The organism is Streptomyces sp. NPDC056373 (assembly GCF_042262425.1).
Taxonomy (GTDB): domain Bacteria; phylum Actinomycetota; class Actinomycetes; order Streptomycetales; family Streptomycetaceae; genus Streptomyces.
The window spans coordinates 362,059-419,729 of the sequence record NZ_JBHJPX010000008.1 but is presented as its reverse complement, the minus strand read 5'-3'; the positions used below and the strand labels follow the sequence as shown (position 1 = coordinate 419,729).

General features: G+C 71.5%; 46 protein-coding genes (2 of these 46 only partly in view). 20 read left to right on the top strand and 26 right to left on the bottom strand.

The features are described from left to right. A protein-coding gene (locus ACFCXS_RS19640) for a heavy-metal-associated domain-containing protein (RefSeq protein ID WP_376644606.1) crosses the window boundary here: on the bottom strand, positions 1–109 show its 5' portion. It extends 104 nt beyond the left edge of the window; only the first 109 of its 213 coding nucleotides appear in the window; the start codon lies at positions 107–109; its stop codon lies beyond the left edge, outside the window. A 199-nt stretch (positions 110–308) separates the two neighbouring features. Here ACFCXS_RS19640 and ACFCXS_RS19635 point away from each other — a divergent pair, with 199 nt between their 5' ends. Then, positions 309–1,265: a hypothetical protein gene (locus ACFCXS_RS19635; RefSeq protein WP_376644605.1), complete on the top strand. Its 957-nt coding sequence runs from the start codon at positions 309–311 to the stop codon at positions 1,263–1,265. A gap of 3 nt (positions 1,266–1,268) precedes the next feature. Here ACFCXS_RS19635 and ACFCXS_RS19630 read toward each other — a convergent pair whose 3' ends face one another. Further along, entirely contained in the window at positions 1,269–3,104 is a 1,836-nt protein-coding gene (locus tag ACFCXS_RS19630; RefSeq protein WP_376644604.1) for a glycoside hydrolase family 15 protein, read from the bottom strand. Between the two features lie 169 nt (positions 3,105–3,273). After that, positions 3,274–4,053: a DeoR/GlpR family DNA-binding transcription regulator gene (locus tag ACFCXS_RS19625; protein ID WP_376644603.1), complete on the bottom strand. Its 780-nt coding sequence runs from the start codon at positions 4,051–4,053 to the stop codon at positions 3,274–3,276. A 134-nt stretch (positions 4,054–4,187) separates the two neighbouring features. On the opposite strand from ACFCXS_RS19625, the gene ACFCXS_RS19620 reads away from it, so the two are divergent. Beyond that, positions 4,188–5,069 (top strand): SIS domain-containing protein, encoded by an 882-nt coding sequence (locus ACFCXS_RS19620; RefSeq protein ID WP_376644602.1) that lies wholly within the window; start codon positions 4,188–4,190, stop codon positions 5,067–5,069. Positions 5,070–5,186: 117 nt separating this feature from the next. Beyond that, positions 5,187–6,047 carry a ketose-bisphosphate aldolase gene (locus ACFCXS_RS19615; protein ID WP_376644601.1) on the top strand — a complete coding sequence of 287 codons (861 nt, stop codon included), beginning with the start codon at positions 5,187–5,189 and terminating at the stop codon, positions 6,045–6,047. Here the strand turns inward: ACFCXS_RS19615 and ACFCXS_RS19610 are convergent. Next, entirely contained in the window at positions 6,037–7,167 is a 1,131-nt protein-coding gene (locus tag ACFCXS_RS19610; RefSeq protein ID WP_376644635.1) for a methyltransferase, read from the bottom strand. The genes ACFCXS_RS19615 and ACFCXS_RS19610 overlap by 11 nt on opposite strands. Before the next feature lie 68 nt (positions 7,168–7,235). Between ACFCXS_RS19610 and ACFCXS_RS19605 the strand changes: the two genes are divergently transcribed. From ACFCXS_RS19605 to ACFCXS_RS19590, 4 genes are all read left to right on the top strand, one after another. After that, the gene (locus ACFCXS_RS19605; RefSeq protein WP_376644600.1) at positions 7,236–7,970 is read left to right on the top strand and encodes an alpha-ketoglutarate-dependent dioxygenase AlkB; all 735 of its coding nucleotides are present in this window, start codon (positions 7,236–7,238) and stop codon (positions 7,968–7,970) included. Further along, complete coding sequence (locus tag ACFCXS_RS19600) at positions 7,967–9,214, top strand: ROK family protein (protein WP_376644599.1); 1,248 nt, start codon at positions 7,967–7,969, stop codon at positions 9,212–9,214. Before ACFCXS_RS19605 ends, ACFCXS_RS19600 begins: the two co-directional genes overlap by 4 nt. Positions 9,215–9,356: 142 nt before the next feature. Continuing rightward, on the top strand, positions 9,357–10,247 hold the full coding sequence (locus tag ACFCXS_RS19595) for an NAD(P)-dependent oxidoreductase (RefSeq protein ID WP_376644598.1): 891 nt from the start codon (positions 9,357–9,359) through the stop codon (positions 10,245–10,247). Between the two features lie 11 nt (positions 10,248–10,258). After that, positions 10,259–10,681, top strand: a complete 423-nt coding sequence (locus ACFCXS_RS19590) for a PPOX class F420-dependent oxidoreductase (RefSeq protein WP_376644597.1) — start codon at positions 10,259–10,261, stop codon at positions 10,679–10,681. 18 nt (positions 10,682–10,699) lie between these two features. Here ACFCXS_RS19590 and ACFCXS_RS19585 read toward each other — a convergent pair whose 3' ends face one another. From ACFCXS_RS19585 to ACFCXS_RS19575, 3 genes are read right to left on the bottom strand one after another with little or no spacing between them, the layout of a single operon-like run. Beyond that, positions 10,700–11,608, bottom strand: a complete 909-nt coding sequence (locus ACFCXS_RS19585) for a phosphotriesterase (protein WP_376644596.1) — start codon at positions 11,606–11,608, stop codon at positions 10,700–10,702. Beyond that, on the bottom strand, positions 11,605–12,183 hold the full coding sequence (locus ACFCXS_RS19580) for a DUF4865 family protein (protein ID WP_376644595.1): 579 nt from the start codon (positions 12,181–12,183) through the stop codon (positions 11,605–11,607). The genes ACFCXS_RS19585 and ACFCXS_RS19580 overlap by 4 nt, the downstream gene beginning before the upstream one ends. A 10-nt stretch (positions 12,184–12,193) precedes the next feature. Beyond that, positions 12,194–12,772 (bottom strand): TetR/AcrR family transcriptional regulator, encoded by a 579-nt coding sequence (locus ACFCXS_RS19575; RefSeq protein ID WP_376644594.1) that lies wholly within the window; start codon positions 12,770–12,772, stop codon positions 12,194–12,196. A 163-nt stretch (positions 12,773–12,935) separates the two neighbouring features. On the opposite strand from ACFCXS_RS19575, the gene ACFCXS_RS19570 reads away from it, so the two are divergent. After that, on the top strand, positions 12,936–13,220 hold the full coding sequence (locus ACFCXS_RS19570) for an SHOCT domain-containing protein (RefSeq protein ID WP_376644593.1): 285 nt from the start codon (positions 12,936–12,938) through the stop codon (positions 13,218–13,220). A 246-nt stretch (positions 13,221–13,466) separates the two neighbouring features. On the opposite strand, the gene ACFCXS_RS19565 is transcribed toward ACFCXS_RS19570, so the two are convergent. Together ACFCXS_RS19565 and ACFCXS_RS19560 are read right to left on the bottom strand one after the other, a co-directional pair. Beyond that, positions 13,467–14,009, bottom strand: coding sequence for an ATP-binding protein (locus ACFCXS_RS19565; protein WP_376644592.1), 543 nt, complete (start codon positions 14,007–14,009; stop codon positions 13,467–13,469). A 183-nt stretch (positions 14,010–14,192) separates the two neighbouring features. Beyond that, positions 14,193–14,516, bottom strand: coding sequence for a hypothetical protein (locus ACFCXS_RS19560; RefSeq protein WP_376644591.1), 324 nt, complete (start codon positions 14,514–14,516; stop codon positions 14,193–14,195). A gap of 345 nt (positions 14,517–14,861) precedes the next feature. On the opposite strand from ACFCXS_RS19560, the gene ACFCXS_RS19555 reads away from it, so the two are divergent. After that, a complete protein-coding gene (locus ACFCXS_RS19555) occupies positions 14,862–15,986 on the top strand; it encodes a PLP-dependent cysteine synthase family protein (protein WP_376644590.1) in 1,125 nt (374 codons plus the stop codon). A gap of 74 nt (positions 15,987–16,060) precedes the next feature. Here ACFCXS_RS19555 and ACFCXS_RS19550 read toward each other — a convergent pair whose 3' ends face one another. Continuing rightward, positions 16,061–16,891, bottom strand: a complete 831-nt coding sequence (locus tag ACFCXS_RS19550; RefSeq protein ID WP_376644589.1) for a DeoR/GlpR family DNA-binding transcription regulator — start codon at positions 16,889–16,891, stop codon at positions 16,061–16,063. Between the two features lie 291 nt (positions 16,892–17,182). Between ACFCXS_RS19550 and ACFCXS_RS19545 the strand changes: the two genes are divergently transcribed. Further along, on the top strand, positions 17,183–19,591 hold the full coding sequence (locus ACFCXS_RS19545; protein ID WP_376644588.1) for a hypothetical protein: 2,409 nt from the start codon (positions 17,183–17,185) through the stop codon (positions 19,589–19,591). A 64-nt stretch (positions 19,592–19,655) separates the two neighbouring features. Here ACFCXS_RS19545 and ACFCXS_RS19540 read toward each other — a convergent pair whose 3' ends face one another. From ACFCXS_RS19540 to ACFCXS_RS19525, 4 genes are all read right to left on the bottom strand, one after another. Then, complete coding sequence (locus ACFCXS_RS19540) at positions 19,656–22,091, bottom strand: right-handed parallel beta-helix repeat-containing protein (protein ID WP_376644587.1); 2,436 nt, start codon at positions 22,089–22,091, stop codon at positions 19,656–19,658. Between the two features lie 229 nt (positions 22,092–22,320). Next, positions 22,321–22,926: a hypothetical protein gene (locus ACFCXS_RS19535; protein WP_376644586.1), complete on the bottom strand. Its 606-nt coding sequence runs from the start codon at positions 22,924–22,926 to the stop codon at positions 22,321–22,323. A gap of 164 nt (positions 22,927–23,090) precedes the next feature. Beyond that, positions 23,091–23,918 (bottom strand): MOSC domain-containing protein, encoded by an 828-nt coding sequence (locus ACFCXS_RS19530; RefSeq protein ID WP_376644585.1) that lies wholly within the window; start codon positions 23,916–23,918, stop codon positions 23,091–23,093. Positions 23,919–23,963: 45 nt separating this feature from the next. Continuing rightward, positions 23,964–24,392, bottom strand: coding sequence for a DUF6643 family protein (locus tag ACFCXS_RS19525; RefSeq protein WP_376644584.1), 429 nt, complete (start codon positions 24,390–24,392; stop codon positions 23,964–23,966). Positions 24,393–24,690: 298 nt separating this feature from the next. On the opposite strand from ACFCXS_RS19525, the gene ACFCXS_RS19520 reads away from it, so the two are divergent. Beyond that, positions 24,691–25,968 (top strand): TerD family protein, encoded by a 1,278-nt coding sequence (locus ACFCXS_RS19520; protein ID WP_376644634.1) that lies wholly within the window; start codon positions 24,691–24,693, stop codon positions 25,966–25,968. 15 nt (positions 25,969–25,983) lie between these two features. On the opposite strand, the gene ACFCXS_RS19515 is transcribed toward ACFCXS_RS19520, so the two are convergent. Next, positions 25,984–27,174: a glycosyltransferase gene (locus tag ACFCXS_RS19515; RefSeq protein ID WP_376644583.1), complete on the bottom strand. Its 1,191-nt coding sequence runs from the start codon at positions 27,172–27,174 to the stop codon at positions 25,984–25,986. Between the two features lie 39 nt (positions 27,175–27,213). Here ACFCXS_RS19515 and ACFCXS_RS19510 point away from each other — a divergent pair, with 39 nt between their 5' ends. Both ACFCXS_RS19510 and ACFCXS_RS19505 read left to right on the top strand, forming a co-directional pair. Then, on the top strand, positions 27,214–27,999 hold the full coding sequence (locus tag ACFCXS_RS19510) for a glutamate racemase (RefSeq protein WP_376644582.1): 786 nt from the start codon (positions 27,214–27,216) through the stop codon (positions 27,997–27,999). Positions 28,000–28,114: 115 nt separating this feature from the next. Further along, positions 28,115–28,669: a hypothetical protein gene (locus tag ACFCXS_RS19505; RefSeq protein WP_376644581.1), complete on the top strand. Its 555-nt coding sequence runs from the start codon at positions 28,115–28,117 to the stop codon at positions 28,667–28,669. Between the two features lie 170 nt (positions 28,670–28,839). Here the strand turns inward: ACFCXS_RS19505 and ACFCXS_RS19500 are convergent, their stop codons facing one another. Continuing rightward, positions 28,840–29,907 (bottom strand): O-antigen ligase family protein, encoded by a 1,068-nt coding sequence (locus ACFCXS_RS19500; RefSeq protein WP_376644580.1) that lies wholly within the window; start codon positions 29,905–29,907, stop codon positions 28,840–28,842. A gap of 217 nt (positions 29,908–30,124) precedes the next feature. Here ACFCXS_RS19500 and lnt point away from each other — a divergent pair, with 217 nt between their 5' ends. From lnt to ACFCXS_RS19480, 4 genes are all read left to right on the top strand, one after another. Continuing rightward, positions 30,125–31,741 (top strand): apolipoprotein N-acyltransferase, encoded by a 1,617-nt coding sequence (gene lnt / locus ACFCXS_RS19495; RefSeq protein ID WP_376644579.1) that lies wholly within the window; start codon positions 30,125–30,127, stop codon positions 31,739–31,741. Positions 31,742–31,809: 68 nt separating this feature from the next. Then, positions 31,810–32,289, top strand: a complete 480-nt coding sequence (locus ACFCXS_RS19490; protein ID WP_376644578.1) for an NUDIX domain-containing protein — start codon at positions 31,810–31,812, stop codon at positions 32,287–32,289. A 54-nt stretch (positions 32,290–32,343) separates the two neighbouring features. Further along, complete coding sequence (locus ACFCXS_RS19485) at positions 32,344–33,144, top strand: 3-hydroxybutyrate dehydrogenase (protein WP_376644577.1); 801 nt, start codon at positions 32,344–32,346, stop codon at positions 33,142–33,144. Between the two features lie 76 nt (positions 33,145–33,220). After that, the gene (locus tag ACFCXS_RS19480) at positions 33,221–35,125 is read left to right on the top strand and encodes a helix-turn-helix domain-containing protein (protein WP_376644576.1); all 1,905 of its coding nucleotides are present in this window, start codon (positions 33,221–33,223) and stop codon (positions 35,123–35,125) included. A gap of 50 nt (positions 35,126–35,175) precedes the next feature. Here ACFCXS_RS19480 and ACFCXS_RS19475 read toward each other — a convergent pair whose 3' ends face one another. Both ACFCXS_RS19475 and ACFCXS_RS19470 read right to left on the bottom strand, forming a co-directional pair. Beyond that, entirely contained in the window at positions 35,176–36,567 is a 1,392-nt protein-coding gene (locus ACFCXS_RS19475) for an MFS transporter (protein WP_376644575.1), read from the bottom strand. A 537-nt stretch (positions 36,568–37,104) separates the two neighbouring features. Further along, on the bottom strand, positions 37,105–37,569 hold the full coding sequence (locus ACFCXS_RS19470) for a carboxylesterase family protein (RefSeq protein ID WP_376644633.1): 465 nt from the start codon (positions 37,567–37,569) through the stop codon (positions 37,105–37,107). Between the two features lie 291 nt (positions 37,570–37,860). Between ACFCXS_RS19470 and ACFCXS_RS19465 the strand changes: the two genes are divergently transcribed. Further along, a complete protein-coding gene (locus ACFCXS_RS19465; protein WP_376644574.1) occupies positions 37,861–40,170 on the top strand; it encodes a GDSL-type esterase/lipase family protein in 2,310 nt (769 codons plus the stop codon). Positions 40,171–40,500: 330 nt separating this feature from the next. On the opposite strand, the gene ACFCXS_RS19460 is transcribed toward ACFCXS_RS19465, so the two are convergent. Then, the gene (locus tag ACFCXS_RS19460; RefSeq protein WP_376644573.1) at positions 40,501–43,860 is read right to left on the bottom strand and encodes a discoidin domain-containing protein; all 3,360 of its coding nucleotides are present in this window, start codon (positions 43,858–43,860) and stop codon (positions 40,501–40,503) included. Positions 43,861–44,213: 353 nt separating this feature from the next. On the opposite strand from ACFCXS_RS19460, the gene ACFCXS_RS19455 reads away from it, so the two are divergent. Continuing rightward, complete coding sequence (locus tag ACFCXS_RS19455) at positions 44,214–44,840, top strand: TetR/AcrR family transcriptional regulator C-terminal domain-containing protein (protein ID WP_376644632.1); 627 nt, start codon at positions 44,214–44,216, stop codon at positions 44,838–44,840. Positions 44,841–45,040: 200 nt separating this feature from the next. Here ACFCXS_RS19455 and ACFCXS_RS19450 read toward each other — a convergent pair whose 3' ends face one another. The 3 genes from ACFCXS_RS19450 to ACFCXS_RS19440 form a co-directional block, all read right to left on the bottom strand. Further along, on the bottom strand, positions 45,041–46,063 hold the full coding sequence (locus ACFCXS_RS19450) for a LacI family DNA-binding transcriptional regulator (protein WP_376644572.1): 1,023 nt from the start codon (positions 46,061–46,063) through the stop codon (positions 45,041–45,043). A 202-nt stretch (positions 46,064–46,265) separates the two neighbouring features. After that, on the bottom strand, positions 46,266–47,405 hold the full coding sequence (locus ACFCXS_RS19445; RefSeq protein ID WP_376644571.1) for a cellulose binding domain-containing protein: 1,140 nt from the start codon (positions 47,403–47,405) through the stop codon (positions 46,266–46,268). A gap of 449 nt (positions 47,406–47,854) precedes the next feature. Then, the gene (locus ACFCXS_RS19440) at positions 47,855–50,770 is read right to left on the bottom strand and encodes a glycoside hydrolase family 48 protein (protein WP_376644570.1); all 2,916 of its coding nucleotides are present in this window, start codon (positions 50,768–50,770) and stop codon (positions 47,855–47,857) included. 737 nt (positions 50,771–51,507) lie between these two features. Between ACFCXS_RS19440 and ACFCXS_RS19435 the strand changes: the two genes are divergently transcribed. Continuing rightward, positions 51,508–53,235: a glycoside hydrolase family 6 protein gene (locus ACFCXS_RS19435; protein WP_376644569.1), complete on the top strand. Its 1,728-nt coding sequence runs from the start codon at positions 51,508–51,510 to the stop codon at positions 53,233–53,235. 125 nt (positions 53,236–53,360) lie between these two features. Here the strand turns inward: ACFCXS_RS19435 and ACFCXS_RS19430 are convergent, their stop codons facing one another. From ACFCXS_RS19430 to ACFCXS_RS19415, 4 genes are all read right to left on the bottom strand, one after another. Further along, a complete protein-coding gene (locus ACFCXS_RS19430) occupies positions 53,361–54,686 on the bottom strand; it encodes an amidohydrolase family protein (protein ID WP_376644568.1) in 1,326 nt (441 codons plus the stop codon). Between the two features lie 62 nt (positions 54,687–54,748). Beyond that, on the bottom strand, positions 54,749–56,278 hold the full coding sequence (locus ACFCXS_RS19425; RefSeq protein ID WP_376644567.1) for an FAD-dependent oxidoreductase: 1,530 nt from the start codon (positions 56,276–56,278) through the stop codon (positions 54,749–54,751). Then, the gene (locus ACFCXS_RS19420; RefSeq protein WP_376644566.1) at positions 56,275–57,180 is read right to left on the bottom strand and encodes an alpha/beta fold hydrolase; all 906 of its coding nucleotides are present in this window, start codon (positions 57,178–57,180) and stop codon (positions 56,275–56,277) included. Before ACFCXS_RS19420 ends, ACFCXS_RS19425 begins: the two co-directional genes overlap by 4 nt. Before the next feature lie 19 nt (positions 57,181–57,199). Beyond that, positions 57,200–57,671, bottom strand: the 3' portion of a protein-coding gene (locus tag ACFCXS_RS19415) for an alpha/beta fold hydrolase (protein WP_376644565.1). It continues 362 nt past the right edge of the window; the window shows 472 of its 834 coding nt (coding positions 363–834); its start codon lies beyond the right edge, outside the window; its stop codon occupies positions 57,200–57,202.

The window sequence follows — 57,671 nt, the reverse complement described above, 5'->3', positions numbered from 1 at the left end:
GGTCGACCTCGACACCGAGGACACCGTCCAGGTCGCCGATGACCTCGGTCAGCGTGGTCCTGCAGTGGCCGCAGGACATTCCGGAGACGGCGTAGGTGGTGGCGGGCATCGGATGCTCCTCCGGGTGATCGGACAGATGCGGTGCATACGGGGCGGGGGTATCCCCTCGCTGTCGTCAGGTATACCCCTATAGGGTATTTGGCGCAAGCGTGAGAATGACTTGACTCGATACCCCCCAGGGGTATTGTGAAGTGCATGGAGGTCCCGCAATCGAGCGGGAGACCCGGCATCTCGAGGAGCCGACGGCCATGAACACCGGACTGAGGATCACCACCTTCGCCGCCGCACTGGCAGCGACCTTCGGCGCGGCCTACGGTGCCGGACAGGGCATCGGCCCCGTCGTCGCCGACAGCTCCCCGAAGCACGGGGACGAGCACACCCGGCCCACACCGGAGCAGGGGGAGGGCGGCCACGCCGGACACGGCACGCCTCCGGCCGGCGGACTGCAGATCTCCGAGGGCGGCTACACGCTCGACCTGGCAAGCCCGCGCGTCTCCGCGGGCAGGCCGGCCGACCTGCGTTTCACCGTCCGGGACACCGACGGGCGCGCGCTCACCGCCTACCAGCGCGAGCACGACAAGGAACTGCACCTCATCGTGGCCTCACGCGACCTGGTGACCTACCGCCACCTGCACCCCACCCGCGCCGCCGACGGCACCTGGAGCACCCCCGTGGACCTGCCCCGCGCGGGCGGCTACCGCGTCTTCGCCGACTTCACCCCGGCCGGGAAGGACACCCGGAACCTCACCCTCGGCGCGGACCTCGCCGCCTCCGGCCCGTACCGGGCCCGGCCCCTGCCGCCCGCGAACACCACGGACCAGGTCGGCGGCTACGAAGTGAAGCTGTCCGGCACCCCGCACCCGGGCAGGGCGAGCGAGCTGACACTGAGGGTCTCCCGTGACGGCAGGCCCGTCACCGACCTCCAGCCCTACCTCGGCGCCTACGGCCACCTGGTCGCGCTCCGCTCCGGCGACCTCGCCTACCTGCACGTCCACCCGAACGGCGAACCCGGCGACGGCACGACCGGGCCCGGCCCGGACATCTCCTTCACGGCCACGGCACCCAGCTCCGGCTCCTACCGCCTGTTCCTCGACTTCAAGCACGAGGGAAAGGTCCACACAGCGGCCTTCACCGTCCGCGCCGGGGGAGCGGCGGCCGGCTCCGATACCCCCGAGGGGCATGCGAACGGCGGTCACGGGCACTGAGGCTCAGCCGAGCGCCCGGTCCAGGTTGAAGGCCGCGCTGATCAGCGCGAGATGTGTGAACGCCTGCGGGAAATTGCCCTGCTGCTCCCCGGTGTGGCTGATCTCCTCGGCGAACAGGCCGAGATGGTTGGCGTACGTCAGCATCTTCTCGAAGGCGAGCCGCGCCTCGTCGATCCGGCCGGCGTGCACCATCGCCTCCACGTACCAGAACGAGCAGATGGAGAACGTACCCTCGTCGCCGCGCAGCCCGTCGGGGCTGGAGCGAGGGTCGTAGCGGTAGACCAGCGAGTCCGACACCAGCTCCTCGGTGAGCACGTCCAGCGTCGACAGCCACTTCGGATCGGTCGGGGCGATGAACTTCGTCAGCGGCATCATCAGCACCGCCGCGTCCAGCACGTCGCCGTCCTCGTGCTGGACGAAGGCCCCGCGCTCCTCGGACCAGCCCCGGCTCATGATCCGCCGGTAGATCGTGTCGCGGCACTCCCGCCAGCGCGGCAGGTCGGCGGGCAGTCCGCGCCGGTTGGCCATCCGGATGGCCCGCTCGATCGCCACCCAGCACATCAGCCGCGAGTAGAGGAAGTTCCTGCGCCCTCCCCGCGTCTCCCAGATCCCCTCGTCGGGCTGGTCCCAGTGCGCGCACACCCAGTCCACCAGCGCGCACACGTCGTCCCAGTGCCCGCTGGAGATGGGCTTGGCCCACTTGTCGTAGAGGTAGATCGAGTCGATCAGCGCGCCGTAGATGTCGAGCTGGAGCTGGTCGGCAGCGGCGTTGCCGACCCGTACCGGCGCCGAGCCGTGGTGCCCTTCCAGATGGCCGAGGGTGCGTTCGGGCAGCTCGGTGCGTCCGTCGATGCCGTACATGATCTGCAACGGGCCGGAGACCTTGCCGTCGCCCGGGCTGATGTGCCGGGTCACGAAGTCCATGAACGCCTCGGCCTCCCCGGTGAAGCCCAGCCGCAGCAGGGCGTAGACGCAGAACGCCGCGTCGCGCACCCAGACGTAGCGGTAGTCCCAGTTGCGTTCGCCGCCCAGCTCCTCGGGCAGGCTCGTCGTCGGCGCGGCCACGATGGCCCCGGTGGGCGCGTACGTGAGCAGCTTCAGCGTCAGGGCCGAGCGGTGCACCATCTCCCGCCAGCGGCCCTTGTACCGGGAGGCCGACAGCCAGCGCCGCCAGTACGCCACCGTCGCCGCGAACTGCTCCTCCGCCTCCGTGCGCGCACATCGGCGGGGCGTCACCTCGCCGCCGACCTTGTCCAGCGCGAAGACCGCCGTCTCGCCCTCGGAGAGCTTGAAGTCGCACCGCACGTCCGGCCCGTCCGCCTCCAGGGGTACGGTCGCGGTGAGCGCGAGCGTCATCCCCTCGGTCCCGAACACCGCGGTGTCGCCGGCAAGCCGCACGGTGTGCGGCAGGGAGCCGTAGTCGAAGCGGGGCGCCACCCGCGTACGGAACGGGATCGAGCCCCGTACGCACACCACCCGCCGGATCAGCCGGTGCCGCTCGGCCTCGGCCGGTCCGCCGCCCACCGGCATGAAGTCCTGCACCTCGCCGACCCCGTCCTCGGTGAAGAACCGGGTGATCAGGACGTTGGTGTCGGGGAAGTAGAACTGCTTGGTCCGGGCCGGCACCGACGCCGCCAGTTCGAAACAGCCACCGCGCTCGGCGTCGAGGATCGAGGCGAACACACTCGGCGCGTCGAAGGCCGTGCAGCAGTACCAGTCGATCGTGCCGTCGGTCCCCACCAGGGCCACACTGCGCAGATCACCGATCAGCCCGTGCTCCGCGATCGGCACATAGCGCCTGCCCCCCGGTATGCCCCGGTCCCGCGCGCCTTCACTCATGACGGCCTCCTGCCGGTAGGCGCCTCAGCCCCAGCCTAGAACCGCCGGGGTGAGGCCGCGCCGCCGGACCGCCGGGCGGATGGCCCCGTCCGCAGCCGCCGTCGGACCGCCGCCCGACCGTAACCGCCGGACCGCCGCCATGGGACCGCTGAGCAGCCGGCCGCCGCCGTCAGACCGTGACGACCCGCAGCCCGGCCTCCTCGAAGCGCCGCACCGTGCCCGTGTCGGCCGCCGTGTCCGTGACCAGGGTGTCCACCGCCTCGGCCGCGCAGATCCGGGCGAACGCCCGCTGCCCGAGCTTGCTGGAGTCGGCGGCGACCACCACCCGCTCCGCCCGCTCGCACAGCAGCCGGTTGATCGCCGCCTCGGCCTCGTCGTGCGCCGCCGCACCGTGGACGACGTCGAAGGCGACGACACCGAGCACCGCCACGTCGACGGTGATCTGCCCGAGCACCCCGTCCGCGAGCGGCCCGACCAGCTCGTAGGACTGGGCCCGGGCCACCCCGCCGGTCAGCACGATCTTGAACTGGGGCCGCACCGCCAGCTCGTTCGCGATGTTCAGGGCGTTCGTCACCACGGTCAGGGCGGGCGCCCCGGACGTCAGGTCCCCGCGCACGGCCAGCGCCCGCGCCACCTCGGTCGTGGTGGTCCCCCCGGTCAGCCCGACCGCCTCGCCCGGCGCCACCAGTTCCGCCACCGCCTTGGCGATGCGCTGCTTCTCCGAGGCATGGCGGGCCGACTTGTAGCGCAGCGGCAGCTCGTAGGACACGCCGTGCACGACCGCGCCGCCCCGGGTGCGCACCAGCATCTGCTGCTCGGCGAGCCCGTCGAAGTCACGGCGGATCGTCGCCGCCGACACCCCGAGCTCCGCCGCCGCGTCCTCGACGTCCAGCCGGCCGCGCTCCACGAGCAGTTCCAGCAGCGCCTTCCAGCGGGCGTCGCGCGACATCCGCACCTCCACGTCTCGATCTCCGGCGACCCTAGCGCACCCGAACCTCACCGGATGCTTGATGATGCTCGAAAGATGGCTATATCTTGCAGGAACAAGCAGATCGGGCGGGCTCCTGGAGCGGAGGGTGCGGGATGACGCATGTCGAGGACGAACTGGCGAGCCAACCCGAGTGCTGGGAACGCGCAGCATCGGAAGCACCCCGGTTCCTGAAGGCGCTGCCGGCACCGGGGGAGCGGGTCGCGATCGTCGGCTGCGGCACCTCGTACTTCATGGCACAGGCCGCCGCGGCCCTGCGCGAGGGCGCGGGCCAGGGCGAGACCGACGCCTTCGCCGCCTCGGAGTTCCCCCACGGCCGCCGCTACGACCGGGTCGTCGCCCTCACCCGCTCCGGCACCACGACCGAAGTCCTGGACCTGCTGGCCCGGTTGAGGGACGGCACCCGCACCACCGCGATCACCGCCGACCCGGACACGCCCGTGACGACGGCCGCCGACGACCTCGCCGTCCTGGCATTCGCCGACGAACGCTCCGTCGTGCAGACCCGGTTCGCGACCACGGCCCTCACCCTGCTGCGCGCCCACCTCGGCCTGCACCCCGGTACCGCCGTCACCGACGCCCGCACCGCCCTGACCGAGCCGCTGCCCGAAGGGCTCACCGCATGCGGGCAGTTCACCTTCCTGGGACGCGGCTGGACCGTCGGCCTGGCCAACGAGGCCGGACTGAAGATGCGTGAAGCCGCGCTGGCCTGGGCGGAGGCCTACCCGGCGATGGAGTACCGGCACGGCCCCATCAGCGTCAGCACCGCGGGCACGGCGACCTGGATGTTCGGGGACGCACCGGACGGACTCGCCGAGCAGGTGCGCGGCACCGGCGCGTCGTGGATCTCCGGGCACCTCGACCCGCTCGCCGAACTGGTCCGCGCCCAGCGCCTGGCGGTCGCCGTCGCCGCGTCCCGCGGGCTGGACCCCGACCGTCCGCGCCACCTCACGCGCTCGGTGATCCTCGCCCCCTGACCCAGGGCCTGTCGCCCGGACCACGCCGCGGGCGCGTGGCTCCGCACCCGGGAGGCGACGACGGGCCGCAGCCGAAGCCCCACGACCCGACCCGGACCACAGGCCCCAGGAGACCCCGTGCCCCTCACCACCACCGGCGACCTCGTCACCCGTGCCGCGACGGCCGGCTCCGCCGTCGCCTCCTTCAACGTCATCACCCTGGAGCACGTCGAGGCCGTCATCGCGGGCGCCGAGTCGGTGGGCGCCCCCGTCGTCCTCCAGGTCAGCGAGAACGCGGTGAAGTTCCGCGGCGGGCAGCTGCTCCCGCTCGCCCGCGCTGCCCTCACCGCGGCCGAACACGCCGCCGTGCCGGTCGCGTTGCACCTCGACCATGTGCGGAGCGACACCCTGCTGCACCAGGCCGCGGACGCCGGCTTCAGCTCCGTGATGTACGACGCGGCCCGGCTGCCCTACGCGGAGAACCTCGCGGCGACCCGGGCGGCGGTCGTCTGGGCGCATGCCCGAGGGCTGTGGATCGAAGCGGAGTTGGGTCAGATCGGCGGCAAGAACGGCAGACCGCCGCTGGACGCGCACGCCCCCGGCGCCCGCACCGACCCCGACGAGGCACGGGCGTTCGTCGCCGACTCGGGTGTGGACGCCCTCGCCGTCGCCGTCGGCAGCTCCCACGCCATGACCACCCGCACCGCCGCCCTCGACCACGCCCTGCTGAAACGCCTGTCGGCCGCACTGGACGTCCCGCTCGTCCTGCACGGCTCCTCCGGCGTCCCGGACGAGGAACTCACCGCCGCCGTGGCGGGCGGCATCACCAAGGTCAACATCGGCACGGCCCTGAACATCGCGCTGACCGGAGCGATCCGGGAGTTCCTCGCCGAGAGACCCGAGGCGGTCGACCCGCGCAGCTACCTCACCCTCGCGCGGGAGGCGATGGCACGGGCGGTGGCGAGGACCCTGCAGACCCTCGGCACCCCTACCGCTTGACGGCCTTCAGCACCACGAACTTCGGGTCGCTCGCCACGAGCCGGCTGTTGCCGAACAGCTTCCGCAGCTTGACGTGGTAGCCCAGGTGCCGGTTGCCGACCACCCACAGCTCTCCGCCCGGCCGCAACGCGCGCCGCGCACCGGTGAACATCCGCCGGGCCGTGGCGTCCGTCGTCGCCTGGTGGGAGTGGAACGGCGGGTTGTTCAGGACCAGGTCGACACTGCCGGACGGCACGCCCGCCAGTCCGTCCCCGACCCGGAACTCGGCCTGCCCCGACGCGACGTTCGCCTTGTACGTGGCCTCCGCCGAGGCCACGGCCTGGAACGACTCGTCGACGAACAGCACCTCGGCACCGGGGTCCGCCAGTGCCACCGACGTACCCACCACGCCGTTGCCGCACCCCAGGTCCACCACCCGGCCACCCCGCCCGTCAGGCAGATGCCGCAGGAAGAACCGCGTCCCGATGTCGAGCCGGTCGGCGCAGAACACCCCGGCGTGGTTGACGACGGTCCCGCCCGAGGCAGGACCGATGCCTTCCGGCAGCGTGTACACGTACGGCCACGGACCGGCGGGCCGCTCCAGCGCGGGGTCCGGCGTGCAGAAGATCAGCCGGGCCTTCTTCTCGGCGAGGGAGGTGCGCGTCGGGCCGAGGATCCGCTCGAACAACTGAAGCGTCGAGGTGTGGATCTCCTTCACCATGCCCGTGCCGACCACGACCGTCCCCGCGTGCACCGCCGGCGCCAGCCGCAGCAACTGGTCCTCCAGCAGCGCCAGGCTCTTGGGCACCCGCACCAGCAGCACGTCGATCCGGCCGGGCGGCGGATCCTGCGTGGTGAGCAGCCGCACCGCCCCCGGTTCGGCACCGGCCCGCGCGAGGTTGGCGCGGGTCGCCTCCCGCGTGAGCCAGGAGTCGGTGATCTGCACCGGCCGGTGCGCCGCGAGCGCCGTGACCAGCGCACCCCAGCGGTCCCCGAGCGCCACGACCGTGCCGTCCAACGGCACCCGCTCCTCGGCCAGATGCCTCAGCAGGTACTCGTCCGAGGCGTCCCAGGCACGCAGCCGGTCACGCGGGTCCTCGGGGAAACGGGTCAGCGCCGGCTCGCCCCACGGCGTCGTCATACGGTCGTCCATCGTGCGACCAGGCTAGCCCAGCCCCAGCTCAGGGCGTGTCGGGCACCATGGAAGGCATGGACGCCGAGCTGTTCCCCAGGGACCGCACTCAGGTCGCGCCCGGCGCCGTGCACCTGCCCGGCTGGCTGGACGCGGCACGCCAGTCGGAACTGCTCGACGCCTGCCGCGACTGGGCGCGGCCACCCGCCGGGCTGCGCACGGTCCGCACCCCCGGCGGCGGCACCATGACCGCCCGGCAGGTCTGCCTGGGCCGGCACTGGTACCCCTACGCCTACGCCGCCACGGTCGCCGACGGGGACGGCGCCCCGGTCAAGCCGTTCCCGTCGTGGCTCGGCGAGCTCGGCCGCCGGGCGGTCCGCGACACCCTCGGCGGACCCGCGCCGGACTACGACATCGCTTTGATCAACTTCTACGACGCCGACGCCCGCATGGGCATGCACCGCGACAGCGACGAGAAGTCCGATGCCCCCGTGGTGTCGCTCAGCCTCGGCGACACCTGCGTGTTCCGCTTCGGCAACACCGCGACGCGCACCCGGCCCTACACCGACGTCGAGCTGCGCAGCGGCGACCTGTTCGTCTTCGGCGGCCCCTCCCGTCTCGCCTACCACGGGGTCCCCCGCATCCGCCCCGGGACGGCACCGCCCGGGCTCGGGCTGACCGGGCGGCTCAACATCACCCTCCGGGTGAGCGGGCTCCGGCGCCCGCCGGACAGCGCCCCCGGCCGCGCGGCGAGGCCCGGCGGGCAGACTCGGCCACCGTCCCGGCGGATCATGGGAGACTCGCCCCCATGAGCGGGAAGGCGGACCCCCGGCAGGCGGGGAACGGGAGCACTTCGAGGGCGCGGCTGGACCGGGGGCGCGCAGCGCTCGGCCCCGCGCTGGAGCTCGTGCACACCGGACGCGCCCCGACCCGGGCCGTGCTCACCGCCGAGCTCGGGGTGACGCGGGCGACCGCCGGCGCCGTCGCCGTCGAGCTGGAGGCACTCGGGCTGATCCGGGTCGACGCCCGGCCCGGCGCTGCCGCCGGCTCGCAGGGCCGGCCCTCCCACCGACTGGCCGTCGCCGACGACGGGCCCGTCGCGCTGGCCGCGCAGGTGCACGCCGACGGGTTCCGGGCGGCGCTGGTCGGACTGGGCGGCCGGATCGTCGCCACCGCGCCCGGCTGCGAGGTCGTCGACGCGGACCCGGCCAAGGTGCTGGCCTCGGTCGTCGAAGCGGGTGCCGAACTGCTGCGTTCGACGGGGCTGCGGTGTGTGGGTGCGGGCCTCGCCGTACCCTCCGCCGTCGCCGAACCCGAGGGACTGGCGCTGAACCCGCTCCACCTGGCCTGGCCCGCGGGTGCGCCCGTGCGGGACATCTTCGCCGAGCAGGTGCGCGCGGCGGGCATCGACGGACCCGCGTTCGCCGCGAACGACGTCAACCTCGCCGCGCTCGCCGAGCACCGGCACGGCGCCGGCCGTGGCTCCCGGGACCTGCTGTGTGTGGCCACCGGCCACCGCGGCGTCGGCGGCGCGCTCGTCCTCGACGGCCGCCTGCACCGGGGGAGTTCGGGTCTCGCGCTGGAGGTCGGGCACCTCACCGTGCACCCCGAGGGACGCCCCTGCCACTGCGGCAGCCGAGGCTGCCTCGACGTGGAGACCGACCCGCTGGCCTTCCTCACGGAGGCCGGACGCGAACCGGGCCCCGAAGTGTCCCTGCTCCAGCAGTCCATCGACCTGATCCGCCACCACTACGACGACCCGGGCGTGCGCACCGCGGCCGAGGCCGTCGTCGACCGCCTCGGCCTCGGCCTCGCGGGCCTGGTCAACATCCTCAATCCGGATCGCATCATCCTCGGCGGCCTGCACCGCACACTCCTCGACGCCGACCCGGGCCGCCTGCGCGCGGTGGTGGCCGACCGCAGCCTGTGGGGCCAGAGCGGCGGTGTCCCCATCCTGCCCTGCACCCTCGACCACAACAGCCTGGTCGGCGCGGCGGAACTGGCGTGGCAGCCGGTCCTGGACGACCCGCTGGGGGCACTGGCCCCGCGGGCGTGACAGGCCGTCGGGCGCGAGACCGCGAGAGTGACCCCACGGGTATCAGGCGTGTCCGCGCCGGTTCCGGGAAGGCGCGCCGCTGAGCGGGCAGGCTGGTCCACGGGCAGTCCGCCCGCACCGCACCACCAAGGAAGTTGACGCAATGACCGACACACTCACCGTGAGCGTCCTGGGCACCGGCATCATGGGCGCCGCGATGGCCCGCAATCTCGCCCGGGCCGGACACACCGTCCACGCCTGGAACCGCACCCGGTCCAAGGCCGAGCCGCTGGCCGCCGAGGGCGTACGGGTCGCCGACAGCCCCGCACGGGCGGTCCAGGACGCCGACGTCGTCCTGACGATGCTCCACGACGGCCCGGCCGCCCTGAACGCCATGCGTGAGGCGGCCCCCGCGCTGCGCCCCGGCACCGTCTGGGTGCAGTCGACCACCGCCGGCATCGAGGGCGTCGCCGAACTGGCCTCCTTCGCCCGCGACCACGGCCTTGTCTTCTACGACGCCCCCGTCCTCGGCACCCGTCAGCCCGCCGAGGACGGGAAGCTGACCGTGCTCGCGGCCGGGCCCACCGAGGGTCGCGAGAAGGCGACGCCGGTCTTCGACGCCGTCGGCGCCCGGACCGTGTGGAGCGGAGAGGACGGGGCGCAGGCCGGTGCCACCCGGCTGAAGCTGGTGGCCAACAGCTGGGTCCTCGCCGTCACGGCCGCCGCCGGTGAGGCCCTCGCCCTGTCCAAGGCCCTCGGCGTCGACCCGCACGGCTTCTTCGACCTCGTCGCCGGCGGCCCCCTCGACATGGGCTATCTGCGCGCCAAGTCCGGCCTCCTCCTCGAGGACAGGCTCACACCGCCCCAGTTCGCGGTGGCAACCGCCGCCAAGGACGCCCGGCTGATCGTGCAGGCCGGCACCGGACACGGCGTCCGCCTGGACGTCGCCGAAGCGACCGCCGCCCGTATGGAACGTGCCGCCGCCCAGGGCCACGCCGACGAGGACATGGTCGCGGCCTACTTCGCCAGCTTCGACGAAAAGACCGACTCCTAGGAGGCACTCTCATGTCCAAGCCGCCGCTGCCGCCCGAGGCCGAGGCCCTGCTGAGCAAGCCCAACCCGTGCGTCATGGCCACGCTGCGCTCCGACGGCGCTCCCGTCACCACCGCCACCTGGTACGCGTGGAAGGACGGCCGTGTGCTGATCAACCTCGACGAGGGCCGGGTACGCCTCAAGCACCTGCGCCGCGACCCGCGCGTCACCCTCACCGTCCTCGCCGGCGACGACTGGTACACCCACGTCACCCTCATCGGCCGCGTCACCGAGATGTACGACGACGAGGACCTGGCCGACATCGACCTCCTCGCCCGGCACTACATCGGCAAGCCCTACCCGGACCGCGACCGCCCCCGGGTCAGTGCCTGGATCGAGGTCGACCGCTGGCACGGGTGGGGCTCGATGAAGGACAGCGACCAGGCCGGCGGCTGAGACCCTCGGCCCGGTCCGTCAGCGCCACTCGGTCCCGAACGCCCGGCCCGGGTTCTCCGTGAGGATGCGCTCGACCAGCTCCTCGCCCACGGCGTGCACGAGCCGGGGCCGCACCCGGCGCAGCAGGTAGGGCATCCCGGGGCCGCCGTCCACCGAGCGGGCGGCGGCCGTGGTGGTGTCCGCGCCCAGCAGCAGCCGGTCGCCGAACCCGGCGTCCGCCAGGGCCCGGACGGCGTCCGGCATCCGCCAGTCCGTGGCGTGGTGGGCGAGGGACGGCCCGTCGAAGGCCAGATAGCAGCCGTACTCCGCCGCCTGCCGGTGCACCACGAGGTCGGGGGAGCGGTTGAGGTGCCCGAGCACCACCCGGTCGGGCGGGACCCCCAACCGCCCGCAGAGCAGGTCCACTACGTCCAGTGCGCCGGTCCCCATCTCCAGGTGCACGGTGACCGTCGCGCCCGTGGCGTGATGCGCCTCGGCCGCCGCCGCCATGGTCCAGCGGGCGTGCGCGTCCAGCGCGTGGAAACCGCCCGCGACCTTGACGAGCCCCGCCCGCACCCCCGACGTCCCGATGCCCTCGGTGAGTTCGGAGACGAAGACCTGGGCGAGCCGGCTCCGCAGCCCGGCGAGCGTGCCCTCGTCGTAGTGCACGGCTTGGTGCAGACCGGTCGCGGCGACCACGTGCACACCGGTCTCCCGGGACAGCGGCGGCAGATCGGCGACCCGCCGCCCGAGCCCGTACGGCGTCCACTGCACGACGGCCCCACCGCCCCGTTCCCGGAACGCGAGCAGCTCCGCCCGCGCCGCCGTCACGCTGCGCAGCTCCTGGCCGGGCAGCTGTGGACTGCCGAAGAACAGATGGTCGTGGGCGTCGCACACCCCCAGGTCCCCCGGGGGCACGTCTCCCAGCACCGTGCGGACCGCGCTCACCACCCACGTCCCCGGGGCAGCCGGTCCCGGCCCGGCGCGGACAGGTGCAGTACCTCGAACACGTCGCCGTCGGGCTTGGGCGGCTCCTGCTCCCAGAGGCTGAAGCGCACCAGCTCCCAGCGGCTGGTGTCGACGGCCGCGGCGGCACACAGGGCCCCGTCCTCCGCCGCCAGCCGCCGGGCCTCGCCCACCGCGTCCTCCACGGTTTCGCCCAACGGCACGCCGTTCGGGACGGGTTGGCGGTGCCGTACCGCGAACCGCGCGTGCGAGCCGTTTCCTTCCTCGTACGCGAGCCCCGTCCACTGCCGCGCGGGCGGCCGCCCGAAGTCGTCACTCACCCCCTGGAACCCACCGCCCCACAGAAAGGCGTTCATCCCGTCGACGGTGTTCCAGAGGTAGAAGGGCGCGTACTGGTTGACCGGTGAGCCGCGCCGACCGCACTCGCGGATCAAATAGGCCTTGAGGCCGAGCCCGGCCCAGTCGTCGAGCAGATGACCCCGGCGGGCGACGCGGTCGCGGACGATGCCCATGTCGTAATCCGCGGGCAGGGTGAGCTCGTACTGCATGGCGTGCATGGTTGTCTCCTCAGGAGGACCGGGGTGCCAGCAGGGAGAGCAGGCCCCGGACTCCCGCGTCGAACGCGGCGGGGGAGCCGGAGGCGCGGGCCAGGACGTAGCCGCCCTGGACGGTCGCGACGACCGCCGCCGCGATCTCCCCGGCGTCGAGGCCGGCCGCGAACTGGCCCTGGGTCTTGCCCTCTTCGACGAGCCCGGCGATGCGCCCGCGCAGCCAGTCGAGTGTCTCGTCGACCGGCGCCCGCAGTTCGGCACTCGCGATCACGTCGGGGTCCATCGTCAGCCGGCCGACCGGGCAGCCCCGCAGCACGTCCCGCTCGCGGCGCAGGTACGCCTCGATCCGCTCGTACGGCGTGCCCGGACCGTCGAGCACTCCCGCGGCGGTGGCCCGCATCTGCTCGGCGGTCCGCCGGATCGCGGCCAGGGCGAGATCGGGCTTGCCCTTGAAGTGGTGGTACATGCTGCCCTGTCCGGCGTCCGCGCGCTCCAGGATCGCCTTGGGGCTGGTGCCCACGTAGCCGCGCTCCCACAGCAGTTCGCGGGTGGACTCGATCAGCCGTTCCGGGGTGCTCATGCCCTCACTGTACATACCAGTAGTTACAGAAGTCGAGGGCGTGCGAAGCACCAAGCTCCGCCCGCCTGCTCCCCGGGAGGTACACACGGTGCCGCCGGCCGTACGACGACCGGGGACCCCTTGCCGGACGACCCTCGAAAGCGACACACGACATGCAGCGATCGAGGAGTGGGACGACATGCAGACCCTGGCGAATTTCGGTGACGGTGGCGGGCCCGGCCCGTGGATCCTGCTGGTCCCGGTGATCTGGGCGCTGGTGATCGGCGGCGGCATCACGCTGCTGCGCCGCACCGCGTGGCGCGGACGTCGCGGCGGCCCCGGGCAGCGGTCCACCGTCGGGAACGACTCGCCCATCGCCGTGCTCGGGCGCCGCTTCGCCTCAGGCGACATCGACGAGGACGAGTACTGGCGCCGGCTGTCCGTGCTGAACGAGGAGTTCGGCCACAAGGGAGGTGCGGGATGATCAGGCGCGGCCGGCGCCCCGCGGGACCGTGACCGGTCCGGCGCGAGGCACGCCCGGACGTCCTGCGCGCCGTCGCGTCACCGTGACAGTGGCGTACACCGCGGGAGCGCGCGCGAGGGCGAACACCACCGGGTGCGCGCGACGGCGAACACCACGGGAGCGCACGCGACGGCGAACACCATGGGGGCGCGCGCCGCGGCGTACGCCCCCCGGCGTACCAGAGCGGGGACGGTGGTCACCGCCCGGTCAGCCGGCAACGGCGGACCGGGCGGGAGCATGGTCGGGCAGGAGCCCGTCGGTGGACGCCCCGACCTCGGCGAACCGGCGCTCGGGCTCGGCCGGCACCGTGCGCCGCGTACGGAGCGACGGCGCCGTCATCACGGGGGCGGACGTCGGCAGGGTGAACCACACGACCTTGCCGGACTCGCCGTCCGGCCGGACGCCCCAGCTCTCGCTCATGGCGGCGACCATGGCCAGCCCGCGTCCGCAGGTCGCCATGGGTGCGATGTCCTGAGGGTCCTCCACCACGGGCATGCGTGGATCGCCGTCGCGCACCGAGACCATGAGCCGGTCCAGCAGCAGCTCTATCTCCACGGTGCACGTCTTGTCGGGCTGGGCATGCCGGTGGACGTTGGACAACAGCTCCGTCACGCCGAGCGAGGCCCGGTCGATCAGGGGATCCAGATGCCAGTAGCGCAATTGCGCAGATACGATTCTGCGGACCTGGCCGATCCGCGACGGCAGGGCTTGGAGCTCCACCGTGCAGTGCCTGCTTGGGTAGCTGATCACGGCTGCGACTCCCCGACGTGAGGTCCGGAAGAACACGGGATTCGGATCCAGCAGGGCGCCTGCGTGACACTGCCGCCTGCTGTCGTGGCCGGCGGGCTGGTTCGCAGCGTTATCGCCGGTAAACCCAGAGTGACGTGAGACCAGAGTGACGCAGGGGGTGAGGTACCGCAACTCGCGGACATCTCAGTCGCCACGCCCCGCTGCCCTGCGCACGGCCTCGATGAAGCGCCGCGCGGCCGGCGGGCCCGGCTCTCCCGGTGCGGGGTCGTTCTCGCCCAGGGTGAGCAGGTACCGCTTGCCGTTGATGTCCGCCGTGGCCCGGCCATCGGGGCCGAACCACGGCCTGGAGGCGCGCACGGCCTGCACCGGGGCGCTGTCGATCTCGCTGCCGTAGCTGGTCAGGAGCTCGAGCCGGCCGTCGTTGATCCGGACCTGTCCGGCCCGGGTGAGCGAGCGCAGCCGTTTCCCGATCCGCACGCCCGTGGCCCTGAACTCCGGCTCTCCCATGCCACCCGCCCCCTTGGTGTGCGTCGGCGTACCGGCTCGCTCCGCGCGATGCCCGGTACGGGCTCGTGTCCTGTTCCAGTGTGCCCGGCCCTGGTCCCGCCGTGCAGTCTGCCCCCGCCCGGCGCCCAGCACCAGTGCCCGCGACGCCCTCGCCGGGGGGCGCCCGCAGCACGCTCACCATTGCGCCCCCGGGTCCACGCGCCCCCTTGCCCCGGCTCTGCTCCTGGGGGCGCTTTGGGGGGCTCAAAGGTACGTTTATGCAGGTGAGAAGCGTGCGCGAGGTGCCTATGATCGGAGGTGTCGGCCGCGCGACGCGTCGGCGGCGCGCAGCGTTAGGAGCCCCTCGTGAGCACTTCCCGGCAAACCCGGACCGGCGTGACCCTGGACGTCGACCACAGCGACGTCGCCTACCGGACGTGGCTCAAAGAAGCCGTCCGCAGAGTCCAGGCCGACGCCAACCGCTCGGCCGACACCCATCTGCTCCAGTTCCCCCTGCCGGAGCGGTGGGGCATCGACCTGTACCTGAAGGACGAGTCGACCCACCCCACCGGCAGTCTCAAGCACCGCCTGGCCCGTTCCCTCTTCCTCTACGGCCTCTGCAACGGCTGGATCCGGCCGGACCGGCCCGTCATCGAGGCCTCCAGCGGTTCGACGGCCGTCTCCGAGGCGTACTTCGCGAAGCTGATCGGCGTGCCCTTCATCGCCGTCATGCCGCGCACGACGAGCCCCGAGAAGATCCGCCTCATCGAGTTCCACTCCGGCCGATGTCACTTCGTGGACGACCCCCGCACGATGTACGCGGAGTCCGCCCGCCTCGCGGCCGAGACCGGCGGCCACTACATGGACCAGTTCACCTACGCCGAACGGGCCACGGACTGGCGCGGGAACAACAACATCGCCGAGTCCATCTTCCGCCAGCTGCGCCTGGAGCGGTTTCCCGAGCCGGCGTGGATCGTCGCCACGGCGGGAACCGGCGGCACCTCCGCCACCCTCGCGCGCTACGTCCACTACATGCAGTACGACACCCGCGTCTGCGTGGCCGACCCCGAGAACTCGTGTTTCTTCGAGGGCTGGACCACCGGCGATCCGGACGTCACCTGTGACTGCGGCTCCCGTATCGAGGGCATCGGCCGGCCCCGCATGGAACCGAGCTTCGTGCCCGGCGCGATCGACCGGATGATGAAGGTGCCCGACGCGGCCAGCGTCGCCGCCGTACGGGCCCTGGAGCGCGCCATCGGCCGCAAGGCCGGCGGCTCGACCGGCACCGGGCTGTGGAGCGCGCTGAAGATCGTCGCCGAGATGGTGTCCGACGGCCGGCAGGGCAGCGTGGTGACCCTGCTGTGCGACCCGGGGGACCGGTACCTCGACAAGTACTACTCGGACGCCTGGCTGGCCCGTCAGGGACTGGACATCGAGCCGTACACCGCCGCGATCGACTCACTCCTGAAGTCAGGCGTCTGGCCCGACTGAGCCCGCTCCCTCGGCCCCGCCCTCCGGGGAGGGCGCGGGGCGACGTACCGCGCGCGACCCTGGTCGAGGGACCGTCAGATGTCGTCGGTGTCCTCGGGCTCCCCGGCCACCACCAGCCGCCGCAGATGGTCCACGACCACCCCGCGCGCCTCTTCGGGCAGCCCGGCGTCCGTCACGAGCGTGTCGACCCGCTCCAGCGCGGCGAACGAACTCAGGCCCACCTTGCCCCACTTGGTGTGGTCCGCGACCACGACCACGCGGCGGGCCGACTGCACGAGCCGCCGGTTCGTCTCGGCCTCCGCGAGATTCGGCGTCGACAGTCCGGCCTCGACCGATATGCCGTGCACCCCGAGGAACAGCAGGTCGAAGTGGAGCGCCGCGATCGCCTGGTCGGCGACCGGCCCCACCAGCGAGTCGGAGGGTGTGCGCACCCCGCCCGTCAGTACGACCGTGGCCGCGCCCTGGCGCGGGCCCGAGGTGCGCTGCGCCGCGTGGAACACATCGGCGACCCGCACCGAATTGGTGACCACCGTGAGGTCCGGTACGTCCTGCAGCTGGTGCGCCAGCGCGAACGTCGTCGTACCGCCCGACAGGGCGATCGCCGCGCCCGGCGCGACCAGCTTGGCGGCGGCGCGTGCGATGTCCTCCTTGGCGGTGAGCTCCAGACCGGACTTGGCCTCGAAGCCCGGTTCGTGCGTACTCGCCTCGACCACCGGGACCGCGCCGCCGTGCACCTTCTCCAGCACGCCCTGGCGGGCGAGCGCGTCGAGGTCACGGCGGACCGTCATGTCCGACACGCCGAGCTTGCGGGTCAGCTCGTTGACCCGGACCCCGCCCCGGCGGCGGACCTCGTCGAGGATCAGGGATCTCCGCTGCTCCGCGAGGAGGTTCTGATTCTCGCTCACGTACGCTCCGGTCCTTTCGCCTCAATGCCGTCGACACGCCTCGCACATACCGGCTCTTACCAGGACATTCTTCCCAGCCGCGATGCGAGGACGCCCCATCCTCGCATGTCGAGGGTCGGACAGTGCCACCGACCGCTCATCGCACTCCGCACCCGCCGTTCGTCTCCCCGCTCCGGTTTCATCACAGATCGGGGAGATTCGGTGACAGGGGGTGTGCGGCGCCGCGTAAGGGGAGATCCTTGTGCCCGCACGGACAGAGCCGACGGCGTGTCACGGGGGAAGTGCGAATCAGTGGAACGCGCGCAGGAACAGACGCCGACCGGCGGACCGGACGGTCCCGCCACGCGGCGCGCCGAGAGCGGAACCGCCCTGGAGCTCCTGGTCCACGGCGTGGGCGGCACCACGCCGCAGGAGATGCTCAACGATCCGCGGACGGTACGGATCACCGGCGACCACACCGCGGCCGTCTTCCGGCGCGCGGACGACGTCGACGCCGAGCACAGCCCCGACGACCGCCGCCGTGACGGGCCGGTGCCCGAGGCCTACGTCTGGTGCAACCTCACCTCCGGCAACGGCACCCGCGCCCTGTGGCTGTTGCTGCTGCCGTTCATGGTCGTCAACCTGGCCCACTGGATGCGCCCCGCCTCCCACGGCCGCCGCCGGACCGTGCGGCTGTACGGCCTGCTGGTGCGGCTCGCGGGACTCACCCTGACCGTGCTGCTCGTCGCGGCGGCCTGCGAGGTGGCCCTCGATCTGGCGGCCTGGCAGTGCGCGGGCACCGCCGCCTGCGCCGACCGCCACTCCTGGCTGGGCTTCCTCTCACCCACCGTCTCGGACGGCGGCTGGTGGAGCGCCCCCGGCCGCCGTCTCGCCCTCGCCGCAGCCGTGCCCACCGCACTCACCGTCCTCCTGTGGTACCTGTCCCGGCGCACCTGGAGCGACTACGAGTCCCAGCAGCCCATCGAGCGTGCCCCCGAGCCCGAAGGGGACGGCGGCCCGACGGCGCTCGGCCGGCCCGGCTTCTGGTACGGGCGCCGGCTGGTGGCCCGGCTGCGCGCCGCGCACACCGCCGCCGGCCTGATCACGGTCGCCGCCGCCGTCGGCAGTGCCGCCGCCCGCCACGACCGCCGCCCCGGCGGCCCCGCCGTACTCGGCACCCTGGGCCTGATCCTGGAAGCGGCCCTCGCGTTCTGCGCGGTCGCCGTGGTCTGGGTGGTGTGCCGCCGCGGCCGCAGCGAGAGACGACTGGACCGCACACTCGACGAACGCTTCGTACGACGCCTGCCGCTCGCCGCGCTCGTCCTGCTCGCCCTCGCCGTGGTGTACGCCGGGTGGGAGCGCCCGGGGTGGACGTCGGAAGGCCGACTGCCGGGAGACACGACCTTCGGCGGGATCGCCCTGGTCCAGGGCCTGCTCGTGATCGTCCTCGGAGTCGTCGCCCACGTCCTGCACCGCACCGACCCCGACCGCCGGGCGGTGCTGCGTGGCCTGGGCGGACCCGCGGTGGCGATGCTGGCCTGCGCGCTCGGCGGGGTGATGTCCGGCGGCGTCTCCCAGCGCGTGTCCGACTGGCTGGACGGCACCGGGGCGGCCATCGAGGGCCCGCCGGTGCTGCTGACTTGGCAGGCGTCCGTGATCCCGCCGCTGCTCGTCGTGCTGCTGGGGCTCTTCGGCTGGCTCGCCCACCGCGCCTGGCAGCTGGCCCGCGCCGAGCGCACCGCCGTGGCACTCGACTACCCGGACGAGAACCAGGACCGCGCCCGCACCCGCCGTATCGCCTACACCCGTGCGATGGCCTCGCTCACCGACCGCGGGCCCCGCATCGTCGCCGTCACCTCCGGTGTCACCCTGCTGCTCGGCGCGGGAGCCCTCGTGGGCGCCCTGGCCACCGACGAGACCCCGGGCGAGGCCGCACAGGGCACCTACCCGGTCGTCCACGGCGCCGCCGAGACCTCCCAGGCCCTCGGCTCCTGGCTCATCGGCCTCGGCTTCCTCCTCTTCGTCACCTGGGGACGGCGCGCCTACAAGGACGCCGCGGCCCGCCGCACGATCGGCATCCTGTGGGACGTCGGCACCTTCTGGCCACGCGCCTCGCACCCCTTCGCCCCACCCTGCTACGCCGAACGCGCGGTGCCCGACCTGACCTGGCGGATGGCCACCTGGACGCGCGCCACCGGCGGACGGCTGGTCATCTCCGGGCACTCGCAGGGCAGCGTCCTCGCCGCCGCCGCGGCCTGGCAACTCGCCCCGTCCGCCCGCAAGCGCGTCGCCCTGCTGACCTACGGCTCCCCGCTGGAGCGCCTCTACGGCCGCTGGTTCCCGGCCCACTTCGGGCCCGCCGCACTCGTCTCCCTGCACCGGGACGTCGACTGCTGGCGCAACCTCTACCGGCTCACCGACCCCATCGGCGGCCCGATGCGGCTGCCCGGCGACCGCGGACCGCAGGTCGACCACGCCCCCCTGATGGACCCCCTCGCCTACGGCCGCACCGCTCTCCTGCCGCTGCCCGCGCCGATCCTCGGCCACTCCGACTACCAGGCGGACCCGGTGTTCGCCGAGGAGCGCCGCACCCTGCTGGCCCGTCTGCGGCCCGAGACGCCCGCAGAGCCCCCGGGGCCGCCCGCGGAGCATCCGGAGCGCCACCCGGAGCATCCGGAGCTGCCTTCGCCACGCCCCCTGCCCGAGCCGCCCGCCGCCTAGGGTCTGTTGCGAGAGTGGCGCCTGCCGTGCGACATCACTCTCGCAACAGAGCCCGGGCCGATCCTCAGAGCAACTCGGGCAGATCCTCCGCGTAGAGCAGCGTCAGATCGTCCTTGTCCGGCTCCGGGAGCTGGGCGACCCGGCTGGCGTGCCGCTCGACCATGGCCTCGAACGTCTGCCGTGCGGTACGGCCGTTGCCGAACGCCGGGCCCTTGGGGAGCAGAGTGAAGTACTTCCCCAAAGCCTCGGCGGCGCCCGGCGCGAGCCGGTACTCGTGCTCCTCGGCCTGCTGCTCCACGATCCGCAGCAGGTCCTCGGGGCCGTAGTCGCTGAAGGTGATGGTCCGCGAGAAGCGGGACGCCACGCCCGGGTTGACCGACAGGAAGCGCTCCATCTCGGCCGTGTAGCCCGCGACGATCACCACGACCGCGTCCCGGTGGTCCTCCATCAGCTTCACCAGCGTGTCGATGGCCTCCTTGCCGAAGTCCCGACCCGCGTCCTCCGGGGACAGCGCGTACGCCTCGTCGATGAACAGCACGCCACCGCGCGCCTTCTCGAAGGCCTCCTGGGTGCGGATCGCCGTCGAGCCGATGTGCTCACCGACCAGGTCGACCCGGGACACCTCCACCAAGTGGCCCTTCTCCAGCACACCGAGGGAGGCGAGGATCTCGCCGTAGAGCCGCGCGACCGTCGTCTTGCCGGTGCCGGGAGAGCCGGTGAAGACCAGATGGCGCTTGACCGAGGCCGCTTTGAGGCCGGCCTGCTGACGGCGCCGGCCGACCTCGATCATGTCGGTCAGGGCGCGCACCTCGCGCTTGACGCTCTCCAGGCCCACCAGCGCGTCCAGTTCACCGAGAACGTCCTTGGAGGTCCGGGCCGGCTGCTCGGGCTCGGCGGCCGGCGCCCCGGGCTCCGGTTCGGTGCGCGGTCCCGGGACCGCGCCCAGCAGGCCGGGGGAGTGGCTCACGGCCTGTACGGCTGTCTCTCGCGCCGCGGGCGCGCGCAGCCCCGCGCTCTCGTCGCTCGTGCAGTCCTCGACGACCGGGCCCGCCCCGGACGCCGCGTCGGCGCCGCTGTCCGCGAACTCGTAACCTCCGCGCGCGCACCGCTCCGTGCGGCACTTGCGCAGCGTCGTCCGGCTGCCGTCGATGACGTGGAAGCCGTAGCCGCCGCTGCCGGTCACCCGGCAGCTGAGGAAGCTGCCCCGGCCGCCGGCCGAGACATAGACACCGGCCTCCGCCGGGGAGTCGATGGTGCAGCGCTCCACCGTGGGGTCGGCGCCCTTGGTGACGATCACGCCGGTCTGGGTGCCGTCGACGGTGCAGCCACTGAGCGTGCCGCCGCTGCCGTGGTCGCGGAACCACGCGCCCGTCGCCGCGTCCCTGATCCGGCAGTCGTCGAGCTGCGCGGTCGCTCCGTCGCTCACCGACACGGCCGTGTTGCGCACCTGCGACAGGTCGGTGTCGACGACGTCCGCGCGCGAACCGCGGTCGAGGACGAACAACGCGTCCGGCACGTCGTGCACCCGGCAGGAGTCCAGGACGGCGGTGGCGCCGTCGCTGACCCACACCGCCGGGTAGTCGCCCGTGCTGTCGAAGATCTCGCACTGGTTGGCGTCCACCCGGGTGCCCGGGTCCCACACCGACAGGCCGTTGCGCCCGAACTGCCGCACCGTGGTGCGGGTCAGGGTGAGAACGGAACGGGAGCGCAGGTCGACCGCGTTCTCCGGGATGTCGTGGATACGGCAGTCGGCGAGGGTCAGCACGGCGTCCGTGTCGAGTGTGACGCCGTCGGACGTCGTGCGGTGCACATCGCAGTCGGTGAGGTGCGCGGTCGCCCGGCCGGTGATCTGCACACCGCTGCCCCGGACTTCGTACACCTCGCAGCCCACGGCCTCCAGCGCCGAGTTCTCCCCGGTCGCAGACAGGCCCGAGCCCGAGGTGTGGTGCACCCGGCAGCGCTCCAGGCGCGGGTGGGCGCCGCCGCGCACCGCCACCCCCGCCTGACCGGCCGCGACGACCTCGCACTCCTCGAACAACCCGCCCGCGCCGTCGACCACGGCGATGCCGACGCCCGCGGGGTTGTCGACCGCGCAGCGCCGCACCGTGGGCCGGGCGCTGCCGCGCACCTCGATCCCGGCCGCCGACCGCGTCACGACCCGCACGTCTCGCAGCTCCGGGGTGCCCTCCTCCACCAGCACGGCGGGGGCGGCCGCGTCCTGGCCCTCGACGTGCAGGTCCTGCACCACCGCCGAGGCGCGCACGGTCAGCGGCACGCCGTCCACGGGCGCGATCCGCACCGAGCCGGGGGAGCCCTCGGGGCCGCGCAGGGTCACCGCACGCTGCAGGACGAGGTTCTCCCGGTAGGTGCCGGGCGCGACGGTGAGGACGTCTCCGTCGGCCGCGGCCTCCAGGGCGGCGGCGAGCGATGCGTACTCACCCGTGCGGCGCCGCCACCGCGACGTGCCGGTGTGCGTCACCTGGACCGTGCCCTGTGCCATGGTGTAGCTGTGCCCCCACCTCGGTCGTACTGATGGCTCGTCCGCCCTCGGGGCGCTCCGGCCGGGGTCGCGACCGCGACCGAGCCCGGCCCTGCGGGGCCTGGGCACGCACGCGGCATCGACACCGGCGCGTCCCTGAGGCTCGCTCGCGCGCGGGTTGTGCCGAACGGTTCGGCCGGACCACCGTAGCGTGCGCGCGGGTGGTGGGTTGACCAGAGCCGGAAGGCCGTCAGCTGCCGGTGCCCGTCCTGCCCCAGTCCGGGCCCGCCCTGTCCCATGCCTGGTCCCAACGGGCGTACCGGCGGCGGGCCATGCGCCAGACGATCAGCCGTCTGCCGCCCTCTATGAGACCGCCCGTCGCCAGGGCCGCACCGAAGCCGGCGAGGACCGCGTGCGTCGAGGCGGTCGCGGAGTCGAGCGGGCGGGACACCATCCGGCCGTGCGCGTCCGTCCATATCCGGAACCTGTCGCCCTGCTGCGGGTCCTTGAGGCTCGCCAGGGCGGGGCCCTGGTGCGCGGTGCCGTCCGGCGCGGTCCAGTCGGCGAGGACGCGGTTGCGCAGATCCCGGCCCGACGACGTCTCGGGGTCGGAGTCCAGCGGGGAGCGGTCCAGCTTGCGGACCACCGTGGCGGTCACGAGATGCCGCGCCTCGTGCTGCGCCCGCACCGAGCGCTGCAGCGCGTCCTGAGCCGCCTCCCCGACGAGCGTGCCGGCCACCGGCGCGACCAGCAGGATCAGCAGCAGGGCGGCCAGCGCCGCCCAGGCCTCGGCCAGGTCGGTCGCGCGGCAGAGCGGATTGCGCCGCCAGCGCCAGAGTCCGCTGATCGCTCGCACTGCCCGCACCCCCTTCCCGCTCCGTGATACTCCCCGGCGGAGCCGTCCACGCACGGACCCGTCGAAGAGAGAGCGAAATCACCTCTCCCCGGGGCCTCTCATGAATTTCTCACACAAGCCCAAACGCCCGGACCCGCGGCTCGGTTCCCGCTCCGCCCGAAGAGCTATTCGAGAATCCTGAGTGGATCCCCGACCCGGATCGTGCCGCGGGACAGCGGCACCAGATTCTGGCCGAAGACCAGCTTGCCGTCGCGGCGGCGGTGCCGTCCCAGGCTGAACAGGGGCTCGCGGCCGCGCTCGCCGGTGTCCTGGTCGGTGGTGGTCACCACGCACCGGCCGCAGGTCTTGGCGACGCGGAACGGCACGTCCCCGATGGCGAGGCGCGACCAGTCGTCCTCGGCCCACGCGGGGGTGCCCGTCACGACCACGTTGGGCCGGAAGCGGTTCATGGGCAGCGGGCCCTCGCCGGCGTACTCGCCCTGTGCGATCAGGGAGTTGAGGGCGTCGAGGGAGGCGGTCGTGGTGAGCAGCAGTGGAAAGCCGTCGGCGAAGGAGACGGTCTCACCGGGCCGCGCGTACTCCGGGGCGAGGGGTCTGCGCGTGGCCGGATCGTCCAGGTGTACCAGGCGCACCTCGATGCCGAGGTGGGCACTGCACCAGGCGTGCGCGGCCTCGTCCTCGGCGGGGACCGCCTCGACCTTGTCGCGGAAGATCTCCACCGGCACCGTGACCGAGGGCCGGGGTACGGGCACGGTCAGCGGCGGCATGCCCGGCGCGGACAGCCGGACGCCGCCACCGGGCAGCAGCCCGGCAGCGGCGAGCGCGAGTCGCGGCTGGCCGCGTTGCGTGACGACCTTTCCCCCGTCGTCGATCAGCACCCAGCGCCGGTCCCCGGCCAGCCCCCAGGGCTCGACGACGGCCTGCCCGGGCGCCAGGCCCCGGACCGCCTTGACCGGATGGACGTGAATCGAGTGCAGGTGAGCGTTCCCCATGGGGCCATCGTGCCAGCCGGCACGGACAGCCCCCGGGGGTCCGGCTCAGTACCCGCGGTACTGCTGGCTGTTGTACGGATCCTGGTAGGGAGCCGGGGCCGGCCGGGGAGCCGCGGGGCGCATCGCCTCGTAGCCCGCGGGGGCCGCCGGACGCGGCTGCTGCGGCTGGGGGCCGGGGTAGCCGCGCGGAGCGGTGGCCTGCTGCGGGATGTACGCCGCGGGCGCCTGCTGCAGCGGGGCGGGCTGCTGCGTCTGCGGATAGCCGTAGGCGGACTGGGAGGGGGCTGCCGGAAGGGCGGGCAGCGCCGACGGGAGGGCGGGCAGGTTGCTGCCCGGCATGTCGTACTGGGCGGGGACCCGGATCGGGGCGATCTGCGGGGTACCCCGCTCGGCGACGAGCCTGTCGTAGATCGGGGTGTCCGGGAAGGAGGCGGAGTAGTAGCCGCCGCCATAGGTGGAGCGGGGGGAGGTCATGCCACATAAGTTAAGCCAACTATGTGCTCGTTGGGGAGACCGATAAGAGGGTTGTTTTCCGTGTCCGCAGTGACCCGGGATCCCCAATGCGAGCGAACTCGCCAAAAAGGGGCGGCGAACGAGGGCTTGATCGTGTAAAGGCCGAGTTCCGGGCGGGTTACCGGCGGTCGGCCGCCGGTCTCCGTGGTGGTCGCGCGGGGGACTTCGCCGTGGCGAGCAATTAGGTTGTGCGCACGAAACTCGACGGACGGCCGGGACGGGCCTGCCGCGGCGACACGCAATGGGGGCGGACATGCAAATGCTGAAAGGTTCAAATACTCCGGTGCCGACCGCCGCGTTGCGGGTGGAATTGGGATGGCGGACCGGAGCGGGCGTGCCCGACGCCGACGCCTCCGCTCTGCTGCTGGTGAGCGGGAAGGTCCGCTCCGACGCGGACTTCGTCTTCTACAACCAGCCCGAGCACTCCTCCGGCGCGATCCGGCACGAGGGCAAGCACACCGCCGACGGCCGGGTGACCGACACGCTCCTGGTCGACCTCGCGCGTGTGGAACCCGCCATCGAGACCGTCGTCCTCGCCGCCTCGGCCGACGGCGGCACCTTCGGGCGGATTCCCGACCTGTACATCGAGGTCCAGGACGCCATCCGGGGCACGCCGGTGGCCCGTTTCGACAACCCGGGCGCCACCACCGAAACCGCCTTCGTGCTGGGCGAGTTCTACCGTCGCCAGGGCGCCTGGAAGTTCCGCGCCGTGGGGCAGGGCTACAGCAGCGGCCTCGAAGGGCTGGCCACGGACTACGGCATCACGGTGGACGAACCGCAGCAGGCTGCACCGACCCCCGTCGCGGCGCCGCCCGCAGCAGCGCCGTCCGCCGCGTACACGCCCCCGCCCGTGCCGCACCCCGCCGCTCCGCCCCCGCCCGCCGCGCCGCCCACGCCCGTCCGCCTCACCAAGGTGACGCTCACCAAGGAGGCCCCGTCCGTCTCCCTCACCAAGCAGGGCGGCACCTCCGGAGCGCTGCACGTCAACCTCAACTGGGAGGTGCGCAAGCAGTTCTCGGGGTGGAGCAGCAAGTTCGGGCGCCCCACCGCGACGCACTCCGACCTCGACCTCGACCTGTGCGCGCTGTACGAACTCACCGACGGCCGCAAGGGCGTCGTCCAGGCCCTCGGCAACAGTTTCGGAGCGCTGCACCGGCCGCCGTACATCCACCTCGACGGTGACGACCGCACCGGCGCCGTGTCGAGCGGGGAGAACCTCACCGTCAACCTCGACCACAAGGACGCCTTCCGGCGCATCCTCGTCTTCGTCACCATCTACGAAGGCGCCCGGTCCTTCGCCGATCTGCACGCCTCGGTCACGCTCCGGCCGCAGCACGGGGCGCCGATCGAGTTCTCACTCGACGAGTGCACGGTTCCCTCGCTCGTGTGCGCGCTCGCCCTGATCACCAACACCGGAGGGGACCTGGTCGTCCAGCGCGAGGCGCGCTACCTGGTGCCCGAGCGCGGGGTGAGTCCGCAGCGGACCGTCGACCACGCATACGGCTGGGGCATGAACTGGACCCCCGGCCGGAAATGACCCCCGCGGCGGCCGTCAGCCCTCCTCGGGCAGGGCGTCCGGGCGCGCGTAGGTGCGGCCCTTCCAGGCCGCGCCCCGTCCCCGGTAGTGCTGCACCGCCGAGTCGACGGTCATGAGGAGGTAGAGGAACGCCGTGCACGGCAGCAGCGGAGCGAGCCACAGCGGCTGCCGGTAGTAGCGGAGCATCGGGACGTACGTCCCCGACATGACGAGCCACGCGAGAGCGCCGAGGACCGCAGCCGACGTGCTGCCGGCGGCGAGGCCGGTCACGACCGCCACGGGCGGCACCAGGTACACCAGCGCCAGCCCGGCGACCGTCCCGGCGAGCAGCAGCGGGCTGTGCCGCAGCTGGGCGTACGCGCTGCGCGAGACCATACGCCACAGGTCGTGCAGGCGCGGATACGGCCGCACGCTGTCCACCCGCTCGGCGAGCCCGAGCCAGACGCGGCCGCCCCCGCGCTTGACGGCCCGGGCGAGCGCCACGTCGTCGATCACGGCGTTCCGGATCGCGTCCGGGATTCCCGCCCGCTCGGCCGTCTGTGCCCGCAACAGGACACAGCCCCCCGCGGCGGCCGCCGTCCGCCCCGGCGCGGCGATCCGGCGGAAGGGGTAGAGCTGGGCGAAGAAGTAGACGAACGCCGGCACGACGAACCGTTCCCACACGCTGTCCACCCGCAGCCGGGCCATCTGCGAGACGACGTCGTACCCACCGCAACGGGCCGCCGCCACCAGCTCCCGCAGACTGTCCGGAGCGTGCGCGATGTCGGCGTCCGTCAGGAGGAGGTATTCGGGATCACGCGCGCGTGCCAGCCCGATGCCGTGCCGCACCGCCCACAGCTTGCCGGTCCAGCCCGCGGGAGGCTCGCCCGGCGACCCCACCGTCAGCGGCAGCCCGCCGTGCCGGCGTGCCAGCGCACGCGCCAGATCGCCGGTGCCGTCCGAGCTGCCGTCGTCGACGAGGAAGATCTCCGCCCGACCCGGATAGTCCTGCGCGAGCAGCGAGGGCAGCGCGACGGGCAGCACCGCCGCCTCGTCGCGGGCGGGGACGACGACGCACACGGACGGCCACACGTCCGGCTCCGTGCGCGCCGGCAGTCGCACGTCGGTGCGCCAGAAGAAGCCCTGACAGAGCAGCAGCCACAACCAGGCGAGGAGTGATCCAGCGGCAGTCCACACAACGGCGCTCACGGGCGCAGTCTGCCCCACCGGCGCTGCCCCGTACGGCTCATCGTCTATCGTGATCGGGTGAAGATCGCGCTCATGGATTCCGGAATCGGCCTGCTGGCGGCAACCGCCGCGGTACGACGGCTGCGCCCCGACGCCGATCTCGTGCTCTCCCTGGACCCCGACGGAATGCCGTGGGGCCCGCGCACCGTCGAGGACCTGGCCGAGCGTGCGCTGGCCGTCGCCGAGGCCGCCGCGGCGCGCCGCCCCGAGGCCCTGATCGTCGGCTGCAACACCGCGACCGTGCACGCGCTGACCGCCCTGCGCGCCCGTTTCGAACCGGAGCTTCCGGTCATCGGCACCGTCCCCGCCATCAAACCGGCCGCGGCGGGCGGCGGCCACCTCGCCATCTGGGCCACCCCGGCCACCACGGGCAGCCCCTACCAGCAGAACCTGATCAAGGACTTCGCCGGTGGCGTACCCGTCACCGAGGTGCCCTGCTGGGGCCTCGCCGAGGCCGTGGAACACGCGGACGAGGCGGCGATCGACGCGGCGGTGTCCGCGGCCGCGGCCCTCACCCCGGACGACGTGACCACCGTCGTCCTCGGCTGCACCCACTACGAGCTGGTCGCCGAGCGCATCCGCGCCGCCGTCCAGCGACCCGGCCGCCCGCCCCTCGTACTGCACGGCTCCGCCGGAGCGGTGGCCGCCCAGGCCCTGCGCCGCCTGGGCCTGCAGCCCGTGCCGGGCGCCACCCCGCAGGGCACGCTCACCGTGCTGCTCAGCGGACGCGAGGGCGCGCTGCCCGCCCCCGCCCTGGCCTACGCCGAAGGGCGTCTGCTGCAGACGGTCACGCCCACCCGCTGACCGGAGAACCGGTCACCGAAGGTCACCGGCGACCCGGACCGGCGCGACGCCCACCCGGCGCAGTCACGCTCCGCCACGAGGTACCAGCGGAGCGAAATCTGAGTACCCTCAAGGCATGAGGGACCACCGCCACGGCGAGAACGCCCCCCACCCGCACACGGACGTGTGGACCGGCCGTGCCACGAACCGGGTGCAGTGGCTGCTGGCGCTCGTGGGCGCCGCCTGCATGGCGCTCGGTGTCGAGCTGGCCGTCGACTCGGCCTGGACCTCCGGCATCGCTCCCCTGGTGATGGCCGTCGTCGGATGCATCGCGGCCGGGCTGCTGGTCCTCTTCGGAACGCTCGCCTTCGTGCACGTCGCCCTGCGGGTCGACGAGGAGCACCTCGAGGTGCGCTGCGGCCACATCGGCGTGCCCCGCCGCCGTATCCCGCTCTCCAGCGTGGCCGGCGCCACCTACATCTCCCACGTCACCCCCCGCCACTGGGGCGGCTGGGGCTACCGGTGGCGGCCGGAGAAGGGCACCGCGGTGGTCGTACGACGCGGCGAGGGCGTCGAGCTCGAACTGTGGGACGGACACACCTTCACGATCACCGTGGACGACGCGGAAGCCGCCGTACGGGTGATCGAGGCACGGCTGCGGCCCACCAAGCCGGGCGCTCCCGCGCACTGACCCCGCGGCGATATCGTCACCGGCTGTGATCACCGGCATTGATCACGGACTGTGATCACGGGACCGTGGTGGCTGGACTGCGATCACGGAGCTGCGGGCACGGGATGCTGTCACCGAACTGTGGCCCCCGGACGGGACCTCCACGGCGCCGGACGCCGGGTGCCCGCCGGTCACCACGCAGGGGTGCGTCCCGCTCCGCGCGGCCGGCTTCGCGTGGTAAGGCCCGATGGTTCGTCGGTGAGGGGGCGCGCCGTGGCCATACCCGCCAGCAGGCCCGCTCCGACGGACACCGCCGTGAAGCTCAGCGCGTTGCCGACGGCGGCGATCACGGCGAGTGCCGTCAGGGCCGCGCCGGCGGTGAGTGCCACCGGGGCCGGGCGCGGACCGCGCCACAGGGCGTAGAGGACCCAGCCGAAAACGGCCGCGAGCAGGGCCACCCCGACGATCCCCTGTTCCGCCGCCTGCTGAAGGGGCGCCGAGTGGGGCTTGTCGTCGGACAGCAGGGACCGGGCGGACGTCGCACTCAGCTCCCCGAAGCGGCCCGGCCCGGCCCCCAGCAGGGTGTCGTCGCCCAGCAGGTTCCATGCGTCCTGCCACAGTCGCACGCGGTGCGGCGTCAGCCGCCCCTCCAGAGCCGCCACGAAGCCGCCGGGGACGGCCCGTGCGGCAACGGCCCAGACCAGACCAGTGACCAGGGCGGCCACCGAGGCCAGTACGGCCGTTCCGGCGCCGCGGTGACGGGTGCGGCCGGCGGCGAGTGAGCACAGCAGCACCGCGAGGCAGGTCGCGAAGCCGCTGGTGGAGCCGAGCACGGCCGCCAGCACCGCGGTCCCGGCGGCCAGCAGACGCAGGGCGAGCCGCACGGCCGGTACCGACGTGGACCAGGCCGCGCAGCACGCGGCACCGGCCGACAGGGTCAGTACGGCGGCGGTGGCCCCCGCATGCCCGAGCGGTGCGGCGATCTGCGGGCCGGGCGCGAGGTGGGGAACGGCCACCGTCAGCGCGATGCCGGCCAGTGCCCAGGCGCAGGGCGCGCCGACGGGCAGCAACGCCCCGCTGATCCGTCCGGCGGCGTACCCGGCGGCCACGGCCAGCACCGCCAGCAGAACCCCCTCGGGCCTGCCGTCGTGCACGGCCGCCGTGACCAGCGACCAGGTGGCGCAGGCGCCCAGCACCACGACACCGGCCGCGTCGGAAACGATTCGTCTCTCCGCGTCCGCGTCCGACGCGGACGTCATCCCGCTGGAATCCACCCCGCCCGCCCCCCCGGCGTACCGTCGCCCCCGACCCGTGAAGACCCCCGCCGTCACGAGCCGCCACGGGCCGTACGACTGAGGCTGGGCACACCGTAACGGCTTGTGGATGGTTTGAGGATGTGTCGTGACGAAATGAACAGGGAGTCCGCGGTGGATACCGCGCTGTCGGCTCCCAGGTCACGCGCCTTACACTCCGGGAGTGACCGTCACCGCAACCTCCGTCGGCGAGTCGGACCAGCTGGAGCCGCGGACCGCGCCCGGGGCGCGGACGTGGGCCCGGCGGCTCGTCCGTCTCGCTCCGGCCGCCGCAGCCGCACTCTCCGGCCTGCTCCTCTACGTCTCCTTCCCGCCCCGCACGCTGTGGTGGCTCGCGCTGCCGGCGTTCGCCGTCTTCGGCTGGGTGCTGAGCGGCCGCGGCTGGAAGGCGGGGTTCGGCCTCGGCTACCTCTTCGGCCTCGGCTTCCTGCTGCCGCTGCTGGTGTGGACCGGGGTGGAGGTGGGGCCGGGTCCCTGGCTCGCCCTGGTGGCGATCGAGGCCCTGTTCGTCGCCACGGCCGGCGCGGGTGTCGCGGCCGTGTCCAAGCTGCCCGGCAGGCCGGTGTGGGCGGCCGCCGTGTGGATCGCCTGCGAGGCGGCACGCGCGCGTGTGCCCTTCCACGGCTTCCCCTGGGGCAAGGTCGCCTTCGGCCAGGCGGACGGAGTGTTCCTGCCGCTCGCCGCGGTGGGCGGCACCCCCGTGCTCGGCTTCGCGGTCGTCCTGTGCGGCTTCGGACTGTACGAGGTCGTCCGGCTGGCCGTGCGATGGCGGCGGACCGGTGAGGTACGGCGGGCCGCGGCGGCCATGGGCCTGCTGAGCCTGGCCGTTCCGGTCGTCGGCGCCGTCGCGGCCCGGCCGCTCGTGAGCGATACCGCCGAGGACGGCACCGCCACCGTCGCGGTGATCCAGGGCAACGTGCCCCGCGCCGGCCTCGACTTCAACTCCCAGCGCCGGGCCGTACTCGACTACCACGCGCGCGAGACCGAACGCCTGGCCGCCGAGGTCAGGGCCGGGAAGGTCGCGCGGCCCGACTTCGTGCTCTGGCCGGAGAACTCCTCCGACATCGACCCCTTCGCCAACCCCGACGCCCGTGCCGTCATCGACGCCGCCGCGAAGTCCATCGGCGTGCCCATCTCGGTGGGCGGTGTCGTCGAGCGGGACGGCAAGCTGTACAACGAGCAGATCCTGTGGGACCCGGCGAAGGGCCCCGTCGACACCTACGACAAGCGCCAGATCCAGCCCTTCGGCGAGTACCTTCCGCTGCGCTCGCTCATCGGCGCCATCAACAAGAACTGGACGGCGATGGTCCGCCAGGACTTCAGCCGGGGCACCGAGCCGGGCGTGTTCACCATGGACGGCGCCAAGGTCGGCCTCGTCACCTGCTACGAAGCGGCCTTCGACTGGACGGTGCGCTCCGAGGTCACCGACGGCGCCCAGATGATCTCCGTACCCAGCAACAACGCGACGTTCGACCGCAGCGAGATGACCTACCAGCAGCTCGCCATGTCCCGGGTCCGCGCGGTCGAGCACAGCCGCACCGTGACGGTACCCGTGACCAGCGGTGTCAGCGCGATCATCATGCCGGACGGCAGGATCACACAGAAAACCGGCATGTTCGTGGCCGACTCCCTGGTGCAGAAGGTCCCGCTGCGCTCCTCGCAGACCCCCGCCACGCGGCTCGGCATCCTGCCGGAGATCGCCCTCGTCCTGGTCGCGGCCGGCGGCATCGGCTGGGCCGTCGGCGCCGGGCTGCGCGGGCGACGCGCCGGTGACGCGTGACCGTACGCCCGTCGCACGCCGTTTGAATCGCGCCGGGGCGCCCCGAGCGGCCCGTTAGGGTCGACGGCATGGCTACTCCCGACTTCATCCGAACACTCCGAGCCTCGGCCGGTCACCAGCTGCTGTGGCTCCCCGGTGTCACCGCCCTCGTCTTCGACGACGAGGGCAGGGTGCTGCTCAACCGCCGTGCCGACACCCGCAAGTGGTCCGTGCTCGGCGGCATCCCCGACCCGGGGGAACAGCCCGCCGCCTGCGCGGTGCGTGAGGTCTACGAGGAGACAGCCGTACGCTGCGTGGCCGAACGGGTCGTCCTCGTCCAGGCGCTGGAGCCCGTCACCTACGACAACGGCGACACCTGCCAGTTCATGGACATCACCTTCCGGTGCCGGGCCGTCGGCGGCGAGGCGCGGGTGAACGACGACGAGTCACTGGACGTCGCCTGGTTCGACGTCGACGCACTGCCCGACCTCGACCAGTTCGGCATGCACCGGATCAAGCAGGCCCTGTCGGACGCCCCCACATGGTTCGACCCCACTGCGTCCAGCTGAACTATGGGGCGTGACCACATGGGGTGGGGCGTCGGCGCTGCCTAGGGTCGCACCATGACCGCGCCCCGCCTCCCTCTGGCTCCCCACGCCTCCCCGCTCGACCTGGGCGGCCGCACCGCGCTCGTCACCGGCGCCGCCGGCGGCATCGGCCGTGCCTGCGCGCTGCGGCTCGCGGCCGCCGGAGCCAAGGTGAGAGCCGTCGACCGGGACGCGGCCGGCCTGGCAGCCCTGGCCGACCGGGGGCACGGCCTCGCGGGCACGGTGGAGCCGCACGTCCTCGACCTCACCGACCTGGACGCCGCCGAACTCTCCGCCGCGGGCACCGACATCCTCGTCAACAACGCCGGCATCCAACTGGTGCGCCCCATTGAAGAGTTCCCGCCCGACGTCTTCCACACGGTGCTCACCGTGATGCTGGAGGCCCCCTTCCGGCTCATCCGCGGGGCCCTGCCACACATGTACGGGCAGGGGTGGGGCCGCGTCGTGAACGTGTCCTCCGTGCACGGGCTGCGCGCCTCGGCCTACAAGTCGGCCTACGTGGCGGCCAAACACGGGCTGGAGGGACTCTCCAAGACCACCGCCCTGGAAGGCGCGCCCCACGGTGTCACCTCGAACTGTGTGAATCCCGCCTATGTGCGCACCCCCCTGGTCGAGAAGCAGCTCGCCGACCAGGCACAGGCGCACGGCATCCCCGAGGAACGGGTCCTGTCCGAGGTGCTGCTGCAGGACAGCGCCGTCAAACGGCTCATCGAGCCGGAGGAGGTCGCCGAGGCCGTGGCATATCTGTGCAGCCCGCAGGCGTCCTTCGTCACCGGCACCTCGCTCGTGCTCGACGGCGGCTGGACCGCCCACTGAGCGGCCGGCCCCGTCGGCCCCGGGGAGTTGTCCACAGGGCTGACGGCGCGGCCCGGACATGGTGAATCCTGTGAGCATGTCCAGCGATCACGTGCAGTCCGCCGAGATGCCGTTCCTCGAGCTCCTGGCCCGGGGCGCGTCGGCCGACGCCTATGAGCAGCCCGAGCTGCTCGCGCGTGCCGAAGGGCGCCCGGCGGAGTGGATCGCCGCGCTCCGGCAGGCCAAGCCGCTCGCCCTGCGCGTCCGCGCCGAGCTGGAGGGGCGACGCCGGCGCGAGGCCGAGCTGTCCGCACTCTTCGAGACCGCCCACGACCTCGCCGGGCTGCGCGACCTCGACGCCGTGCTCCAGGCGATCGTGCAGCGCGCCCGCTCGCTGCTGGGCACGGACGTCGCCTACCTCAGCCTGAACGACCCGGAGCGCGGCGACACCTACATGCGGGTCACCGAGGGCTCGGTCGCGGCCCGGTTCCAGCAGCTTCGGCTCGGCATGGGGGAGGGGCTCGGCGGCCTGGTCGCACAGACGGCACGCCCCTATGTCACCGACGACTACTTCAAGGACGACCGTTTCCAGCACACCCCCACCATCGACACGGGCGTGCGGGACGAGGGGCTGGTGGCCATCCTCGGTGTGCCCCTGACACTCGGGCACCACGTCATCGGCGTGCTCTTCGCCGCCGACCGCCGAGCCCGGGTCTTCGAGCGGGAGCAGATCGCCCTGCTCGGCTCCTTCGCCGCCCTCGCCGCGGCCGCCATCGACACCGCCAACCTGCTCGCCGAGACCAGGTCGGCCCTCGCCGAACTGGAGCGGGCCAACGAGATCATCCGGGATCGCAGCGGCGTCATCGAGCGGGCCTCCGACGTGCACGACCGGCTCGCCGAACTCGTCCTGCGCGGCGGCGGCGTGCACGACGTGGCCGCCGCGGTCTCCGAGATCCTCGACGGCACGGTCGAGTTCACCGAGGCCACCGCGGCACCCGCCGGAGCCCTGGAGAAGTCCGGCGCGCAGGGACACGCCGTGCTGCACGAGAACGACTGGATCGCCGCCGTCGCCGCCGGCGGCGAACTGCTCGGTGCTCTGGTGCTGCGCGGGCACCCGGGGCTCGACCCCGTCGACCAGCGCACCCTGGAGCGTGCCGCCATGGTCACCTCCCTGCTGCTCCTGGCCCGCAGATCCGCCGCCGAGGCCGAACAGCGCGTGCGCGGTGAGCTGCTCGACGACCTGCTCGACGCCCGCGATCGCGACCCGCGCCTGCTGCGGGAACGCGCGGCCCGGCTGCACGCCGACCTCGACGCCCTCCACGTGGTCCTGGCCGCCCGGCTGGAGGGCGACGCGACCGACGCCGGCCAGGAGGCCGACGCCCGCAGACGGCTGGCAGCGGCGGCGTCCCACCTGGCCGCCACCCGGCACGGCCTGGCCGCAGCACGCGACGGGGGCACCGTCCTGCTGCTGCCTCTGAGCCCCGGTGACACCGGCACCGATCTGGCCCGCCGCGCCGCTCGGCAGCTGGGCACAGCGGTCCACGCACCGGTCACCGTCGGCGCCTCCGCACCCGCCGAGGACCTCGCGGCCCGCCCCGAGACCGTGGCCACGGCCTACGCGGAGGCCCGCCGCTGCCTCGAAGCCCTGCGCGTCCTCGGCCGCCTCGGGGACGGGGCCGCCGCCGAGGACTTCGGCTTCCTGGGACTGCTCCTGGCCGGCGACCGGGACATCCCGGGCTTCGTCGACCGCACCATCGGTGAGGTCGTCGCCTACGACCGGCGACGCGGCACGGAACTGCTGCGCACCCTCGACGCGTACTTCACCTGCGGCATGAGCCCCGCGCGCACCAAGGACGAACTGCACGTCCACGTGAACACGGTCGCCCAGCGCCTCGAGCGCGTCGGGCGCCTCCTCGGCGACGACTGGCAGAGCCCGGCCCGGGCCCTGGAGATCCAGCTCGCGCTGCGTCTGCACCGCTTGGCGGCACCGGCACAGCACTGACCCCCGTACGCGGCCTGCGTACGGGGGCCGGAGTGCACTGCTCCTGGAGGTCAGACGGTGCGGGCGTCCTCCGGAGCGGTTGCCGTCCGGTCCCCGCCCGGGCCGCTGGGAAGCGCCGCGTCGGCCAGGTCCCGGTTGCGCGTCTCCTCGGCCGCCGCCACCGCGACGACCGTGAGCACCGCGGCGGCGATGACGTACAGGGCGATCGGTGTGGAGCTGCCGTGGTCGGACAGCAGCGCGGTGGCGATGAGCGGGGCGGGCGCACCCGCCGCGACCGAGGCGAACTGGGCGCCGATCGAGGCACCGGAGTAGCGCATCCGCGTCGCGAACATCTCGGAGAAGAAGGCGGCCTGAGGCGCGTACATCGCCCCGTGCAGGATCAGCCCGACGGTGACGGCGAGGATCAGGTTGCCGAACCCGCCGGTGTCGATCAGCGAGAAGAACGGGAACATCCACAGCCCGACTCCGACCGCACCGATCAGGTACACCGGTCGGCGGCCGATCCGGTCGGACAGCGCGCCCCACGCCGGAATGACCGCGAAGTGCACGGCCGAGGCGATCAGCACCGAGTTCAGAGCGGTCTGCTTGGAGACGCCGGCCGAGGTGGTGGCGTAGACGAGGATGAACGCGGTGATGACGTAGTAGCTGATGTTCTCCGCCATGCGCGCGCCCATGGCGATCAGGACGTCGCGCCAGTGGTGCCGCAGCACGGAGACGAGCGGCAGCTTCTCGGCGTCCGCCGCGGCGTCCGCCTTGCGGGCCTCGGCCTGCGCCAACGCCTCCTTGAATACGGGCGATTCATCGACAGACAGACGAATCCACAAACCGACGATCACCAGCACGCCCGAGAGCAGGAACGGCACGCGCCAGCCCCAGCTGCCGAACGCGGCGTCCGACAGCAGGGCGGTGAGCAGCGACAGCACACCGGTGGCCAGGAGTTGCCCCGCCGGCGCGCCGGTCTGCGGCCACGACGCCCAGAAGCCGCGCCGCCGAGCGTCCCCGTGTTCCGACACCAGCAGTACGGCACCGCCCCACTCACCACCGAGCGCGAATCCCTGGACCAGCCGGAGCACGGTGAGCAGCACCGGGGCGGCCGTACCGATGGAGGCGTGCGTCGGCAGCAGTCCGATCGCGAAGGTCGCCCCGCCCATCAGCAGCAGACTCAGCACCAGCAGCTTCTTGCGCCCGAGCCGGTCGCCGTAGTGCCCGAACACCAGCGCACCCAGCGGCCGGGCGGCGAACCCGACCGCGTACGTCAGGAACGACAGCAGGGTGCCGACGAGCGGGTCGGAGTCCGGGAAGAACAGCTTGTTGAAAACGAGCGCGGCGGCGGAGCCGTAGAGGAAGAAGTCGTACCACTCGATGGTGGTGCCGATGAGGCTGGCGGCGACGATGCGCTTGAGGCTGGCGGGTGGTGGGGGAGCGGTCGCGGGGGAGGACATCGGCACCACTTCCAAGCGGTTGACGGGGACGTGTTCGTGTCGCCACACCGTAGGAATCCGCAGGTCAGGCGCACATGTGGTGGGGCAACATAGTTCGACGGTCGGCTATGCGTGCGGCCACCATGCTGGCTCGCGGAAAGGCGGTTCAGGGGATCTACGGTGGTCGAAACGAGTACCGTCCAGGACGCGTAGTTCAGGATGATTTGACGCGGGCGGCCCCGCAGAAGGCCACCGTGGGCTGGTCAGTCCTTGCTTTCCCGTGTCCAACCCAAGCGCGTTGCCGACCTGCCGGGGCGTCACCGGCCCGCGGGCCTGGTGCACGACGGCGAGGATGCGCTGGTACTCCGGCGGCAGCACCCTTGTCCACGGTGGGCGCGCGGTCCGGGACCAGCATCCCGCGTCGGCCCGTCTGCGCAGACACCGGCGCGGTCAACGTCTGTTCGGCGGCGACCTGCTCAATCATCGAGGCCGGCACTTTCGCGGGGACGGCGAGCTCGTCCCGCTCATGCACTCGACCGCCAGGCGCCGTGGCGGCCGTCAGCTGCCGATGGTCTTCCAGAAGCCACACTGGTGTTCCTGGGCGAGAACGACCGGTTGCGTCTTCCCCGGTTGCAGCGACTGGACGTGCCGGCCGGTTCCGAATCGGGGCCAGGGCGCCGCGCCGTGGCCGTTCGGGTCGCCCGTGTAGGCGAACTGGGCCCAGTAGCGCACCATCGTGTCCGCGAGTTGGTGCTGAGCGGGTGTGGCCGGACCGGGGAGCTGCTCGTCGGCGAAGAGGTACTGCAGCTCGCTGCCGTGGAACGCCCCGGTGGGGAAGTCAGGTTTCTTGAGGGCGCTGAACCAGGGAGCTTCGTCGTCGGCGAACTCGTAGGCGTAGGTCGGTACGTGCCGGTCCAGGACCCGGCCCCGGTCGAGGACCGTGCACCCCCAGGCCCAGTCGCCGATGACGGCGGACAGCGCCTCGCCCGGGGACTGGAAGCGGTCGGCGGGGTAGCGGGCCAGGACGCGGGCCGCGTCGGTCGGGGGGAAAAGTGCCCGGATCCCGATGCCCTCGTGAGGGCTCCTGACCTATTGATCGTGAGCGCCGTCACGGTGGACGGGGGACAACCGATGAGGGCGGGGGACCGTCTGACTGGCGTGAGACACACATACTTATGTCCCCGGCCGTTACGGGCGCTGTTCACGGCTGCCCTCATGATGGTCATGCTGGCGACGTCGTTGGCCGTGGTGGCCCTGACAGCGGGCCCCGCGCGTGCCGCAGGAATCGACCGTAGGACGGTTATCACCTGGAACATGCAGGGTGAGGGCCTGGCCGGTGAGGCGGGCATCAAGTGGCAACGAGTCCGTGAGTACATGACGCGGACGTCCGTCCTGTTGTTGCAGGAAGCAGGCGCGGGCCCGCCGTCCAGCTTGGTCGACGGCACAGGAGAGCGCGTCAGGTCGGTCACCCGTACGACGGTCGACGGCGACACGTACGAGAACAGCACCTGGAACCCGGAGACCGAGACGCACGAAGGCGGGCCGTACGAGGTCTACTTCCTCCAGACGGACACCAATGGGGGGACGAACGCCGGAGGCCGGGTGAACATCGCGATCGTGGTCCGCGGGGCGGCGGACCAGGTCCGGGTGGTCCAGAATCCGGTGGATGCCGGCCGGCGGGCCCTGGGCGTGCGCTTCGGACAGCACTGGTACTTCACCTTCCACGGCCTGTCCGGCGGCGGCGGTGACTCCGCGGCCATGCTCAACGAGATCGACGACCACGTCGAAGAATGGGCAAGACAGGACGGCGAGGTCTACCGGTGGGCGGTGGGAGGCGACTTCAACGTCGAGCCGGACACCCTCGTCACACGGAGGGACTTCCCCTCGGCAGCGATCTACCGCACCCACCAGCAGACGCAGAACAGCGGCCACGAACTGGACTACGTGGTCGCCGACCAGTACTTCTACGGCCTCAGGGTGAGGCGGCTGGACCAGGTCGGCTCGGACCACTGGGGCGTACAGGTGGGACCGGACCAGTCCGTGGACGAGACCCCGCCGTCCAGGCCCGTGCGGCAGCCCGTTCCCGCACGGGTCATGCCGGCGGGAGATTCCATCAGCTACGGGGTCAACAGTACCCACGGCGACGGGTACCGCGCCGAATTCGAACTGTCCACCCAGTACAAGTATGTCGCCGACGACACGGGCCTGCTCCGGAAGCGGGACGTGGACATGGTCGGCTCCCAGCGCTCGGGAAAGACCGACGGCGCCGATCACGACAACGAGGGCCACCCGGGGTACCGGATCGACCAGATCGCCCGCGTGCTGGACTGCACCGTTGAGGCGTACCGGCCCAATGTGGTCACCTTGATGGCCGGGACCAATGACATGAACCAGGATCACGAACTCGCCGGCGCCCCGGAGCGGCTCGGCGCTCTCATCGACCAGATCCTGCGCGACGCCCCGGAGGCCACGGTGTTGGTGGCCACGCTGGTCCCCTCCACCAAGCCGGGGATGCAGGCCAAGATCGACCGGTACAACGCCGAACTGCCCCGGATCGTCGAGCAGCGCCAGCGGCAGGGCGAACACGTCAGGCTGGTCAGCATGGGCGAGCTGACGACCGAGGACGTAGACGGCTCGCACCCCGATGACGAGGGCTACCGCAAGGTGGCCCAGGCCTTCGCCGAGGCGCTGCTTCGTGTCGAGGACGAGGGGTGGCTGCGGGAACCCGTCCCAGGGACCGGCTCGCGGTGCGACGACGCCGGCGCCCCGAACGTGGAAGAGGGAAGCGCGGCCGGCCCGGGCTGGCGTGCCTTGGGCGTCATCGCTCCCGGGATGACGTCTCCGCAGGGCCGCACCGAGCTCGCGGACATCGACGGTGACGGCCGCGACGACTACATACGGGTCCCCGACAACGGCCGCATGCGCGTCGCCCTGAACACCCCGGCCGAGCCCGGCAAACCGAAGTGGGTGGAAGTGGAAACCGACTTCGACATCGACAACCGCGACGAGGCTGAGAGCCTCCGCTTCGCCGATCTCACCGGAGACGGCCGAGACGACCTCGTCGAGGTCCGCCCGACCGGGAGCTCCACCGAGATTCTGATCCACTACGTGAACGAGGGTGTGCGTAGCGGCCGGGTCACGTGGAGCGGAGCAGTCCTGGCCGTCAATCCGAAGGCCGCCGGGGTGCCGCGCGAAGCCGTCCGGTTCGCCGACATCAACGGCGATCGCCGCGACGACTATCTCCGGGTCGGTGACAGCGGGGCCGTGCACGCCTACGTCAACCATCCAGCGGGGGACGGCGGGTACCGCTTCGAGGAAATCCTGAACTGGGCCCCTGGCGTCTCCTACGGTTCCCGGGACAAGCTCCGGCTCGCGGACGTCAACGGCGACGGCAAGGCCGACTACCTCATGGTCGGCTCCACCGGTGCCGTCCACGCGTACTTCAACGACGGCGGCCGGGGCGCCGGAGGGTTCACCGAGCACCGGTACTTCGTCAACGAGACCGACTACCCCGGTGAGAAGTCGACGTTCCGCGACATCAGCGGCGACGGAAAGGCCGACTACATCGTCGTCTACGACGGTGGCGCCGTCCGGTGCTGGCTCAACCGGGGCGGCAACGTGTAGGGCCCGTCACCGCGGCTGCGGTCAGGCCCGGCTCGAAGCCCGTGCCGTGATCCTGCGGGGCAGGACCGGCTACTACGGCTCCTCGGACCTGGCCTGACCGAAGGCGTGAACGAGTCGGCGCTGACCGCCGACGCGTTGTGGACACCTGGTGCGAGAGCATCCACGTCACCTGCCGCAGAAGTGGTGGGCGCCCCGCCCCGCGTCTTCACACCCGCCGGGCGCCAGGCCGTGGATGCTCGACGCCACCGCTTGGGACGGCAGCGTGAACAACCACGTCGGCGCCATGGTCTGGCTGGTCCGCTGGACCGCCGCCCGTTTCGGGATGGTCTGCTACGTGATGCGGATCTCGGTGAGCTGGAGGCGGTACTTGTCGGTCTCGTCCGAGGCGGGCCTGCCGAGCTTGGAGACCTTCAGGCGTAGACAGCGGCCGGTGGCGGAGGTGAGGGTGTACGTCTGAGCGGCTCCGTCGGGGTTGGGTTCGGCGGTGATGGTGCGGGCGGTGTAGCTGTTCGACCCGTCGGGGCGGGTCTGGATCGTGAAATCGACGGGGAAGCCCGCTGTGCCGCCGCCCGCCGCGCCGGCGTCCGTACGTGGGTGGAGGGTGACGGAGCTGATGGCCCGGTCGGCGCCGAGGTCGATCTCGAGCCACACGGGGGTGGCGCTGACATCGGCGGAGGGGAAGTCGATGCTGGTGAAGCCCTTGGTGCCGGTCACGCTGGTGAGCTTGCCGTCGAGGACGCGTGTCTTGCCCCAGTCGCCGTTCTCCAGCGTGTAGTTGGCGGTGACGGCGGTCGCGGCGGTGGGGACGGTGAGTTCGGCGAGCTGGAGGCGGTACTTGGTGGTCTCGTCCACGGGAGGGGCACCGAGCTTGGTGGCTTGCAGACGGACGTAGCGGGCGGTCGTGGTTCTGAAGCCGTACGTCTGCACGAGTCCGCCCGGGTTGGGTTCGGCGGTGATCGTGCGGGTGGTGGTGTAGGTGCTCGATCCCTCGGGGCGGGTCTGGATCGCGAAGTCGACGGGGAAGCCCGCTGTGCCGCCGCCGACCGCCGGGGTGTCGGTACGGGGAAAGAGCCGTACGGCGTCGAGGTCGGTGTCGGCACCGAGGTCGATCTCCACCCAGACGGGGCCGGCGCTGACGTCGGGGGAGGAGAAGTCGTTGCTGGTGTACCCCTTGGCACCGGCCACGCTGGTGGACTTGCCGTCCGTGAGCCGGCTGCGGCCCCAGTCGCTGTTCTCCAGGCTGTTGTTGCTGGAGACCGGCCGGCCGAGGGCGAGGTTGTCGAGGCGGCCGGCGCCCGTGACCGTGAACGTCCAGCTGCCCGGCTGGAGGGTGAAGTAGACGTACGAGGAGTCCTTGCTCGCATAGCTGAGGCCCGAGACGCTGCCGGTGGCGCCGCCGCCCGTGAAGACGGTGGTTCCGTTGGCCTTGATGACCGGGGACGAGCCGCGGTACGTCGGAACACCCACCCGCGCGCTCGTTGCACTCGGGGAGGTCAGGGTCAGAGTGACCTGGTCGCCGTCACGCGTGATGCCGAAGCGGATGTCGCCCTTGACGGTCGGCGTGACCGTGTTGATTTTCGTGAGGGTGCCGGTCTGCGGGATGACGTCGTACGTCTCCCAGCCGGGCTTGGTGGGCCGGACTCCGGCGGCGTAGGCGGACAGGGTGTACAGGGGGCCGCCGTTCCAGGCATGGTTGTCGGTACCACCCGACTTGTCCCATATCTCCCACAGGGTGTAGCAGGTGGGGTCGGCGACCTGGGCGGCGTAGCGGTTGCGCATCCGCTCCTCGGCGACAGTGGCCGCTCCCATGAGGTAGAGCGCTTCCAGGACGTAGAACTCCATGTAGGGGCTGGCGTTGAGGTGGGTGCGCAGCACCTCGGTGATCGCCCGGTGGCGGGAGACGGGCGCGAGGCCGGCGACGACGGCGAGGCCGTTGGCGCGGTCGTCGGTGTCGCCGTTGTAGCCGGGGGAGCGGTACTCGTTCCTGGAGGTGTTCCACAGGACGCTGTCGAAGTTGGCCTTGATGCTGTCGCGCCTGGCCTGCCAGGCGGCGACGTCGCCGCTGTTGCCGCTGAGGCCGGCGAGGGTGATGGCCGTGTCGAGGGCCAGGTAGTACCAGCAGTTGTCCAGGACGCGGGCGTCGATGCTGCTGCCCCAGTCCTCCCAGTCCCAGTCCCCGGCGCGATGGCTGACCAGCCCGGCCGAGTCCAGGCTCCACAGGTTCAGGTACGCCTTCACCGCGGGGTAGGCGCCGGTGACGGAGCCGGAGTCGCCCGTGTAGAGGCGGTACGTGCCGAAGGCCCATACCGAGGCGAGCATCTGGACGGGCAGTTCGGCGGTCCAGATGGTGGACGGGACCGGCGAGTAGAGCGCGCCGCCGGGCTTCTGCCAGGCGGTCAGCTGGGCAATGGCCTTGGCGCCGAGGGCGTGGGAGCGGGTGTCGAAGGTGTAGAAGCCTTCTTTGAGCTGGTTGACCACATCGCCCCACCACTGGGCGCGCTCGCGGGTGGGGCAGTCCATGTAGTTGTCGCGCATGTTGACGTACATCGTGCGCGCCGCCTTGCCCCACAGGGTGTCGAAGAACGCCTCGTTGCTGCTGAACGATCCGGCGAAGTCGGTGTCGTAGCCGGATTCCCGGTACTTCAGGTCCAGGATGGTGACGCCTGCGGGGACCGTGTACTTCACCGCCGTGCCGCTCATCCAGGCCAGCGCCTCGAACTCCTGGACCCCGCCCGCGCAGACGTAAGTGGCGCGAACGTTGTTCTCCGCCCCGGGTGTGAGGCCGGTCAGGCCATCGCCGTCGGCGTAGTGGTCGGTCCGCATGCCGATCACCGCTCCGGCCGGAGCGTCCACCTTCAGATAGGGCGTGACCTGGAGGTTCGACGGCAGGGTGGCCGTGATGGCGGTGGCGCCCTGTCCCGTGGACGGCAGTGACGACGCGTTGGCGTAGGACTTCAGGCCCGAGTACCGGAACTGAGGGACCGGCCGCCGGACGAGATCGTTCCAGGGCGCGGCTCCAGCGGCTCCGAAGTCGGTGGGGGCGCTCCACGCGCTGTCGTCGAAACCGGCCGACTCCCAGGCGGTCATGGCGGTGGCGCTGCGGGCGTCGTAGTAGACGTTCGACTCGGGCAGACGGAAGTTGACCTGGGTGCCGCTGGTGTTGTCGGAGTAGCCCGGGTGGACGATGTGCTTCCAACTGGTGTCGCTGACGAGCCGGGTGGTGGTGGAACCGGTGGTGATGTCGGACTGGAAGAGCAGACCGCCCTTGCCACTGCTGCTGTGTGAGAAGCCCTGCTTGCCGAAGTACCACACCAGCAGCGCCACCGTGTTGCGGCCGCTCGTGAGGTACGGGGCGAGGTCGATCTCGTCGTAGTAGGTGCCGGTGCGGTCGGGGCCGCGCTTGAGCTGTCCGTCGAAGACGACGAGCGTGCCGTTGACCCACAGCCAGTACTTGGAGTCCGCCGCGACCTGCGTCACCGCCTTGGACGGCGCGGAGCCCAGGGTGAACGATCTGCGGAACGCCACCCACTGGTTCGTCGAGCTGGACGGAGCCCAGATCCACTTCGCGGTCCAGGAGACGGCGGCCGACGCCACGGGAGCCAGCCCCGGGGCAAGCACCGAGCCGAGGGTGGGCGCGAGCGCCACGGCTATGGCGGAGCACAGGACGGACCGGCGCGTTGCAGAGGACATGCGGGCTCCTACTGTCGATGTGCGGTGATGTGGGGGGTGAGGGGCGTCCTGGAGACCGGGGAAGAGGAGGTGCGGAAACGCCGCCCCTGTGCCTTGAATCGTTTCATTCCTGTGTTTGCAGCGGGAATTCTTTGCCGCCCGGCGAGAAGGTGTCAAGATCCGTGCAGGCGGAATTCGGCCGTGCCGCCGTGTGCAGGGAAAACGATCAGGCGTCTCGCCCGATCGGCGACCCCTGTATCGGCTACGGCGTTACTGTTATGGTGCCGGCCGAGGAGGTGGGACGTTCCGTGGTGGACCCTGTGCCTGCGCGAGCGGACCCGGCAGCGACTCGGCGTTCTCCGGGGCGGCCGCCGGTGCCGTTGGAGCGCATCGTCGCCACAGCACTTCAGATCGTGGACGAGGAGGGCCCGGACGCTCTCTCGATGCGGACGCTGGCCCAACGTCTGGGCTCGGGCACGGCGACGCTGTACCGGCACTTCGACAACCGGGCAGCGCTGGTCGCCCACGTCGTGGACCGCATGTTCGCCAGCGCGGAGCTGAACGACGACGAACTCGCCGCTCCGGGCTGGGAGCAGGCGCTGCGAACGGTCGCGCACACCATGTTCGACGCCTTGGCCCGGCACCGGAACGCGGCACGCCTGCTGGTCGAGCAGATTCCCCTGGGACCCAACGCCATGGCGCTGCGGGAGCGCTGCGTCGCAGTGTTGCTCGACTGTGGCTTCCCGCCGCGAGTCGCCGCGTACGCGTTCGCGACGCTGGCCCGCTACGTCCTCGGGTTCGCCGTACAGGTCAACGGGCACGGCGGCGCAGGACGGCCCGACGACGCACAGCCGGCGGCCGTCTTTCAGGGCGTGGATCCGGACCTGTTCCCGGCCACCGTCGCCGTTGCCGGGGTGTTGCCCCTTCCCATCGAGGACGAGTTCTCCTTCGGCCTCGAGCTTCTTCTCAGCGGGCTTGCCCACCTGCGCGACGAGGCATGACAGGGCAGCGCGATCACCCAGGCGAACTCTGCGAACGGATCGCTCCTTCGGGCAGATCCCGCTCCACGGTCAGCGGCAGCTCCACAGAAATGAGCAGGATGTGCCGGCCGAACACCGGGCACACATCGCCCACCGGTGAGGCGTGTACGGGGAGCGCCGTACACGCCTCTTGCCGCCGCTCTCGATCGGGCTCCTCGACATCAAGCCGAATCACGGACCTGCAGCTGCGTACGGAGGATGACGTGGCGGTAGGCCATCGACGGCTCTTCCATGTCCTCCAGGAGCAGCCGGATCATGGCCCGGCCCATCTCCTCCAGCGGCTGACGCACGGTGGTCAGGGGCGGATCGGTGCGCTGAGCCAGGGGAAAGTCGTCGAACCCGATCACGGCGACATCCTCCGGCACGCGCCGTCCCGCCGCACGCAGTGCTTGCAGAGCCCCCGCCGCCGTGGTGTCCGACGCGGCGAGAACGCCGTCGATCTCCGGGTGCCGTTCGAGCAGTTCCGCCATGGCGCGGCGCCCGCTGTCCTCAGTGAAGTCGCTCTCGGCTACCAAGGACTCCTCGTACCCCGAGCCGGCCAGCGACAGAGCATCCTGGTAGCCGCGCAGCCGGCACTGGGCGACGTGCATGTCCAGCGGCCCCGTGATGGTGGCGATCGCTCGGCGATTCCGTGCCAGCAGGTGGGAGACGGCACTGCGGGCACCGCCCACGTTGTCCGCGTCGACGTAACTGACGTATTCGTCGCCCGAGCGGCGCCCCAGCATCACGGTCGGCAGCCGTGCCTCGGCGAGCATGTCCGGCAGTCGGTCCCCCGCATGCACGGACAACAGGAGAACTCCGTCGACCCTGCCGCCCCGCGCGTACTCCAGGAAGCGTTTCCGCTCGGTGTCCGAGCGGACCAGGGTCAGCATCAGTTGCATCCCGGTGTCCGCCAGCGCGTCCCCGAGCGAGCGGACGATCTCCGAGAAGAACGGTTCGGCGAACACGCGCCAGTCGGGCTCCGTCAAAACGAGAGCGACGGCATCGGTTCGCTGCCCGGCCAGGGAACGCGCCGCGAGATTGGGAACGTATCCCAGCTCCTGGATGGCTCGTTGCACCGCTTCGCGCGTCGACTCCTTCACTCCGGCCGCGTTGTTGATGACGCGGGAAACCGTGCCACGCCCCACCCCGGCGTGAGCTGCCACCTCTTCCAGCGTCGGCGTACCGGGGCGTCGCCTGCCCATGACCACCTCCCCCACGAGATCATCCGATCTTACGGGGCGACGGAACGGGGCACACGGCTTCCGGGCGCGACCTGTGCTTTGTCGGCCACGAGGAGGAAGGACCCGCGCTCCGAGAGGATGGGGTCACCCAGCGCCGGACGTGTGGAGGTGACGGAGAGCGCGAGCGTGGATGAGGGGTGCGGGTGGATGGGTCCTGATCACGTCATGCGGTGGTGCAGGAAGTGCCGTTCAGGCTGAAGGCGGCCGGCTTGGCGAAGCCGCCGTTGTAGGACGCCTGGAAGCCGAAGGAGACCTGGCCGCCGGGCGCAAGAAGCGCGTTGTGTGCCAGGTTGCCGGCCGTCACCGCTCCCGACGACGGAGAGATCCCGGTGTTCCACGCGCTCGTGATCGTCTGCCCCGCGGGCAGCGTGAACGCGAGATTCCAGCCGTTGACCGGCGATGAACTCGTGTTGGTCAAGGTGACATCGGCGGTGTAGCCGCCCTGCCACACGTTGGTGCCGTAGGCCACCTTGCAGGCCGCTGGTCCGCTGGGAGTGCCGGGGCCGCCGGGGGTTCCGCCACCGAGGTTGACGGTTGAGGAGAACGAGGTCACGGCCAGTCCCGCACCGTTCCGCCAAGGCTCGAAGCCTGCCTGAACGCTTGTCAGGTACCAGTCGTTCTGGGCGAGTCCGCGGGAGACGGCCTGCCGGACGAAGTCCATGGCGTCAAAACTCCAGCTGTCGATCGCCGACGGCGCGACGAAGGACAGCACGTCGTTGGAGCCGTTGCTGCCCGACCACACCTGCCAGGTGCGTCCGCCCACGCTCGCAGTGCCGACCTGGGAGCCGATGGGCTGGATCGGGCCCACCTTGTTGAGCCAGATCATGATCTCGGTCCGGTTCACGCCATCGGTGCGGGGCGTCGGGTCCAGCCAGATGTCGTACGAGGCGTTGTACGCGGCATCGCCGCCCACGTAGCTGTAGGAGATGCTCGTGGGAGCGCCGGCGATGGAGCTCAGCCGCGCCGGGAGCTTCGTGCCGGGGGAGCAGTTGGTGTAGTGGCAGCCGTTGTACACGGACGGGTAGGACTTCGGGGCGCCGTTCGTGGGGACCGAACCGTCGGCTTGCGCGACCCTGAAGCCCGAGTCCGTGACGGTGACGCACTGGGGCTGGCTCGTCCCCCAGCGGTTGTTCTGCACGACGTAACGGCCCTGGATGGTCGTGGAGCCGAATGGCTCGCAGATCGTGGTGTCGGCGTGCGACGTCGAAGCGCCGGTGAGAAGCGCTGCCAACGCGACGAGTGACGTGAGCAGCGCACCGGACAGGGCGCGCACCCTGCGGACTTGGTGACGTGACGGTTGCATGCGGCTCCTCCGCGGTGGATGTGGGGGAGAAGCGCACCCATGAATGGGAGCGCTCCCAGTTTCTTCTGGACGGGGACTGTAAGAGAGGATCATGTGCCTGACAAGACGGTGGAGGTGCGCCTCTCGAGCGAGCCCCGAAACCGCAGGTCGTTCGAGAGGAGGGCGACTCGATGGCCTCCCGGTGCTCGCCCTCGCGCCGCAACGCGTTGTTCTGGCCGGGTCTCATCCATGCCGCCCTGCCGATGAGATCTGATGTCTGCTGTTGCGAAGGCGTACCGGGGCACAAGCCGGCGAGCCTGATCGATGCCCACTCCACTCACGGCCGACCGGCTCATCGAGCGGCGAATCAATGGGTGGTCACCGGGCGGCCCCCGTAGGGGTGAGGGCCGCCCGGCGGGTGACCCCGTCTCCTGATGACGGGGTCGCGTACGCGGAGCCTCAGCGGGGGGCTATTCGAGAAGCTCCGCGTACGAGCCCATGGCCAGGGCGATGTCGGCCTGGGCCCAGAACCGGTGGTAGGTGAACGACGGCACCGCGCCGCCGGCGAGATAGCTCTCGATCTTGGACCAGGCGGGGTCGTCCTTGTAGAAGGAGCGGATCGAGTCGAACGTCGACGACGAGTTGATGGCGTCACCGTTGGGCATGGTGCCCGTCCAGCCGCTCGGGATGTACACCGCATCGTCGAAGCGGTTGTAGTCGGTCCGGTTCTCGGGGACGGCGATGCCGAGGGCGTCCTGGTGGTTGGCCCACATGCCGTCCAGCAGTTTCTTCGCCGCTGTCGCGGCCTGTGTGTCACCGGAGCGGTCCGCGTAGTAGGTCAGGGTCTTGGCGTACGCGGCTGCCACACCGACGTCGTCGGTGTAGTCGGCGACGGTGACGTGCAGGGCGCTGTTGGAGCCGGGGCTGGAGGCGTTCCAGGTGTCGGGCTGGCCCGACCACTGCAGCGTCGAGGGGATCCGGTAGGTGCCGTCGGGGTTGAAGGTGGTCTTGGACAGTGCCCACGTGACCCACTTGTCCAGGACCGTCTTGGCGGTTGCGTTGCCGGTCTGCTGGTACAGCTCGGCGACGCGTTCCATGGACCACGCCTGGAAGCCGAACCACTGGTTGGACGGCGGGTCGTGGTACACGGGCTTCTCGTCGTAGTACATGCCGTAGAAGGTCGACTTGCCCGACGGCGGGGTCGCGTACCGGCCCGCCCAGCTGTTGGTCGCGCCGCCCGCGATGGCACCCTCGCTCGACTGCAGCCAGCGGTAGAACTCCAGCTGCCGGTCCATGGACTTGGCCCAGTCCGCCGCGCCGGTCGCCGACTTCGGCTTCAGCGGGGCGTAGCTGCTGAGCGCGTACGCGGCCAGCGGGTTCTGGTAGCCGCCGTGGGCGTGGCTGGAGCCGATGCGCCAGGCCCAGCCGGCATTCGTGTCCGTGGCGCCGCCCCAGGCGTAGTACCAGGACATCAGGTAGAACGAGGCGTCCTTGCCGGTGCCCGCCGGGCAGGTGGACGGTCCGACGCAGTTGCCCACCTTCTTGAAGTACTTGTCGTACATGGAGTAGCGCAGGTAGTCGCCCATCTTGGCGGCCTTGCCGACCGTCGCGGAGACGGCGGAGCCCTTGCCCTGCTCCTTGGCCCACAGGTCGGCCCAGTAGGCGGCCTGCACGGCCCGGGCGTCGGCGTCGGGGGCGTTGGTGAACTTCCACTGCTTGGCGTAGGAGGCGTCACCGGTGAACAGGTCGAGATAGCCGTTCTTGCCGCCGTACTTGAAGGCGTCACAGGTCGGCTGCGGCACCGTCTCCCACACCGACTCCTGCGCGCCGCGCTGGAAGGTGTTGATGTACGACGGTCCGGTGTCCGAGGGGCCCGCCTCGCACTTGCCGGGGGAGTTGCCGTAGCCGTAGACGTTGTCGACGTCCTGCAGCCAGTGCATGCCGTAGACGTCGTCCGTGCCGTACGCGGACTTCAGCTCGGCCGCGATCGGATCCCGGCCGGCCGCGACGGACGGCTCGAGTTTGGCCGGGTACTCGTTCGGGGTGTCCAGCTCGGGCGCGTAGGTGGCCGGCTTGGAGGCGTTGTAGAAGGAGTTGGTCGGCTGGTCGGCATGGGTGGGGATCATGTACTTCTCCATCAGGTCCCACGCCCCGTTGAACTTCGACCAGTCACCCGTCACCTTGCCGTACATGGCCTGCAGCCACAGGAGGTAGCTGTAGGCCTCCGAGGTGGTCTCATGGCCGTGGTCCGGCGCCTCGACGATCAGCGTCTCCACCGAGTGGTAAGGGATGCCCTCGGGGGAGAAGTAACCGTTCGCCGGGTTGGTGATCTTCCCGTACAACTCCAGGAAGCGCGCGTCGTACACCTTCGACGCCGCCAGCTGCGTCACGGTGACCGAGGCCTTCGCATGGCCGGTGGCCGTCGACTCGAAGGTCGCCGCGCCGGTACCGGAGCTGTCGGCGGTGATGCTCACCTTCTGGGCGGTGTTCCAGTTCGCCGGCGTGAAGGTCAGTGAGGCGCCACTCGCCACCGAGAGGCCCGAGTTACCGCCGGCACGAGCGGTCGCAACCGTCACGTTCGCGCTCGGCTGCTTCGACAGCTTCACCTCGTACGAGCCCGTCTTGCCCTGCTGGATGCCCAGTTGGGTGGGGGTGGCGACCACTGTGGGCCCGGAAGCGACGGTGATGCCGACGGGCGTGGACGATGCCGACGCGCCCATGCTGTCGTAGGCCTTTGCGACGAGCGAATGACTGCCCACGGTCAAGCTGGAGACCGAGAGCGAGTACGGCGCCGACGTGTCCGTGCCCAGCAGCGTGGTGTCGTCGTAGAACTCCACTTTGCTGATCGTGGCGTTGTCCGCGGCCGCGGCGGTGGCCGCGAGCGGGACGGCGTTGCCCTGCGAGTAGACGGCGCCGGCTGCCGGACTGGTCAGCACGGTGATGGGGGGCTGGTGGGCGCCGGTGCAGCTGGTGCCGTTGACCGCGAAGTTCGTGGGGGCCGCATTGGAGCCGCTGTAGCTGAACTGCGCACCGGTGCTGACGGCGGCACCGGCGGCGATCCGCCCGTTGTAGCCGGCGTCCTTCACGGTGATGTTCGAACCGGACTGCGACCAGGTGCCGTTCCAGCCGTTGCCCAGCTTCTGGTTGCCCGAGTAGCTGTACGTCAGGGTCCAGCCGTCGATGACGTCCGTACCGCGGTTGGTGATCGTCAGGTCCGTGGTGAAGCCGGAACCCCAGTCATTGGTCTTGTAGTCGACACTGCACTGAAGCGCGGCCGCCCGGGCGGGAGTCGAACCCGTGGCCAGCGACGACAGGGGCAAGGTCAAAGCGGTCGCCACGGCGGTCCATACCCGCCGAACGGCTCTGCGTTTGCGTCCGGGATCCATGAACTGGTTCCTCCTAGCGGCTTGCGGCTCGGGGAAGGACAAGTCTTGGCCAGTGGGAGCGCTCCCATCATGGGGATGCGGGCGACGGCGGTCAAGACGCTTGAAGAGTCGAAGGCGCGAGACGGTTCAGTTCAAAGAAAGTTCAGCAGTACCCCTGGGCAACCGCGCCACCGGGCGCTAGCTTCCTTCGCACCAGTGGGAGCGGTTCCAACCAGGCGACGCGCCGGTCACGGCGCGCTCAACTGCAAGGAGTCGCTCATGCGACACCCCCCACCCTCGTCACTCTCAGCCGTTGCAGGCGCCGACGCGCTCGTCGCCACCCCGGTCGTCGTGATCCCTGCGGGTGGACCGGCATGCTCCGGCGACCTCGGCCGGTGGCTGCCGCACGAGCCCGCCGGCCGGGCGGACGATCCGCTCGCGCCCGGCGCGTGCACGACATCAGCACCTGCACCGGCAACAGTCCGCGGACGCCCCCGCTCGCTCCCGCCGCGCACATGGCCCAGGTGGCGCGGGAGATCGGCGAGAGCACCTCCTCGCACGGCCTCGCCGGCCAGGTCTTGAGCGGTTCGGCGACGGCAATTCGTCCCCTCGGGACGGAGCCGGAACACCGGGCACTGCTCTGCTCCTCCGGCCCGCTCCCGAACTACGACGTACGCCCATCCTGCACGGCATCGGACCGCGCAACCGCCTGCGCGGCCGTGATCCAGAAGGATCTCGACGGAGAAGGAACCACACTCATGAGTCGCACCAGGACATCACTGCTCGCCGCCCTCGCGCTGCTCACCGGAAGCTCAGGGGCTGCGCTCCTGACGACACCGGCCGGTGCCGCCACCGCATCCGTACCCTGCACCATGGACTACAAGGTGCAGAACCAGTGGGACACCGGTTTCACCGCCGCTGTCACCATCACCAACAGCGCGGCTGCCAAGTCGGGTTGGTCGGTGAAGTGGTCGTACGCCGGAAACCAGAAGATCACCAGCGGCTGGAACGCGAAGCTCAGTCAGAGCGGGTCCGCCGTCACCGCCACCAACGAGACCTACAACGGCACGCTCGCCACCGGCGGCTCGGTCAGCTTCGGCTTCCAGGGCACCTACAGCGGCACCAACGCCGTTCCGGCCACGTTCACCCTCGACGGCGTGACCTGCAACGTCGACGACGGAGGCGGCTCGGGCGGCGGAGGCGACAACGGCGGAGGCGGCGGTGGCAACGGCAGTCGTGTCGCCAACCCCTACGTCGGGGCCAAGGCCTATGTGAACCCCGAATGGTCGGCCAAGGCCGCCGCCGAGCCGGGCGGCAGCCGCATCTCCGACCAGCCCACGGCCGTCTGGCTCGACCGGATCGCCGCGATCAACGGCGTGAACGGCGGCATGGGCCTGCGCGCCCACCTCGATGAGGCCCTGAAGCAGAAGGGCTCCGGCGAGCTCGTCGTCCAGGTGGTCATCTACGACCTCCCGGGCCGCGATTGCGCCGCCCTCGCTTCCAACGGTGAGCTCGGGCCGGACGAGATCGACAAGTACAGGACCCAGTACATCGACCCCATCGCCTCGATCCTCTCCGACTCGAAGTACGAGTCCCTCAGGATCGCCACCATCATCGAACCCGACTCCCTGCCCAACCTGGTCACCAACGCCGGCGGCACCAACACCACCACCGACGCCTGCGTGACCATGAAGAACAACGGCAACTACGAGAAGGGCGTCTCCTACGCCCTCGACAAGCTCGGCGCCATCCCGAACGTCTACAACTACATCGACGCCGCACACCACGGCTGGCTCGGCTGGGACACCAACCTCGGCCCCGCTGTGCAGCAGTTCCACAAGGTCGCCACCACCAATGGCGCGAGCGTGAACGACGTGGCCGGGTTCATCGTCAACACCGCCAACTACAGTCCGACCAAGGAGCCGTACCTGAAGATCACCGACACGGTCAGCGGGCAGACCGTGCGTCAGTCGAAGTGGCTGGACTGGAACCAGTACGCCGACGAGCAGTCATTCGCTCAGGCGATGCGGGACAAGCTCGTCGCGGGCGGCTTCGACTCCGGTATCGGCATGCTCATCGACACCTCCCGCAACGGCTGGGGCGGCACCGCCCGGCCGACCGGCCCGGGACCGATGACCTCCGTGGACGACTACGTCAACGGCAGCCGTGTCGACCGGCGCATCCATGCCGGCAACTGGTGCAACCAGAGTGGAGCCGGCCTCGGTGAACGACCCACCGCGGCACCGGCCGCCGGCATCGACGCCTACGTGTGGGTGAAGCCGCCGGGGGAGTCCGACGGCTCCAGCGCCGCCGTCCCGAACGACGAGGGCAAGGGCTTCGACCGCATGTGCGACCCGACCTACGGCGGCAACCCCCGCAACGGCAACAACCCCACAGGGTCGCTGCCGAACGCGCCGGTGGCCGGGCACTGGTTCTCCGCCCAGTTCCGGCAGCTGGTGCAGAACGCCTACCCGCCGCTTCCGTAACCCCTTGACGCGGTGAGCGTCCGCCGGGGCCGGTCGGCCCTCCCTGGGAGGCAGGCCTCGGCGGATCGCGTTCCGGGTGCCGTGCCCGTCGGCGCGCGGTTCCTGCTCGAAGGCTGCTGTAGGTGTCAACCCTCTTTCTCTGCGGGCCCGATGCTGCGCAAGAGCCGCTCTCCGGACTCGCGGAGCCGGTCCTTGACCTCGTCGAGTCGTGACATGAGCAGGGCGTGATCGCGTTTGCGCCAGGTGCCGGCGACCATCACGGCTTCGATGTCGGCGATGTCGGCGTGCAGGGCCGTGGCGACCGGATCGTGTGCCGGCCACAGGTTGAGGGTCCGGGCGTCGACGGCGACCAGGTCGGCTTGCATGCCGACGTCGATCCGGCCGACCCGGTCGGCGAGGCCCAGGGCCTTCGCCCCTTCCACCGTGGCCAGGGCCAGTGCCTGCTTGGCGGTGACCGAAACGGTGTTGGCGTGCATGCCTGTCGTCTGTCGGTGCTGGGCGTGGTCCAGGCTGCGCTGGTGGGCCAGGGCGATGCGGGCGGCCGTGAGGAGATTGCCGGGCACGGCGGTGTCGATGTCGGTGCCCAGGGAGGGCGCCGCGTCCAGGCGTAGCAGTGACCCGGTGATGGGTGTGCCGTGTCCTTGGCCCAGTTCGTTCTCCGGGGTGCTGGTGAAGGTGACGCCTGCCTCGACGAGCGTCTTGATCCAGTCGTCGGGCAGGTCGATCCCGTGCACGATGTTGGTCAGGGGGCTGAACAGTCCGGCGGCGCGCACGGCTTCCCAGCCGGGGGAGGGTTCTCCGCCGCTCTGGTGCATCGAGACGACGAGGCCGCGTTCCGAGCCGGCTCGGAAATCGGCCGCCGCGGTCTCCGGCGAGGAGTACTGCGGCCCCTGCAGTGCCATGCCCAGGGTGAGCAGGGCGCGGTCGCGTACGGGGCCGTCGAGCAGCCGGTCGATCTCGGTGAGGGGGTGGGGGGTGTCCGGCGACCGGTAGGCCGTGCCGTGCAGGAAGACGGCGCGGATCCCGGATCGGGCCAGGCCCTCGACGGCGGCGTCGGCGTGTTCGGGCGAGAGGGCGTTGTGACACCAGTCGCCGAGGGTGGTCGTACCGCAGTTGAGCTGGTTCAGCGCGCCGGCCAGATTGCCGATGTGCATGTCGGCCGGGGTGTAGTGGCCGGCGCACGCGCCGTGGAGGTGGGTGAGGTACTCCATCAGAGTCCAGTCGGCACCGACGGAGCGCAACGCGGTCTGCCAGGTGTGCAAGTGGGCGTTGACGAGGCCGGGGATGACGATGCGGCCGGAGAAGTCGACGACTTCGGCTCCGGATGCCTCGATGTTCTCGCCGAGGGCGGCGATACGGTCGCCGTCGACGAGGATGTCGGCATGCTCGGCGTCGGGACGGCCCGGCGTCATCGTGATGACCCGCGCCCCGCGCAGCAGTACGCGGCTCATGCGGTGGCTCCCGAACGGGAACATGTGTGACGCTGAGGGGACATGGTGCGGCTCCTTGCTGCCTATGGCGTCATTGCCCGCGCGGCGGATCGTGTGGTGGTGAGGAAGTCCCGAGTGGCGATGTGCCCGACATAGCCGTCGGGACGGATCAGCAGCAGGGTGTCGCCGGTCAGGCCGTAAGCGCCCTTCAGCGTGTTCTTCGGGTCGAGGAAGCCGAGACCGTCGGCGGCTGTCGTCCCGACCGTCAGCCGCTTCAGCTGGGCGCCGGCCGTCGGCCAGGCGAGCATGTCCAGGTCCCGGGCGGCCCCCGGTCCGTAGGCGATGGCTGTGAAGCAGGGCCCGCGGAGGAGGTCGAACAGCCGGGTCCGGGTTCCGTCGGCGCCGAGCAGTCGGGCGTCCGGCGCACGGTCGCCCGCACGCAGTGTCCCGGTGCGCATCCCGTCGGCAGGGGCGAGCGGGCCGCCGTAGTACGTCAGGGCGAGCTGCTGCTCGTCCTTGCCTCGCTTCATGCTCGACGGGTCGAGCTTGGCGATGCCGCCCCACTTGTCCGTGGACAGGCCCAGGACCCCGGCGGCGATCGGCTGCCGCTCGGCCTCGTAGGTGTCGAGGAGCGTGGCGTCCGCCCCGGCGAGGACCTGGCCGAGCTTCCAGCCGAGGTTGTAGCCGTCCTGCACACCGGTGTTCAGGCCCTGGGCGCCGGCCGGGGTGTGGACATGGGCGGCGTCACCGGCGAGGAAGACCCGCCCCCGGCCGTAACTCTCCGCCAGGCGGATGTTGGGCCGGAACACCGACGTCCAGTGGATGTCGTGCAACTGGATGCCCCGGTTGCGGGTGTGCCGGTGGATCCGCTGGACGATGTCGTCCTTCTCGGCAGGCGGTTCCTCGTCCGGGGTGAGACGGATCATCCACTGGAACATGTCGCTGTGCGGGAGCGGGCAGGCGCCGGTGAACGTGCCGCCGCGGCCGGGCCACATGTGCCACCGGTTACGGGCCAGCCCGGTCACCGAGGCGTCGACGACGAGCATCCGGTCGCTCTCGTCCGTGGTGCCGGTGAAACCGATGCCGAGCTGTTTGCGCACCGCGCTGGAACCACCGTCGGCGCCCACGACGTACCGGGCGACGATCTCCTCCGTGCCGTCCGCGCCCGCCACCTTTGCGACCACCGCGTTCTCGTCCTGCGTCAGCCGGGTCAGTTCCCTGCCGTACTCGATCTCATGGCCGAGCTCGCTGAGCCGGGCGTGCAGTGCGCGGTCCGTGCGGAACTGAGGGATCAGCCAGGTGTTCGGGTACGGGACGTTCGGAGTCGCCTCCCGGTGGGTGAACATCTTCCACGGCACGGCCAGGGGGCCGGCATGGATCCCGATCTTGGGGTACGTACTGCCGCCGGCCAGCACGTCGGGCAGGGCACCGAGGTCTTCGAGGACTTCGAGGCTGCGGGGCTGGACGCCCTTGGCGCGGGAGCCGTCGAAGGCATGGTGAGACCTGTCGACGATCCGTACGTCGAGTCCCCGGCGCACGAGGTCGATCGCGAGGGCAGATCCCGAAGGCCCCGCACCGATGACCAGTACGTCGATGGCCTGCGGGTCGTTCATGAGTCGAGCCTCTCGGCGCGTGCGGCCACGAACGGGGCGATCCGGTCGGCGACGTGAAGCGGACGTTCGAATGGGGCCATGTGACCGCATTCCGGAATGACGTGATGCTCCTGGGGCTTCAGGAGGGCGCGAGCCGCGGTGAGGTGGGTCAGGGGCGTGACGTCGTCCTCGTCACCCCACAGGAGCAGTGTGGGAATGCCCAGCGCGCCCGTCTGCCGGAAGAGGTCGTCACGGCCGGAGAGCGGCAGGTGCTGCAGTGTGTCGAAGACCGCATACAGTGACCCCTCGAAGCGGAAGGCTTCGAGGACCATGTCCGTCAGTTTCGCGCCGAGTTCGGGGTCGCGGACGTTGTGCCCGAGGTGCCCCTGGAGTATCCGGCGGCCGCGCGTCCGGGCGACGGCACCGGCCAGCAGATCGTTGCGCAGTAGCCGGTGCGGGGCAGTCGGTCGCGGTTGCGCGAGACCGGCGGGCCCGACGATCGTGAGGGTGGACACCAGCGACGGGTACTGGGCGGCGTAGGTCATGGCGACGAGGGCTCCCATGGAGGTGCCGACGATGTGCAGTGGCTTCGTCGTCAGACCCAGGCGTTCGGTCAGTTCGGCCAGCTGCCGCGTGAAGAGGGCCTCGTCGTACCGCGCCTCTACCCGGTCGGAGTAGCCGCGGCCGTACGCGCTGCAGGTCAGAGTGCGCAGCCCGCGGGCGTGCAGCTCGGTGACCAGGCCGTCCCAGTAGAGGAGCGGGATGGTCAGGCCGCCCGTCATCACGACCAGTTCCCCGTCCTCGGGGCCCTTCAGTTCGTAGTGCGTGAGGCCGTCGGAGAGTTCGATGAAACTGCCGCGCAGGGCTTGCCGCGATTCGGTGGTGAGCCGTCGGTCCTCGCCGGAGGCGACGAAGTACTTCATGAATCGGTTCTCCTTGACCTCAGTGCGTGGGGGTGCCGGTGGAGGAGCGGAGGAACATCACGATCGCGTCCGCGACCCACTGCGGTTCCTCTTCGGGCAGCAGGTGACCGCCATGGGGGTGCACCATCTCCCCGGCGCCTGGAAGGTCGCGGCCGAAGTGCTGGCCGTCGATGCTCGCGCTGCGCAGGACCAGCGTGGGCGCCGTGATGCGGGGGATCTGGGCGCTGCGGTCGGGCTGGTCGGTGTTGCAGAAGTCGACAAAGGCCGAGCGGTTCCCGGGCCGGTTCATGAGCTGGTGGGCACGGTCCACCATGGCGTCGTCCACGATCGTCGAGTGCGGCCCGACGCTCGAACGCAGGTTGCGCTCGATGGCGGCGCGCGGCATCACCCGCCGCAGCACAGGCCGTAGCAGCGGGTTGCGGGTCAGGCGCATGCCCGCCGGGACCTCCTTCTCCGGGTATCCGGTGGCGTTGACCAGTACCAGGCCGGTC

What these genes read in the sequence shown, in the direction of transcription:
- ACFCXS_RS19635 (WP_376644605.1), top strand. Translation starts at nt 309, where the DNA reads ATGAACACCGGACTGAGGATCACCACCTTCGCCGCCGCACTGGCAGCG.
- ACFCXS_RS19630 (WP_376644604.1), bottom strand. Translation starts at nt 3,104, where the DNA reads ATGAGTGAAGGCGCGCGGGACCGGGGCATACCGGGGGGCAGGCGCTAT.
- ACFCXS_RS19625 (WP_376644603.1), bottom strand. Translation starts at nt 4,053, where the DNA reads ATGTCGCGCGACGCCCGCTGGAAGGCGCTGCTGGAACTGCTCGTGGAG.
- ACFCXS_RS19620 (WP_376644602.1), top strand. Translation starts at nt 4,188, where the DNA reads ATGACGCATGTCGAGGACGAACTGGCGAGCCAACCCGAGTGCTGGGAA.
- ACFCXS_RS19610 (WP_376644635.1), bottom strand. Translation starts at nt 7,167, where the DNA reads ATGACGACGCCGTGGGGCGAGCCGGCGCTGACCCGTTTCCCCGAGGAC.
- ACFCXS_RS19605 (WP_376644600.1), top strand. Translation starts at nt 7,236, where the DNA reads ATGGACGCCGAGCTGTTCCCCAGGGACCGCACTCAGGTCGCGCCCGGC.
- ACFCXS_RS19600 (WP_376644599.1), top strand. Translation starts at nt 7,967, where the DNA reads ATGAGCGGGAAGGCGGACCCCCGGCAGGCGGGGAACGGGAGCACTTCG.
- ACFCXS_RS19595 (WP_376644598.1), top strand. Translation starts at nt 9,357, where the DNA reads ATGACCGACACACTCACCGTGAGCGTCCTGGGCACCGGCATCATGGGC.
- ACFCXS_RS19590 (WP_376644597.1), top strand. Translation starts at nt 10,259, where the DNA reads ATGTCCAAGCCGCCGCTGCCGCCCGAGGCCGAGGCCCTGCTGAGCAAG.
- ACFCXS_RS19580 (WP_376644595.1), bottom strand. Translation starts at nt 12,183, where the DNA reads ATGCACGCCATGCAGTACGAGCTCACCCTGCCCGCGGATTACGACATG.
- ACFCXS_RS19575 (WP_376644594.1), bottom strand. Translation starts at nt 12,772, where the DNA reads ATGTACAGTGAGGGCATGAGCACCCCGGAACGGCTGATCGAGTCCACC.
- ACFCXS_RS19570 (WP_376644593.1), top strand. Translation starts at nt 12,936, where the DNA reads ATGCAGACCCTGGCGAATTTCGGTGACGGTGGCGGGCCCGGCCCGTGG.
- ACFCXS_RS19560 (WP_376644591.1), bottom strand. Translation starts at nt 14,516, where the DNA reads ATGGGAGAGCCGGAGTTCAGGGCCACGGGCGTGCGGATCGGGAAACGG.
- ACFCXS_RS19540 (WP_376644587.1), bottom strand. Translation starts at nt 22,091, where the DNA reads ATGGCACAGGGCACGGTCCAGGTGACGCACACCGGCACGTCGCGGTGG.
- ACFCXS_RS19530 (WP_376644585.1), bottom strand. Translation starts at nt 23,918, where the DNA reads ATGGGGAACGCTCACCTGCACTCGATTCACGTCCATCCGGTCAAGGCG.
- ACFCXS_RS19525 (WP_376644584.1), bottom strand. Translation starts at nt 24,392, where the DNA reads ATGACCTCCCCCCGCTCCACCTATGGCGGCGGCTACTACTCCGCCTCC.
- ACFCXS_RS19520 (WP_376644634.1), top strand. Translation starts at nt 24,691, where the DNA reads ATGCTGAAAGGTTCAAATACTCCGGTGCCGACCGCCGCGTTGCGGGTG.
- ACFCXS_RS19505 (WP_376644581.1), top strand. Translation starts at nt 28,115, where the DNA reads ATGAGGGACCACCGCCACGGCGAGAACGCCCCCCACCCGCACACGGAC.
- ACFCXS_RS19500 (WP_376644580.1), bottom strand. Translation starts at nt 29,907, where the DNA reads ATGACGTCCGCGTCGGACGCGGACGCGGAGAGACGAATCGTTTCCGAC.
- ACFCXS_RS19490 (WP_376644578.1), top strand. Translation starts at nt 31,810, where the DNA reads ATGGCTACTCCCGACTTCATCCGAACACTCCGAGCCTCGGCCGGTCAC.
- ACFCXS_RS19485 (WP_376644577.1), top strand. Translation starts at nt 32,344, where the DNA reads ATGACCGCGCCCCGCCTCCCTCTGGCTCCCCACGCCTCCCCGCTCGAC.
- ACFCXS_RS19480 (WP_376644576.1), top strand. Translation starts at nt 33,221, where the DNA reads ATGTCCAGCGATCACGTGCAGTCCGCCGAGATGCCGTTCCTCGAGCTC.
- ACFCXS_RS19475 (WP_376644575.1), bottom strand. Translation starts at nt 36,567, where the DNA reads ATGTCCTCCCCCGCGACCGCTCCCCCACCACCCGCCAGCCTCAAGCGC.
- ACFCXS_RS19465 (WP_376644574.1), top strand. Translation starts at nt 37,861, where the DNA reads ATGCAGGGTGAGGGCCTGGCCGGTGAGGCGGGCATCAAGTGGCAACGA.
- ACFCXS_RS19460 (WP_376644573.1), bottom strand. Translation starts at nt 43,860, where the DNA reads ATGTCCTCTGCAACGCGCCGGTCCGTCCTGTGCTCCGCCATAGCCGTG.
- ACFCXS_RS19450 (WP_376644572.1), bottom strand. Translation starts at nt 46,063, where the DNA reads ATGGGCAGGCGACGCCCCGGTACGCCGACGCTGGAAGAGGTGGCAGCT.
- ACFCXS_RS19445 (WP_376644571.1), bottom strand. Translation starts at nt 47,405, where the DNA reads ATGCAACCGTCACGTCACCAAGTCCGCAGGGTGCGCGCCCTGTCCGGT.
- ACFCXS_RS19440 (WP_376644570.1), bottom strand. Translation starts at nt 50,770, where the DNA reads ATGGATCCCGGACGCAAACGCAGAGCCGTTCGGCGGGTATGGACCGCC.
- ACFCXS_RS19435 (WP_376644569.1), top strand. Translation starts at nt 51,508, where the DNA reads ATGAGTCGCACCAGGACATCACTGCTCGCCGCCCTCGCGCTGCTCACC.
- ACFCXS_RS19430 (WP_376644568.1), bottom strand. Translation starts at nt 54,686, where the DNA reads ATGAGCCGCGTACTGCTGCGCGGGGCGCGGGTCATCACGATGACGCCG.
- ACFCXS_RS19425 (WP_376644567.1), bottom strand. Translation starts at nt 56,278, where the DNA reads ATGAACGACCCGCAGGCCATCGACGTACTGGTCATCGGTGCGGGGCCT.
- ACFCXS_RS19420 (WP_376644566.1), bottom strand. Translation starts at nt 57,180, where the DNA reads ATGAAGTACTTCGTCGCCTCCGGCGAGGACCGACGGCTCACCACCGAA.